The sequence below is a fragment of the Mesorhizobium sp. M4B.F.Ca.ET.203.01.1.1 genome, assembly GCF_004791025.1.
Taxonomy (GTDB): Bacteria; Pseudomonadota; Alphaproteobacteria; order Rhizobiales; family Rhizobiaceae; genus Mesorhizobium; species Mesorhizobium abyssinicae.
The window spans coordinates 58750-114085 of sequence record NZ_SRUO01000018.1; the positions used below are offsets into that span (position 1 = coordinate 58750).

The window sequence follows — 55336 nt, forward strand, 5'->3', positions numbered from 1 at the left end:
GTTCGAAGCTCTTCAACGGAACCAGCAGCACCAGTGCCGCGAGAGCTAGCAGCGTGATCGCCCCGAAAATGATCGTCACGAACCAGGCGAGTCCGCGCGATCGCTTGGCCTTTTTTACGATCTCATATTCCCAACGATCGCCGTCTTGGAAATAGGTCCGTAGTGCAGTCTCTTTTGAATCTGACATTTTCGATCTAGCCCTTAGTCACTCTCACAAGCACCTCAGCGCGGCATGCTGTTGTTGCTTATTCGGTTCTGCATCGCCGCCCTGGCGTTGGCGTCGCGGATGTTGCTGAGCATGCCGGCATGTGTGCGATCGCGAGCCTGCATGCCGGCAGTGCCGACGAAGCCGGCAGCCCCGCGTGCGACATCGACCGCTTTCATCGGCGCGGTCACTCCGCTGAAGCGTCCAACAGCCCGCGCCACATTGCCAATGCCGGCGGCGACGCCACCGACAATGCCCTGCGCGAGAACCTGAATATTGATGAGGACGAACGCGCCGGCGCAGCACAGCAGCAGGAACGCCGAGATATCGCTGAGCTGAAGCCGGCGTTGACTGGCCGCGCTGGAGACTTTGGTCAGCTCAGGGTCCATCGCAGCGATCAGGAAAGCGGCCACGACATAGACGAAAAGCGGGATCAGCGCGTAGAGAAGCACCTGCTGGAACCACGAAACTCCGAGATTTCGCGTCTGCTCGAACAGCATGCAGGCGATGAAGATTGGTGCCGTGCCGATCAGCACCCACATCATAACCTTTGCTAGCAGCAGGATCGCCAGTGCGACGGCGATGAAGACGGCGACGCAGAGCATGATCAGGAAGCCGACCATCGATGGCAAGACCGAGAAGTAGCCTGATTGTTCTGCAAATGCGGACGCCGCCTCATTCGCGGTCCGCCAGATCATGGACAGGCCGTTTGTTGGCTCGGTAATGCCTGTGCCTGTGGCGGTCAGGATCGCGCGGCCTACGTCTTCGGGCGTGTCGTTCAGCCAGGAATAGAAGAACGTGTTGAAATGGCTCCACTGGCTGATGAGGATCAGGATCACCATCATGCGAACGATGCGGCCGATGACATCGGCCACGCTGACCCGCGACGTTCCCATGAAGAGTTGGAGGCCGTAATAGGCGACATAGGCGAGAAACATGATGTTGAGCAGCGGCATGATCTCGCCGCTGACAATGCCGTATGCACGTTCAGAAAAATTCGCCCCTGACTGCTCAATCCTGTCTAGCAGATCGCCCAAGAAGTCCTGCATTTTTGCCCACCGTCCTTTATTCCGCCAGCATCGCGTCAATCGCCGCGAAGGCCGCCGACGGGTCGCCGTTGATAGACGCCATCCGGCCGCATTCCTGGCGAGGATCAGCGGCATAGGACGTTAGGTTGGCGGGTCGCTTACAGGGAGCCGTCTTTTCTTTGACCGTGCCGCAGCCGGCGATGCCGGATGCGATCACGATGACCGACAGCAATTTGGCAGTTTTGATGGTCTTAGTTGCCACTGTAGGTGAGCGCCTTCTTTGAATTGGAGATATCGGTCAAACGGCGTTGATTGTCGGCCTGCAGCGAGGAGACGGCGCCATTCATCACGCCGACGAGTTCGTTGATCGTCAGGCCGGCTTGCACCTGAAGCTGCGTGTTCTGGTCAATCGAGCCCTTGATGTCCTGTGCCTTGCCGATGCTTTGTCCGGCCTGTTCAAACGCGCTCCGGCGCGTTGTCACTGCCTTTTGCGAGCCATTGACCAAGGCGGCGACGCCAAGAACGGTTGAAACCAGCTCCTCATAGGATTTGTCGCTGGAAAAACCGCTGTTCGCCTTGCCGGACAGGCTTTTGACCAGCTGGAGACCGTTGATGAAGGTCGAGGCGACTTGAGAAATGTCGCCGCCAATCCCGCCGAAATTCGGCACGCCGCCCGACATCAGGCTATCGAAGGACGGCATGGATGCGACGCTGAAACCATTGCCCACGGCAAGGTTTTGCATCTGGCCGGATTCGCTGCCTCGATCGCCAGTGACCGCCTTCAAAGTATCCGTGACTGTCGTCAGAATGTCTTTGTTGGTGTTCAGGATCTTGTCGGTGGTGACCGACGTCTCCTTGGCGATCTTGAAATTCGCGTTGTCGATAACCGGCACCTGGGCCGATGCCGCCGATGCAAGGAGCATCGAGCACGCAGTGAGAATGTAGCGCTTCATTGTAGTTCTCCTATTGGGGCTGCAGCTGAAGTTTTACGTTGGCCTCGCGTTCACGCTTCTGCACGCAGGCTTGTTCGATCGGGCTCCATTCGAGCCCGGTGCGCGGGTCGCAAATGCCCGTCGTTTCGCGCGGTTTTTCGTCGTCCTTTTTCTTGACGTCGGCGGACTGCGACGATCCCGACACCTCGCTTGTCTGCGAGGTGTTCCGCGAGTTGAACAGGTCCGCCATGGTCGTTCCGAGTAGGATGACCTGGTTCATCATCTCCAGATTGGCGTTGCGGGCGCCCGAATTGTGGTCCCAACTGTCCTGAATGGTGCCGGCGTTGAGACCGCCCAGCTGTTGCAGCCAGGACGCCACATTGCCGGTGCTCTCCTGCGTGGCCTGACTGGTTGCCATGGCGTTGATCGTCGAATCCCGCATGCCTGTGTAGGCGCTGTCGCCGCCGCCATAGTTCAGCGGAATGTTGGCTCCGTTCGACCCGCCGAATGCCGGCAACCACTGTTGGGTGATCGTTTTGACGTAACCCTGTGTCTCCTTGAACGGAGGGATGCCGCCGTACTTTTGAACATTGCCATGACCGGCGTTATAGGCGGCCAGGGCAAGGTTCGTGTTGCCGCCAAAGCGCTTGAGCTGCTGTTTCAGATAGCGCGCGCCGCCACGCAGGTTCTGTTCGATATTGTAGGGGTTAACGCCGAGATCGCCGGCAGTCTCCGGCATCAACTGCGACAAGCCGATGGCGCCCGCCTCAGATTTGGCACAAGGGTTGAAACGGCTCTCCTGGTAGACGAGAGCCATGAACAGATTTTCATCAACGCCTTCTTCGCGCGCAACACGTTTTACCAACCCCGCAATCTCCGGATTAGCGTTGGCAGCTGCCACCGGATCGTCCTTTCGGCCTTTCCGGTACATCGAGCATGTGACGCTTGTGTTGATCGAATGCCGGTCCTTATCGACCTTTTCGATGTCGTTCGTCTTTTCCTTCCGGATCGTCTTTTCCGTCAGGTTTGCGCCATCAATAACCGGGACGCCCCCGGCCCATGCAGGAATGGGAGCGGCAAGCGCTGTCATCATCAACCACAGAGCAGGACTATTCTTCATTGACCCTTCTCCCATCCGCAGAATTCAGCCAGCCAGTTTTCCGGCTCATCGCCGTACTTTTCCCGTAGAGCGGCGCATTCCTCGATTGTCTTCTTGCGGCCCGAAAGGACCTTCACCATGTCGGGCATGGACGACAGATCGAGCCGGGCAATGACCGAGTCATTGCCGTGCTTCACGAGAAAAGTGCGCTTCTCCGGCGGGGTGTTTTTGATGAAGTTGAATTCCTTCACCGTCAGGCCAAACCGCTTGATGTAGCTCTCTTCATCGGCGCGAGGGTTCGGGAAGTGGATGTTCGTTGCCGATTGTTCGATCAGGGTGTGCGAAGCCTTGGCCTTCGCTATGTCGGCCGCAGATTGTGTTCCGAAGCCCACAATGCCATTGAGCTTGCGGATGGTCTTCATCTTGTCGACGATGAAATTGCTGAATGTCTCGTCCTTCAGCAGCTGCCAGCCCTCGTCCATGAAGAACATGACCGGATCACCGTTCAGCAGTTCGTCGAGGCGATGATAGAGGTACATCAGCGCCGGCGTCCTCAGCTCTTCATTACCGAGAATGCTGGTCATATCGAACCCGAAAACACTGTGCCCCGAGAATGACAGCACGTCGTGCTGTGCGTTGAAGAGCCAGGCCTTTTCGCCGTCGATCCAAGGCCGGAGGCGCGAATGCAGATCGTTTGCGTCAGCACGCGAACGGCCGACGAGCAGGCCGGACAGATTCGGCAGGTTTCGTTCAGCCGCCGGCTCTTGCATCAGGCGTGTAAGCGCTTTCTCAAGCGTGTCTTCGTCCTCCTGGGTGAAGTCGCGGCGGTCGCTGGACCGCAGCATTGCTTTTAGGAGCCGCATCAGGAATTCACGGTTGGGACCGGTGTTTTCGAGCTGGAGCGGGTTGAAGCCGGTCGTCGTCTCCGGCGAAAGGACTTCATAGGAACCGCCTATGGCGCGCACGAAGATCTCGGCGCCGCGGTCTTTGTCGAAGAACACTGCTTTCGGAGTCGGATTGACGCGCATTGCTTGGGCGAGCAGGAAGGTCAATGCCACCGTCTTGCCCGAACCGGTCGGACCGGTCACCAAGAAGTGGCCGATGTCGCGCTGATGAAAATTGAACCAGTACGGCGTTTGCGACGTGGTTTCGAGAATGGTGATCGGTAAGCCCCAATGGGTGCCGTCAATCTTCCCCGTCGCGAAATTGTGCATCGACGATAGGCCGGAGAAATTGGCGCTCGACAGCATCGCCTTGCGGGCGATGTAGCTGCGATTTCCCGGAAGCTGTGCCCAAAAGCCGGCTTCAAGGTTTACGTCCTCACGCAGCCAATTGATGTTCATGTCAGTGAGGCAGGCCCCAAGCTCCGACACCGACTGGCTGACGCCCTTCAAATCGCGGGACAGGCACAACAGGGTCAGATGATGGAAGCCGAATACCGCTTCCTGGTTCATCAGACTGTTCAGGGCGTAGTCGATATCCTTCTCGACCGAACTTCCGGCCTCATCCGACGCCTGGATTTGCCGTTGCAGGCGGGTGATGCGCTCCTGTGCGATGGGCTTGTCCGCGATCGTGAAGGATTGCGTCAGGATGAATTCATGGTTGACCTGCAACAGCCCATCGAGCATGCCCGGCCCGGTGAACGGCGGATATTCCTTCACCGACAGCAAAGCGCCAAAACGGCTGTCTTCGTCGACCGCCGCCTGGGCCTGCATTGTCCGCTTGCTGAAGTGCAGCCGCGATGTCCCGACAAAGTTTCGTATTCCCATGCGCGGCAATCGCATCTTGCGCGGCACGCCACAGGTCAGGATCGTGTTGAAAAACTCACACGGTTCCGAATACGGCTCCTTATCGCGATAGGCGATCCCGAGCGCGCGAGCACCGTATTTCTGGAGTTCGCGCGTGATGTTGGAGATCAGCTCCTCAAGCTCTGTGACATCCTCGCGTGTTTGCTGGTTCCGCACTTCTCGGTTGGCCCGATCGAGCAGCTTCTTGACCGAATCACCAATACCGAGAGCGCCACGCATCCCTGACCGCACGATGGTCAGATAGATTTCGTTCGTGAACATGCGCTTCTCGCGCAATTGGTCCATGTAGCGTCTGTTCAGCAGCTCGCAGAACGGTTCATCGAACGCGCCGCCAATCTCGGTTTCCACCTCACGGCGGATGACGGTAGACCAGAGCGAAAAGCGGCTTGAGCCAAGCGCCCGGATCATCGTGTTTTGCACGACGGACCGCATGTTGAGTTCTGCTTGGTCCTCCGTCTGGAAAAACAGGCCGTCCAACTTGATGACGCTCAGCAAGGAGCCGTTTTCCAGCCCTATCACCGTATCGGACACGTGCCGCAGGTACGGGATATGTGTGGACATAGGTCGCTCATTATGAGCGACCTTTCCAAATCCAAGCTCTTCTCTAACGACTTTCAGCATTGGTTACGGTCCGTAGGAATTGGTGCCCCAAAAGGTTTTGTTCCGGGTGCGGGGCGTCATCCGCGACGCCACCTGCAGCACGTCCAAAATCCGGCTGTCCCAGGCGCAAAGTGAAAAAAGGACGAGATACGCCGCCGGAGCGACCAACAACGCCCACAACGAGTTCGAAGCCAGCCAGCCAATGATGGTGACGCCGACAATGATGACGACCGCCATGTACGGCACGCCCCAAAGCGTCGGCGATCGGGTCAGGCCGATCACCAACGGAGCCAAGGCTGGCTTTTCGTCCTCGTACTCAGTCATTTTACTGACCGACGGCCGCGATCATTTCGTCGACGATCGTCGGAGCGCCGAACACGAGACCGATACCGACGATCACGGCACCAGCCGTGAACCATGACAGACGGCCGGCGAATGCCAGGAAGCCAAGACCGATCACGGCAATAATCGCCAGCAACCGGCCGAACGGACCGGTAATGAAATCGACGATCATTTGGACGGCAGTTTGGAGCGGTGCAAAAGCTCCGCTTCCACCGCCGCCCTGTGCAAGCGCCAGGTCAGCGCCCGCTAGCTGAATCGCCGCCGCCAGCCCGAGCAAGGCTGCCAGCTTCAGCGCGCTTATCCCCGTACCCTTATTCGCAAAGCACTTCATGCCTTCTCTCCTTCAAAAGTGCATCACACCGCCGACAAACTTGCCGGTTTTCTTCACGGCAATGACGCCGGCGTTGCCGTCATCACCCGCATCAGCGATCGCCGCAGGGGCGGCCGCTCTGGTCTTTGTCCTGACTGTCGGCATTGCCAGACCGAGCTGGTAATTCACCACCTTGGCGACGTACCCGACCGTCTCCTTGAACGGTGGGATGCCGCCATGCTCATAAATCCGGTGCTCCCCGCTGTTGTAGGCAGCCGCCACCAGCAGAGGATTTTGAAACTCGTCGAGCAGCACGCGCAGGTACTTCATGCCGCCTTCGATGTTCTGCGCAGGATCGCAAACGTCTTCGACACCAAAGCGTGTTGCAGTGCCGGGCATCAGCTGCATTGGGCCGCGCGCGCCCTTGTCCGAATTGCGGGTCTGGTCAAATCCGCTTTCAGCCCAGGCAATGGCAGTGGCGAAAACTTCATCGACCTTATGCCGACGAGCCGTTTCCACGACCAAGCTTTTGATTTCCGCGGGGCTTAAGGGAGACGGCCCACAATCTTGCACGTTTGCCGTGCTTGTGGCTGTCGGCCCGGCAACACCATTATGGGCAATCTCTCCATTCGCTAGCTTACCCATATCGATAACATTATGGGCATTCTTATCAGATGCATAACAAAGGGCGAACGTACCAATAGGGTTATCTATAATGGCCCCCGACGGTGAGGCCGTTTCGGGCGCGACCACGCCGTCAGAGCCAAGCACGAATTCACCGCTTGCCTTACCCCACCGGTTTGCGAAAATAGCGCTGATCGAAGCGTCATTGACCGGCGCCGCAGCTGGCATGTTCGTAACAAATTCGGCTTGTTTCTGCGATTCTTGAGCCGTTGACGCTATCGGTCCAGCGGCATTTAAGGCTAAAGCGCCTGCCATTACAGCCAATCGCGAAACACCTTCAATTCTAGCCCTTCTGATCATCGTCCCCCGCCTAACTTGCGGTGTTGAGATTACAACGAAAACCGATTAAGTTCGTAGGTGCATGATACCGATTTGGGGTAGTGATACAAGTTTTTGCACCATACTTAAACCCCCCTCTTGCGGGTAATCCAATGTCACCAGGATGGTTAGGGCTAGAAAATGAAACGTACCATTATTGCCACACTCGCTAGTTGCGTCATGGCAACACCGGCTTTGTCCGTGGAGGACATCAACAAGGACTACATCAAGTCGCTGGCTGCACCGGGCAAGACGGTGCTGGTCGTCGAGTATTACGACGGTTCCGGCAAGATCGTGGACCGCAAGGGATATGCGTCTCAGGCCGGTTACAAGGCCGTCTCCCCGACAGAATTTCGCGTTGATGAAAAAACAACGCTGCATCTTTTCGGGCTCGAGCCGTGTCAGGGCGAGATGGTCAACCGCAAGGAAGACTTTGCCGGGGCGTGCTCAGCATTCGCCCAAGAGCAGCTTCAGATCATGTTGAAAAGCCCGAAGGTGATTTTCTGCCGGGCGTTTGTGAGTGAGCAGAACGCCGCGAAGCAGAATGCGACCTGCTACGGCTACTACAACTACCCGGGCAGTCTCGACACTGTCGACATGTTCGAAGAACAGCTTTTATCACTTGGAGCGCTTCGGCTCGCCAAGAAGCCGGACGGAACATACGTCCGCCCGGATCTCGCAAAGGCCGAGGAAATCGGCAAGTCGGGGTCATACGGCATGTGGGCCGATCCACGGGCAAAATCACAATGAGAAGGCTTCTCGCCATTCTCGGTGTCGCGCTGGCTCCGGTGGCAGCAGCCGCAGCACCAGCCGGCTACTTCGATCTCCAGCCAGGTGTCACGCTCGAAACCGGCGACACGTGGTTTTCAGACGGGCTGCGCTACCGTCTCTTTGGCGTCCAGTCATGCCTTCGCGGCACGTTCTACACCGACAAGAAGGGCCAAAAGCGCGACTGTGGCGATGCTTCGCTGGCCGTCTTCGCCGCCTACATCAAGGACACGAAACCGGTGTGTGCTCCCGTCGCCAAGACGGCCGACCTCTCCTATGTCGTCTGCTACGCCACAGTGGGCAAAGACCGGCTCGACCTGGCTACAATGATGATCGCCAGCGGCTATGCCTTCGCTTCGCTCAACGCCGACGGCCTGCCCTTTCATACTCCCTATGCTGTTGCCGAACAGGACGCCCGCGAAAGGCGGGCTGGCTTGTGGCAGTTCCAAGACGTCCAACACCCGGCCGTCCTTCTGAGCCGATCGGCCAACGAGCGAGCCAAGAAAGCAAAACAATGAAAGATACCGCCGTCGCTACGGTCATTGTTGCAGCAGCGATCGCGACCCCCGCGATGGCTGCCGATATCATCAGGAGCCGGGCTCCAGTCCGCTATGAGCCGCGAGTTGTGCCCGCTCCCGTCTATCCCGTCTTCAAAGGGCGCGTCGCCGTCATAGACGGTCGCACCCTCTGGTATCCCCAATTCGCTCAGGGAATTCGTCTCGCAGACATCGATGCTTGCGAGCTGCCCCAATGGGCGTTCAATCCGAAATGGGAAGACCGTGAGCGCGTCAAAGCACCGCCACCGGTTCCTTGTGGTCCATTTGCCAAAGCCTGGCTCAAACGAACCGTCGGTAATAAATCCGTCGAATGCACCGTTCTCGGCTATGACCATGATGGCGTGCCGTCGGCGCGATGCATCGTAACGGGCCGCGATCTCGCGCTCGAAATGCTCCGCGTCGGCTGGGCGCGGGTCGCAACCCCCTATCTCTACAACGGCCAGTACATCACCTATCAGCGTCACGCCATGGCGGCCCGTTATGGCATGTGGGCGACTTACGTTCTCGACATGAATGAGTGGAGGCGGAAGGCCGTCGACAAGACGCTAGATCGCCGGCCGATCGCAGATTTCAATCTTCTTGCAGAACGGGAAAGCGAAATTTCGCCTCCCTTCGCCGACGCTCGCAAAAAACCGAATAGGACAGATCGATAGTTGCCAGACTTCGCCCATATTGCGAACTCCATCGCAAACGATCCCTTGGCGAGCTTGTTGCTTGCCATTCCGATATCGTTCGCGCTGATCGTCCTTTCCTCACGAATCTGGTGGGTGCATGGCCCCTTTGCTGTGCTACTGCTCGCCGTGTCGATCCTTTTTCAAAGTCAACGCAACCTCGCATTCGACAGCTTTCTGGTTGGGCTCTTTGCTTTCCCGCCACTGTGCCGGGACATCCCCAACCAGCCGCTCCTCTTCCGGATAGGGATCTTCTGGTTCTCAGCTTTCGCGCTCGTTGCCGCCGCCATCTACGCTGCCGGCGATCGAGCGCAGCCTGCCACACCCAGCGACAAACTCCATGTCGATCGGGCCCCACCAGCAGTCACCATCGAGAGGACCACCTGACATGAAAAACCTGCTTTATGCGGCAGCCGGCCTAGCAGCCGTCGCTATCCTGCCTGCTACCGCCGCCAAGGCTCAAGATGCCTCCTGGGGTTGCCAAATACTGCTCTGTGCTGCCTCGCAAAGTCCGTCCTGGCATGGCGTTTCCTACTGCGTTCCGCCAATGACGAAACTCATTCGCGCCATGGCGAAGCCAGGCTTCTCTTGGCCGATTTGCCACGAAGCAAAGGCTGGAGAACCTGGCCGCCAAGAGTACGCAGACTGCCCGGAAGGCTCGAAGGTCGGCTATAGCGAGCGGGGCAAGGAAGGCAATCGCCGCGTCCCCGATCAGTGCGTCAAGACCGTGAATGTCTGCAAATCGAGGTTTAACAGCCAGGCCGACAAAAATGGCCTCACTATTCCCGTTCGTCGTGCTGGTCCTGACAGCGACGGAAGCGATAGCTGCACTAAAGAAATTTCGTCAATGCGTCCCCGCCGCGCCGATCCCTGGTATTTCGACATCCCGAACGACCAAGGCGTAAAACAACGCCACTGGTTCAATTTGAATCTTTAGGTGAGGATTCTAGCGTGAACCAAAACGCACTTCTCGCGATTGCCGCCACCGTTGGCTTGTTAGCCGGCGCTGGCGGCACATGGCTTGCGATGCCCGGCGTCGAAGCACAGGCACTTTCCAAGGCCGAACTCGCAGCGGCTATTTCTGCCGATCCTTCTCTGTGCCCTGTTCCGCAAGCCCCGATCGTCGAAGCGCCGACGGAGGATGAAGCTCTTGCCGCTTTCCGGAAGGCACAGCAAGCTTCGCCGCTCGTTTGGGACCGCAACAACATGCCCGAGATCTCGCTTGCTCTCGGCCAGTGCGACAAGAACAGCAGCGGCCCCGGAGTATCGTGCATGACATCAATCAAGATGTCACCACAGGCTCAGCCCCTGGATCGCGTCGTCGGGTTTGCCAAAGACGCATCCGGAGAATGGATCGCTACCATCAACTAGCCGGCCTCCGCCGCCGGTTTTAAACGGCGAGACCGACGAAAACAGGTGTTGCTGAAAATGGAAGACGAACTGCTCGACTACGCCACAGTCTGTGCGACGGGTCTGATCTGCCTCGTCATTGCCCTGCTTTTCGGCTGGAACTTCATCGCCGCTTTGATTTGGGGATGCTTGACCGGTGCCGTGCAGGCCGGTGCGATCAGGTTGATCCACGGAAGAGCAGATCGACTTTGACCCGCAAGCACCTGTGGCATGAAGAAGCCCGCTTTTCAGCGGCTTTTTCACCCCCATGATGGCTGATCACCTCACCCAAAAGGCGCCGCCATCTCCATAACCGTCGCCATTTCCCTTTCCTCGAGACGCTCCCGCCTCGCGATCAGATATGCCGCGATGTATACCAGCTTCCCGATGGATTCCCGGTGATCGGCGGGCTGATACGCAATCACGTCGCGCCGCGCCGCGGCCTCGTCCAACGCGATCACGTCGCCAGCCCCAGGCGCCTTCTCAGCCTCTCGCAACGCTTTGGCCGCTCTTTGAGCCGCGACATGTCGTTCGGTTATGTCGGCCAGGGAGCCGCGCCGCGCCTCAGCATTAATCGCCGTGCGATTCTGCCGAGTGAAATGGTTGCCTCCGGATAGGTCATTTGAAGATTTTCCTAGGCTCAGCATGGCTTCATTCCTCATGCGGGCACACTCCGCCCCTGCCACCCCGGCCAAAATCGAGTTGAAAAATACGTTGATTGAGGACGAAGGCACGATAGGATACGAAGCCTAGCGAAACGAAACGAAAGTAGCGCCTGTAAGCCATTGATTAAGAATGGAAAAATATTCCTCCCTCCGCCGGGAGACGAAAGTGATTTCAAAGAAATATTCAAGCGGTTGGCCGCGGCGGGTGCTGGTAGGCCATTGGGCAAGGACGGGTTTCCTGCAGGCCCATGGACGCCCGAGCTTCTCGCAGAGGCGATTTCACAGATAGATTCCAACCGGATTGGGGTCGATCTGCGAACGGTGCAGCTTTGGTTTCAAGAGAACGAGAAGGGAATTAGCACTGCCAATATTCGTTGGCTGGCGAGGGTTTTTGGCTGCGATGATCCGGCGGCAACCAGCGAATGGCAGATGGAGCTTAGTGCGGCGCAATCGCGGTTATCGGCCAAGAGACGAGAATGGAAGAGAGCCGGAAGCAGCGTTGCACAGGAGATTCCAGACACAGCACTGGCTGCGACCTTCGATGACGACACAGCGTCTCCAGAGCTAAAACGGGATACTGACGCCAAGGGGCCGAGGCGGCGTTTTAGTTTGGCGAGGAAATCGGAGGCGTTTTTTAGTCACGGATCTCCCCTGAATTTACCGGCGTCGGTGTTTGCCGGCATGACCGCCCTCGGCTTTATGTCGTACATCATTGGTATCCACAACGTCACCTACGAGCGAGCGGACGGGCTCGTTAAGCAGGTTGGATTCCTTTGGGCCGCAAATTGGACACTCGACTTTATGGTGTTCTTACCGCTGTTTTTCTTCTTCGTTATAGAGTTGCTGGTCTTCTGGAAAAGTGAGGGGCGCAGAAAGCTCGCAGCGCGGGGCGATCAGGTGGAAAGCGACGACGCCTGGTTGCGCAACGTTGACGCTTCCTCGTACACATATTGGTCGGTTTTTTTGATTTGCTTGCTGTTCGCGGGTCTTTTTCAATGGATCGGCGTGTCCTTGATCCCGTTGATGAAGGGCGGTGGCAACTACGCCATGGATTGGGGAAAAATAGCTCTTGTGCGTCCTGAGGTCATATCTGTCCCCGAAACAGTCGTTTTTACGGGGATCGCTTACCTATACATGTGCCTGGTGTTTTATCTTTTCTTCGCAGGTCTCATTTTGCTCTATACGGTTGTTCATGATCTTTGGAGAATTGGAGACGGATTGAAGAAGCTGCCGCATGTTGATCATCAGCAAGAGCTCAATGAAGCCGGCCTCACAGTGATGCGTGGGGTTTTTCGGTGTACTATTTTGGGGGTTTTGGTCGCCATATGGATGAAGGTCCAAAGCTCTTATCTGGCATCCAGTGGTGAGAATATTGTGGCGTGGTTGGTCGGCGATATGTCTTCGATGTTCCAAGGTCGCGATGATGTGAGCACCAGGTTCCGCTATCGTATGCCGACGCATTACAGCAGCTTTCTTATCGTTATTTCGACCTGTTTTGTATTTCTGTATGGCTCCATCCGATTAGGTGTCGGAGGTCGATTTCACGCGCCTTTGTGGAAGATGTCGGCGGTCGTGGCGTTACTTGTTGTCAGCTACTTGTTGATCGACGCGTTTGCCGGCTTTTCCACCCTTCTGGCCATTTCGGTGCTAGTCGCACTATACGGCCTGTTCGATCCAGGATTAGGCCGCTGGCGAGCGAGCGAGTTAGGAAACAATCAGAGTGTTTCATAGTTGGCTCGATCGTTGGGACGAACGCCGGGCCCTTCGCGGAGAGGAAGGGAAGAAACCAACGGATTTCGTCCTTGACGCGGAACGCGCCTTTCCAGGTGCGAAGAAGATAACAAGTATCGAGGAATTCTGTGCCCTTGCGGACCAAGCCGTGGCTGATCCAGCCTTTTTCGATGAGCCGAGTGTGAGTGATCAGGGTTTTGTAAGGCTAGATGGGTGGCTCAAATTTTCATCGGACATTTCTACTGACATCGAACAAAACAATGTCGTCTCGGCGAAAATCACAGAAAGCGGGTCGTTCGATCAGGCGATGGTGATTTTTCATCATTGGAATGCAAGCGCCCGGAATCGTCAGATTGCCAACTTTTTCTCGCAGCGTGGCATCACGGTTGTCGAGATTGCTATGCCTTATCACTTCGAACGCAGCCGTCCCGGCTCCGTGCACGCCGACTATATGCTTAGCCCTAATCTCGGACGAACGATCCAATCTGTAAGGCAGGCAGTGTTGGATGGACGAAAACTCATACGTTGGTTGAAAAGCGAAGGCTATCGAGAGATTTCGGTTCTCGGAATGAGCTTAGGTTCGTGGATTGCGGCCATAGTCGCGGCACACGACTTGGCTGTGTCAAAAGCCTCGTTGTTTCTGACGGCGGGGAGCCTAGCGGATATGGTTTGGACGGGCCGGGCGACACGATCGATACGCGATAGCCTTGAGCCTGAGATTGAGCTGACCGATCTCAGAAGGGCCTGGGGTCCACTTAACTTGGAGAATTACGCGCGCAGTTTGGCACGGCCTGATCTCGATCTTCAGGTTGTGTTGGCTAAGAGAGACAAAGTGGTGTTGCCAGAGCTATCGGAGAGGTTCATGCAGAGGCTGAAGGACGCCGGGGCTAGGCCAAATATTTTGGAATTAAACTGTGGTCACTATTCGCTCGCCATGCCGCCTTACATTTTGTTGGCCGGTTTGAGCTTGAAGCGGTTACTAAGGCGCGGCCGTTGAGCGGTTTCTGTCGTCTGCCCACGCTTGGTACCCTATGCACCCGAAGTCGCGAAGAGGCTGAAAGGATCAAAGGAGCGGCGGAGTCGATCGGGAAACAGCAGCACGAAGAGTTCTCAACGCTACGCGGCAACCGATAAGGATTGGTGACCAGGTGAGCGCGGACTGACAGCTTCCTTATTTGAGCTTTACCATAATGACTTTTGGGTTCTCTCCGATGCGTTCGACATCCACGATGCCGGAGGCCTCGACGAGATCACTGAGACGCGGAAAGCCGTAGTTGCGTGCGTCAAAGTCAGGGGCCTGTTTCGCCAAGTGTGCCCCGACGCGAGCAAGGTTGGCCCGCCCATCTTCATCGGCCGAGGCTGCGACCGCTTTTGATAGCATATCGAGCGTGGCCTTATCGAGCTTGCTCTGCGCAGCAGCCGGTTTGGTGGCTGCTGTCTTCGGCAGGGAGGCGGCTGTCGACTGTTCGGATGTGTTGAGGACATCGAAATAAACGAACTTGTCGCAAGCCGTAATGAAAGGACGGGGCGTCTTGCGCTCACCGAAGCCATAGACTGTGACGCCTTGCTCGCGAATCCTTGCCGCCAACCTTGCAAAATCGCTATCGCTCGAGACGATGCAGAAGCCGGAGAATCGACCAGTGTAGAGCAGGTCCATGCCGTCGATAATCATCGCGCCATCGGTCGCGTTCTTTCCGGTCGTATAGGCAAATTGCTGGACCGGCTGGATCGAGTGCTCGAGCAAACATTCTTTCCACCCTTTGAGATTTGGGCCGGTCCAATCTCCGTAGACGCGTTTGACACTGGCAGTGCCATAATTGGCGATCTCGGCCAGGAGGCCGACGATGATCTTTGGCGACGCATTGTCGCCGTCGATCAACAGGGCAAGAGTGGACGTCGTATCGGGTTGCCATCGTCACTCTTTGTGCCAGTTAACCGCGAAAGCCGCAACGCCCATGGAAATAGAACCCGAGCCGCGAGAAGGCGTCTCGTAAGCAGCCATTGCTTTGCGTTTTGGTCCTCCAAGGTTCTTGTGTTAGAGCTCAGCGACAATGCCTTCTTAACGACGTCCTTGGTCAGACAAATAGCGGAGGAAACGTGGCGCTTATCAGGTGCCCGGAAAGGTTCGATGGCGATTTCGCCGGCTTCTACTGCGGCTTTGTAGAGCCCAATCTGCCGGCCCTCGAAAGGGTCAAGGCCTTTGACGCTTTTCTCTCCATTTATCTTTCGAGCGATCGCCCGGTGCATATCGTCCGACAGGTCAGGGGGCAGGAGCGAGGCACTCTCTATACGACCGCTCGGGGAGATGTTTTGATGCCATCCGACAACGCGCCGGGTTGGTGGCTTCATGCATTCTTGCTGGGCGAGCAGCCCATTGAAGGCGCGTCCGCGCAATTCTTTGCTGAGGTTCCTACTCATATGTTTGGCATCGTGGGCAGCGAGAACCTAAATTCCGCCGGCTACCACCTGGCGCATATCGTGCCCGTCAAGAATCGTGATCTTGACTGGACGAACTGGACGCGGGCCGATCTCCAGCGGCGCTTCCTGCTCAACATTCACCCGTGCAACTGGTTTCTGATCGCCAAGACGGAATGGCATCGCAATGGGGCGCGCGCAGATATCACTGCGTGGATCAAAACAGCCTATGCGGAGCGGTACGGCGAGCTTTACCAGACTTTCGTGCGAAGGGTCGGGAACTCCGACCAAGCACCCGATCTGCGGCCAGGATCACCAGACTACAAGTTCCACGCAAAGGCTGGGGGTGAGGGGATCCAGCATCGACGTGCACCGCGCCGCCGAGCCAGTGGAGATGGTAGTGATTCATCCCCACACATTCGCTCGCTAAACCGTCCAGGCGTAGTGCGAGAGCTTGTTGGCAAGGGCGTAATCCTAAATATAACAACGGTCGGCAAGCGTTTTGTGGTGCCACATGACGAGCTGCTCGAATGGGTCAAGGCCAACACAAACGTGCCCAACACCCGCAGCTGGCTTCATGCTGGCAACTACAACTGGCCGCTCCCGACGCAGGCCCTGCTTACCTTTTTGCGCCGTTTCGAAGTCTCTTCTATGGAAGCGCCGTAGCCTGGCGCGACATCCTTGACGATCGTGAGACTCTGAACATGCTGCTTACCCCAAGTGCTATGGGCTGGTGGATAGCGGCCTGCCGTCAGGCAGAATGGCGTTGCTAAACCCACCCATTCTGGAGACGACAATGCAACAGGTTGCAAATCGGCCGGAACAGGCCGCTATCCGCTGTTCCACAACTGCCCGCCCTATGTCAGGCAAGTGCGCTTCGCGCTCCGTTTTGTCGACAATTCCCCATAGGAGCATTGACCCACGTATTCCTGATCCCGCTTGTCCCAACAATCCTGACTTTGTCATGTCTTTCAAGAATTCCGAATATCGTTCATACGGAGAGCGGTAAGCGCGTTCCAGTTTTCGCATTCTGGACGCCAAGTCGTTGTCCCGGAAGACGAATGCCTGGTGCACCCATCCTTTGCTGCACATGGCCATGAAGGCATCGAAAGGCCAAGGGCCTCTTCGACAGGCGATCTCGAGCAGGACAAACGACTTCCACTCGGCGTCACGGACTTCGAAGCATGTCTTGTGTTGACCACCACCAGAGACCGCTTTGCGGAGCCCGTATTCGTTTGCCTTTTCTTGCCATGGCCCTAGCGAGAATTGGCTTTCTGCCGGCCGCTCAATATAGATTTGCCACAGCGCTCTTGCTTCATCGTCCTTCTCACGTTCGATCGCGTTTTTTCGCTCCTCCATCATCCGCGTGCCCTTGGCGAACATGCGCGTCTGAAGCCACTTCCTGGGCGCCTTGAAGAGAATCGCTTCATCGAGGTGGTTCAGCGGCTCGTTTCGGTATCTTCTGAGATCGATTTCAAGTACGCCGACATCCATGGCATTGAGCTTGGCAAGCTTCGTCGGGTCGCAAGCATGCGTCACAAGGAATTCCACGTGAAGGTCGCGGCCACCGCGGCGGCAGATGACGTCAGGAACGACTTCGCCCGCCCTTTTCTCAAGAGCCGCTTCGTCGAAATCGAAAACGGCTTCCTTGAAGACTTCCAGCACGCCGTTCTGGTCCGTCATTGTGATGGCTGGTAATTTCAGTCGCAGCCGGTCGCGGAGTACCATCTTTGCAAACTTGTGCAGGGCAGTTTCACCAGGCGAGCTGCAGTTATCGGCCTGGTGTGCCCGGTGAGCGAATACGTGCGCCCTTTGCTCGCCCTTTCTGGCGACCATGTCCCGACCGCATCCAGGGCACATGCATTGGCAGGTGAGGCCTGACACGACATCGTCGATATGGACCCGCGAGCCGTCTGTCTTGCTTTCTGCGACACGGATGAAGCCCGCGCTTGTGCAGTAGTACAGGTCACGGAGTGTGATTTCGGTCATGTGGCAACGCCCAAAGGGTGGCGACGCCCTATTTTCAGGATTTCCGGTCGCGTCGGCAACAACGGTCAGCGTCCCGTATTTAGGGATGCTTTCGTTTAGCGGTTTTAACCCGGCGATTGCCGGTCTCGCCGAGCTCACAGCCACAGTATGCGACCGACGTTGTCGGATCTTGGCCGAACTCGTCAATTGCCGCATCGGCGGCCTCATCTTCAGTGAGGAGTTCCCAGCCAGCTATGACGGGCGTGGTGTCGGTCATCGTTGTGTTCCTCCTTTCGTGTGTTCCGCCCACACTCGCTTGACCTGGCTCGGGCTGCAGCCGGCCAGTTGCGCCGTATCGGCTATGCTGCGGCCGGCGGTGCGCAGGGCGATGACGCGCTCGTGCACTTTGGTGTCCGCCTTCCGGCCGCTGTAACGGCCCTCGGCCTTGGCCAGTTCGATCCCCTGCCGCTGCCGCTCGCGGCGATCCTCGTAGTCGTCGCGCGCGATCTGCAATGCTACGCGCAACAGCAAGTCCTGCACCGATCCCAGCACCACGCGGGCAACGCCGTTGGCGGTTTTGGTCAGCTCGGATAGGTCCACGATACCGGGCACGGCGAGTTTGGCCCCCTTGTCGCGGATCGCCGCGACCAGCCGCTCAGCTTCATCTAGTGGCAGGCGCGAAATGCGGTCGATTTTTTCTGCGATGACGACCTCGTCGGGCTGAAGATCATTGATGAGGCGTAGCAGCTCTGGCCGATCGGCGCGCAGCTCCCTAGAGTGCGCAGTCAGGAATGCGGTCACCCTAGTCGGCCAAGTCGCGATCTTGTCCATGTCGACGGGGTGCAAGTGCGCCTCCTATGTTCGCGCTGCAAGGGTTTTCCACGCCTCGCGATAGGGCTCAAGCCAGCCTGGGCCGCAGCCGATCATCAACCCCTTGCGTTCGAAGTCAGGCAGGAAGCGACGGAAATCGGTGTCGTTGCGCTCTTGCCCCTTCGCTCCAGGAGTCTTCAGCCAGGCTTGGTGCGATCGCCTTATGACGTCGGCGACCACTTCGCTGGGCACAACGAAACACGCTGGCGGAGCGGTAAGCGACTTCCCAAAATCCAGAAATGAATAGAACAGCCCTGGGGAACTGATCGACTCGTGCTTCTTACTCATGTGCCAGCCGCCGTCGCTGCCCTTGTCAATGCGTGTCTTGACCTGCACAGCGCAGAGTCGATCGCCGATGTCGTCCGTCACTACGATATCGCAGTTCGGCACACCGACCGGTGCCAGTGCAGCGATAAAGCCGTGGCGCAGCAACAGCGACATCACGTAGTGCTCGCCGGCAGCGCCGAGGAGAGTGGATGCAGCGACCAAGTCATGCCTCCTGGGGAAGGGAATTTAGTTCCTGAAGCATCTTCTCACCGATCTCGACCACTGTCGCCAGATCACAGATCATCTGCGGATGAAACCGTACTGGGGTGCCATCGTCCGTATCCGGGCCGTACGCATGCATCATCCAAGGCTCGAACACACCGAGCTCCGACTGCTGCCCCAGGAGCTCGTCATAGAGGTTGAAGTTACGCGCCTTCAGCGCCTCGAAGCTCTCCGTCTCAAGGCGGCGCCATTCCGCCGCCCCCTCGTCGTCCATGCGCGTGGAAGGGATGTAGAGGGGGATCCTGTGTGCCAGCGCGTGCCGGTAGTTCTCAAGATAGCCAAACCACGCATCTGTGCCGGACATGTGCTCCTGCATGGCCTCCGACAGGCTCTCACGGATCGCCGTATTATCTGGTGTTAAGCCGATGTACATGGACGGGATCGGCTTGCCTTTGTACTTGGCGTCTGCCTCCCAGACCCACAACCGAGCGAGGTTGTCGACTGCGCCATAGACGTTGATCACGAAAGCCTGCAACCAGATCGCGGCGTCGTTGATGCCCTGGCGCGAGGGCTTCTCGGCCTCGGGTGGGACCAGCTCATAAACTTGCTCGATGCAGCGGATTAGGGTGTGTAGCCGTCGTGTGAAGCCTTGCACAGCCATTACTTGCGACCGTTCCTGCCGATAGGCACGAGAGATCAAGGCTTCGCTCAAAGCACGTTCCCGGGCGGCCCACTCATCGAGGCTGTGATGGAATTCTGCGATCTGCTCTGCGCTGTACGGCAATCTGGTCTCCCATAAGATCCGGCGATATTAGGTGAAAAGCGAAGGGGGAGCACCATTTCGTGCCGAGACTTCAGACGCGTGCAGAAAATCAGACGTGCCGACTGCGAGCATCTTCTCTACCGCAGGTTTCAACGACGCATTGTTTCCAGCTTGCCTTCAGTGGCCGGGCCAGCAAACAGTTGGCCAGGCCGAAACGGGGAATCTCGGGCCGCCTGACGCGTGACCGCTTGACGCTGAGGGTGCATGTTTATCGTCCGACCATGCCCTAAGCAGCCGGTCCATTGCCGGCCCCGGCTTCTGTGGTCCGTGGGGAGCCGAACAAATGGCAAGTTTCGGGCGACGGCGGGAGTATGGCTTCAGAGATCCGGATTTCCCCAGAAAAAACGGATGCGGGTGCGTCCCGAAGATCGCGCGTACGCGCTGCCGAAGATGAGCGTAGCCGAGCGGAGAGAATACGAACGCCATAGGCGAGATGACAGAGCCTAAATTCGCGCTGCTCCGCAAGAATCCAAGCAAGACACCGTAGCGATTTCGGCGGCTCAGTTTTCCACAAAATGATTTCAAGCCACGCCTGCTGTTTGGGGCTGATCCTGCCGCCAAGTGTCGTGCGTGCTTTCATCTGCTGGTCAAAGCCTGCCTCGCGATCATTCAGGGAATCCTTGTATCGGCAGCAGAACTCAGCCATGCCGCCGCATGACCTTTCGTCGACTTCCTCGTCGTCGAAATCCATTTTCGCCAAAATTTCAGCAGCCGCTCGGCGCGGGGCGGCGAGGTGCGTAGCGCGTAACTTTACACGCAAGCGGCATTTCCATAATCTTTACTACTGATTCGACCTCGAGTCGCCATGAACACCTCCAAGGCCCCGCAATCGAGGACCCCGCTCCATCCTGGGCGGTTTGTCCGAACCAAGATCATCGAGCCCCATGGGCTGTCCGTGAAAGACGCGGCGACAGCCTTGGGCGTTCACAGAGTGGCGTTATCGCGGCTCCTGAACGAACAGGCTGCCCTCTCGGCTGAGATGGCAGTCCGTCTCGAAAAGGCTTTTGGGGCCGATATGGTGAGCCTGATGCGAATGCAGAGCGAGTACGACATTCGCCAGGCGAAGCTAAAATTTGGGGGTATCAAGGTTCCCGGAAATGTCGACGGTGAAGGACGTAACGGCGGCCCCGGTCGGGCCGCCCATTCGAGAATATCCAAGGATAGCAGAAGGAGCTCAGTTGCATACACAGAAAGTGGAAGCCGCAAGAGTGGCGGCCGTGGCTAAACAGCTACTCCTTGTTTCAATTTCAGACTACTGACCGGGGGCAGAGCATGGGAAATACGGCGCTTAGGGTCGTGGGCGGTACGGACGTAAGCTCAAAGACCCGAGCAAAGACCGCCAGATCGTCGGGCGACAAACCCAAGACCAAAGCCAATGCGGCTATGGCGCCGACTGTCATTGACGATGCCACATTCCTCTCCCCGGTGCTGCAACGGAAGGCATACTATGCCGACGAACACACCATCATCCTCAACATGGATGTTGCGGATGCGCTCGAACTGCTGACGCAGACGGGAATGATGGTGAACTGCATCGTCACCTCACCGCCGTTCTACGGGCAGCGTGACTACGATGTTGACGGGCAGATCGGTCTTGAGGAACACCCATCATCGTTCATCGAAAAACTCGTCGCGACGTTCGACGCGTGCGATCCTATCCTCGCGCCGAACGGCAGCATGTGGGTCAATATCGGCGACACTTATTGGAGTGGGAAGGGCGAACACAAGAGCGGAGAAGCGAAGCAAGGGGCACGCCGCTTCGGAATTCGTCCCCAGGACAAGAAGGGCGACGGCAAGTGGTGCATCCCCAAGCAACTGCTTCTGATACCGCACCGCTTCGCGATTGCGATGCAGGACAACGGCTGGACGGTCCGCAACGACAATGTCTGGCTAAAGCCCAATCCCATTCCCGATCAGGTACGGGATCGGTGCTCCATGTCTCACGAGTACGTCTTTCATTTCGTGAAAAATCGTTGGTACTACTTCAACAAAGAACCGGTCGGCCGACCGAATGACTCCGGCTCGGTTCTGCCGCCGCTCGATACATGGGAGGTGCCGCCGGTGCGCGGCCTTCAAAACGGTCACAAGGCGCGCTTCTCCGAAGAGCTTGTTCGTATTCCGATCCTCGCGACCACGCCCGCCCGCGGCGTCGTCCTTGATCCCTTTGCCGGTAGCGGCACGAGTCTCGTATTCGCGCGCAAGAACGGATTCCGCAGCATCGGTATCGATATCAAGAAAGACTTCTGCAAGATGATGGTCAAGAATCTGGAGAAGGTCGAGAGCGGAGCCGTCTAGTGGCGATATTTCTTTCGGCAAAGCGGATTGAACGGGCGATCGGCCAGCTGGGCGAGTCGCGCGCGAAGCGCACGCCGCTGTTTGATTTCATGATCGTCAAGCGGACGATGGCCATCAAAGGCGCAGCAAGTGTCGCCATTGCTGAGTCAGCGCCGGCCTTTATTCAAGCTCTGGAAGAAATAGGGGCCGCCGGACTTGGCAGGGACGATCATTACTACTTCAACCCATTCGCATTGCGGGAAGCGGACAAGACCGGATATCGGCCGCGCCGTTACCGATCGAATGGCACGAACTCGACGATTTCCGGTACACCCTGGCGGGATATTATCGTTCTAAGCAGCGACTCACCGCGACAGGCAAGTCTGGCATCCGGCTACGATACCCACCTCGCCGCGTTGGCGCTCACGGCTAACAAAGCAAAGCCCCTTCCGAACCTCACCGAGGCGGCGGTCTGGTACTGGCGCGGCCAGGACCTCGATAGCGTGCTAACGGGAATCTCCGATGCCGCCGGCCGCCTGAAGCGTCTTACCGACGAGTTTGTGGCACGCATCGGATTCACCGCTGCCGAGATTGCGGCTGTGTTTGACACGTCCATTGACGATGGCGCCACAGACGACGGCGGTCCGTTTGTGTCGAGCGCACCAGCGCCGCAGGACTATCTCCCGGTAAAATCCTTGCCGATCGGAGTTACCAAGGCGGAGAACCCCGCCGAAGTATCGTTCGCGCTTGTCACCGCGCTCGCAGCCAAGAACTTCGTCATCCTGACCGGCCCTTCGGGGACGGGCAAATCACGAGCGGCCCTGAAACTGGCCGAGGGTTTGCAGCGCCTTCATGCTGACGAGGTACAGGGCTCGATCTTCGAATTGGTAGCAGTGGGGCCAGATTGGACCTCACCAAAGCGGCTACTGGGATTCCGAACGCCTTTTGGGAAGGAGCGGAAACTACCAGACGGAACCACGACGCACGAAAGCTACGAGATCACCGACGCGATCCGCCTCATTCTTCGTGCGAGTCATTCGGATGCGGCCGATATACCGCACTTCCTGATCTTCGATGAGATGAACCTTTCCCATGTGGAACGATATTTTGCGCCATTCCTCTCCCTGATGGAGGCGGCGACTATTCTCGATGCGGAAAGCGGCCTCTCTCTGATCGGCGGTGACGACCTGAAGCTGATCGCGGCCGTGCTCGAAGCCGACAGTCCCGGAAGCAGGGAGGCGGAGGCGGCAACCGCGATGCTCAACGACGGGCGCGACTTCATCCTTCCGCCGAATCTATTTTTCGTCGGCACGGTCAATGTCGATGAGACCACCTATATGTTCTCACCGAAGGTTCTCGACCGCGCGCATGTGATCGAACTGAATGCCGAGCGACCAAGCGCCTACCTCGGGGCAGCCACCCGCACCGAGCCCGGAGGGATCATTGCCATTGCCCAAGCCGATGTTGCGCTAAAGCGCGGAATCGATGCGCGAGAGAGTCAAAAATACGCCGTGGCCAATCCTGCGACCATCCTGGATTCGCTGGCCGACACGGGGCTCACGGCGCCAGAGATTGACACGATCCGCGCCGCTGTGGTGACGGCGCTTGACGGCACTTACGACCTCGTTTCCCCATTAGGCTTTGCGTTCGGCTATCGCATCGCGAAGGAAGCGTTCATCTACGTGACCGAATGGATGCTGTCCAAGCACGCAGCCGGGGCCGACAAGGCTGCGTTGCTCGTGACCTGGCATGACGCGCTCGACTACGCCATGCTGCAAAAGGTTCTGCCGAAGATTCACGGAAACAGGAGGGCGCTCGGCGATAGTCTGCGCGCGCTCTCCGCCTTTTACGCCGGTAACGATTCAGGCTCCACGCCAAGCGCCGGCTACACGTTGGGCCTCGGTACGAAGGTTGAAATACCGGCGGCGCGCAAGCTGACGCTGGCCGAGGCCACCGCGCAGCTTCCGCAGTCCCGGCAGAAGCTCGACACCATGCACGACCGCTTGCAGGCGACCGGCTACGTATCATTCGTAAGCTGACACATGGCCATTCCCCTCCACAGAGCGCGCTTCTCATGGGGGGCCAAAACCCACCTCGACCTCGAATGGTCCAAGGGCAGCGGCAAACCGCTTCCCGTTCCGCCGGCGGCCCCGCAACTGGTTATGGCCGAGGAAGAGACCGCGCCGGACGAGCACACTGCGCGCGGAATCCCCGCAATATGCTGGCGCGAGGATAGTCCTGTCCTTTTTGAGCGATTCCAGCTGCGGGAGAACACCGAATATCTCGTCGATGTAACGCTGGCCAAGAGCTTTGCCGACCTGCAACAAGGCGGGCCTTACCCGAAGGGCTGGCCCTTCAACGAACGGCTTGCAACCGTCTTTCGGATCGATCCTCCTCGACGCTGGCGCGAGAATGCTGATGGCAGCACGACCATTTCCGGTCTTCTGCGCTTGCGCGGCCACGCCGGCATTCTTGACCTGAGCCTTGGCAATGACGCGCCCCTCATTGCCGAGGTCGTTTGTCGCAAGCTCGGCTATCTCGATGAGTTTCGCGCCTTGCTCGACGAGGTGGCGGAGGAATTTTCTGAACTCCTCCTTCAATATGACAGTCCGGTCAGCGCGTCGTTCAACCTATCCGACGTAACGCCCGAGACGGAAGCGGCGCTCCTGTTCCAGATGCGCCACATCATGACGGACCGCAATCTGCCGGTCGCCCTGGATGAAATCAGGCGCTGCTTTCATACGCGGCTGGATCAATGGCGAGGGACCGAAGACATAGGCGCCGTGCAGGACCCCGATGTTGCCGCCTTTATCGAGGAGTTTGACGAGTCTGTTCTGGTGAAGGGCGGCCCGTTCGCGCGCCTTTTCCACGGGTACAGCCCACGCCAGTTTCCGGTCATCGAGGCGCGCGAGACGGCCGACACGGCCGAGAACCGCTATGTCAAATTCTTCCTCGAAGAACTGCTGCTCATCACGCAGCGCCTTGCCGGCGGTCTGGCGCGCAATGGAAGGACTGCCTCTGTCCGGGAAGTTGAGAGCTGGATCTTCGTCATCGACGAAGAACTGTCGTCCGGTCAGTGGCGGCAGGTCGGCGCGTTCCGCAGCTTCCCTTCAAATTCGCAGGTGCTTCAAAAGCGCCGCGGCTATCGCGAAATCCTCAAATTCGATCTCTCGCTCAGAATGAGCCTGGAACTGCCGTGGAAGCGCGCCGGCCAATTGGCCGACGGACTGATCGGCGATCTCCGGCCGGTCAGCGAACTTTACGAATACTGGTGCTTCTTTCTCTTGCGCCGATCACTGACCGAGCTCGCCGAGGCGGAGTTGCCGAGCGACGGTTCGCTCGTCGATGTTACCGATGACGGTTTGCAGGTCCGCCTTCTTCGCGGCAAGCGCAGCCGTGTCAGCTATCTCTACAGGCGGGATAGCGCGCGTACCCTCAAGATGAACCTGTTCTACAATCGCGTCTTTCAACGCCCCACGCGCGGCCTTTCTGCGTGGCACGGCAGCTACACGGCCCGCTTCGATCCCGACTACAGCATAGAGATCATCGTGGAAGGTGACGGACTTCTGCACCGACATTGGCTTCACTTCGATGCCAAGTACAGGCTGGACTCCGTTGACCTTGAGGGCGTTTCCGTGAGCGAGGGGATCGATGACGACCTGGACGCTGACTATGAGGCCGAACTCGCGCGGGTCTACCGTCAGGACGATCTATTCAAGATGCATACCTATCGCGATGGCATCCTGAGCAGTCGCGGGGCCTATATACTTTTCCCTGGCGACGGCGCATCTCTCAAACTTGCCGGGTCGCGCAAGAACCTGTTCGTTCGGCACCCGTCCGCGTTCGATGGTACCCCGGCCTACTTGTTTCCCAGTGTCGGCGCTTTCGATCTTTGCCCTGGTCGCGACATTGGCCAAAGGCCCATTATTCAGGAGTTCCTGAAAAGCGTCCTCGATGCCGTATTTGCGGGCAAGCCCTATCGCGAGGAAGAGGGCATTTTCTGAGCAGCCGGCTATCGCCGGCCCACGACTTCAGATTATGCGGAATCGGGACGCCGGGCGGACACGAAAAAGAGCCTCGGATCGATCAGGCCCTTTTACAGAAACTCGTCAACCGATCGGTCTTCGCGAATGCCCTTGAACGATGGATGGCGGAGCTGATGATCCTCGGTCCAGCCGCGGTATTCGACGTCGACGACTATCTCCGGCCGTGTCCAAATTGCACCTTTCACTTTGAGACCGGGAATAGGCGATTTCTCGGCTTCAGCGGCTTTGAGCCGGCGCATCATGTCGGTGCCGATGCGTGCATTGAAGCCAGTGCCAACGCCGCCGGCGAAGACTAGATTTCCGTCCTCGAGATTCGCCAGGAGGATACTTCCCAGCCCCCCATAACTGTTGCCGGGCTCGTAGCCGATGACGATGAACTCATCACTCAGTACGCATTTTGTCTTCACCCATTCTTGGCGGCGGCCGGATCGATATGGACTGCTGCGCAGATTGGAAACGATGCCCTCGAAGCCGAAATGGCAGACTTGTGCGAGAATGTCGCTGCCGCCGCTGATCTCGTCGCTCAAAACGATGCCGTTCGGCGGCGTCTCACCCAGCAGATTAACTAGCGCTTCTCGCCGATCGACGAGTGGCCGATCGCGAAGATCCTCGCCGTCAATCTTGAGCAGGTCGAAGACGGCAAGCATGATGTCCTGACGTCTCCCGCCGCGGCCAAGAGCCCGCTGAAGACTGGAAAAGTGCGACAAGCCTTTCTCGTCGGCGACGAACGCCTCACCGTCTATTATCGCGTCCGTGGCGTCGAGCTCGGCCACCGCCGAGACGATGGTCGGAAACCTGACGGTCCAGTCGTGGAGGTTGCGGGTGAGGATTTTGACCTTGCCTCTGTCCAGATAGACGCCGATCCGATAGCCGTCCCATTTGATCTCATGCAGCCAGGCAGGGCCTTGCGGGACGCGATCAACCAGGGTCGGCAATAGCGGCGGGATCACTCCGGCCGGCACTCTCGGCCGGTCACGGGCGCTGGTAGCTCGACGCGCCCATTTCATGAAGCTTTCCGACCCGTGATCTGAACAGCGAGAACGTCAGGCGGCCGTCATCCCATTTCTTCAACCCATCGACCTCAATGGTCAGACGATCGCCCGGCTCGATCTTGGGAGGCGGCATCAGTGTATCGAGCAGATAACACCGGCAAACACCGAGCCGGTGCGGTCGAACAAGTGAATCGCCCCCAATGTCTCACGATCATCCATGATGTCGCCCCAGCTGTTGGCGATCGACTGGACTTCCCAGCTGTTGCCGTGCTTCGCCCTGGCAACGGCAAGCTCGCGCCGGACGGCGTCATCGAGGCAAATGACTGCGGTCTCGCTCATGTCGAGAAAATATACAGCGGTCAAATTTGTTCCAGCACCTTGACCGCAATAGGCAGTGGCCGGAGTCTCCTCTCTCACAATGACGGAGAGGATGTCGCAGGCTTCAGTGATGAGTTCTCGTATTCTCCGACCAGTGCGTCGCCGGCGAGCCGGGATCCAGATACCGGCCGATCGATCGTAGATAGGCAACGATTTCCAGCATGAGGAAATCGCGATCGCCGTAAGTCTCCTCGATCTTCTTTGTCTTCGGCATGATGACTTCCCGTTCTGCCGGCGTCAGGTCGGTGTCCCCGAGCACATATCCGTAATGGCCGATGGCGCAGATGTCGCAGCCTGCCTTGATGATCGCATCAACAAACGCCGGAACCTCGCTCGCCTTCATGAGCCGCTTGTTACTTGCCGCCATGAATGTCACTCCCGTTTGCTCCATTGAACAGCAGAAGTGAATAAGGGCGCGGCTGGCGCCGCGCCGTCATAGCCGCTGCCGTCTTCGTCAATCTCTTTCGTCTTTAGGTGGTGAAGAAAGCTCAGAATAGCTAGAAGCGTGAGCCCGTCGAAATTCGCCAGCTTTTCAACGATCGCCATACGAGTTTCAGCTTCGGCCTAGTGCTCACCCCAAAGATGCGGCGCGACCGGGTACAGGATCTCCACCGGTGAAATGCTTAGCACTTCGCAGATGTGAAGGAGCCGGCCGACGGTCAGCCGCGAAACCGCGTTTTCGTAGCGATTATAAACCTGGTCGCTGAGCCCGAGCATCGGCGCCAGCTTCGATCGCGGGATTTTCCGTCGGTCGCGAGCGTTGCGAAGGCTGGTGCTGATTTTTTTTCGATTTCGGCGCTTAACTGCAGTCCGCCGAAGCTGGTTTTCCGATAGACCGGCTTGTCAATTTGCGGATCGTCGATCTGTTGTAAACCGAGGTGAGAAATCCATTCTTCGAAAGAAGGTCCTGCCATTGCTCCTGCCAAGTGATGTTGATCTTCGGAGTTCGTTCGAATTAATGTAACCGAATTGGTAGACTGGATGCACCTTGCAATCTCGTGATCGTGGCAGAATTTTATGGGCGCGTCGCTTCGCGAAACCGCTCTATGCCGTCGGCACGGAGCCTTGCCTACAGCCAGTCTCCGCCCATCCGGGTGACGATCGGACGCGCAGGCCGCTACGCGGCCAGAACGCCGTCATCAGTACACCAAATTGGGATATCGCCCGTTTACAGAACGGCCCGAAATCAGCATAGTGCCGGCTCGGGCAATACGAGTTGGTGATGGTAAGTCGCTAGCCCTTCTTGCCACTCACCGCGGGAGCCGTCCTGGCGCTAGCCAGTGACGGCTCCTTTCATTTGCGAGTGACGGCCGCGATCGCGGCCGACTTTGTCGCCTCAGAGAGGGAAAGAGGGCTCTGCCCTCTCTCCCTCGCAAGGAAAAAAACGGTCTCCCCGTCCTTCCTCCGCGCGACCAAGTCCGCGCTCCGTGCAGGATCGACGCGGATCCGCTTAGGCGGATCATGCGTCGCCCCTTCGGCTTCGCCTCGGGCGGGCGAACCCCCTCCGTTTTTTCCCTTGCCTCCCTCTCTCCCGCTGCTCCGCGCGAGCTCGGGAGCAGGAGCGGGGCTCCTGCCCCTTCGGGCACGCGACCGCTTCGCGGAGAAAGAAAGGGCTAGACCATGAAACAGACTGCTTACCTACTGGACCCCGAAACCACGATCTTTCGGGCCGTCGAGCTTCCGGCCGGAATCAGCTTCAAACCCATCTATGACCTGATCGGGTGCCGCTTGATCGAGGTCGTGCGCTTTGATGAACGGCATTCCCTGTTCGCTGACGAGGAAGGCTTGCACGACGGCTTAACCGCCTTCACCATCTTTGAAGGATACCCGCAGCCGCTGGCCGGCAAACTCGTTCTCGTCGGCGGTGACGGAAGCGAACCCTACCACTCTCCCCTGATAAGCCTTGAAGACGCTTCGGCGCATTTCAAGTGCTGCCGTCCGGTACTGGACCCGGTGTTTGCGACCCACGACGAGATGACAGGGGGAGGGCTGATCATCTCCGGCGCATTGATGGGCTTGCAGGTCAGGATTGACCGCCGTGCCCTGACCTTTGTCGAAGGAGAGGCATGATGAAAATCGCCATCGTGGAAAACCGAAGCCTCGCCATCGTGACAGGAACCTTCGCCGCAAACATTGCGGCGAAGGACATCGAACACCAGTTCGATGCACTGACCCACTTTCCAGACCGGCGCGCAAACGCCGAGCTTGACGAACTGGCCCACCGACTGAACGAGTTTGCCGTCTACGTCGTGGAGCTGTGGGAGAAGGCGAGCGCACCGAACCCGGAACCAGAGATCGAGGCTTTCACCCGCCGCCACGTCGAGTTGACGCGGCGCTATTGGGCGGCGGAAAGCCGCTGCATGAACTGGTTTATTACCGGACCGGCGCGCTTTCCCGTTGCCCGCAACGAAAAGCGGATGAAGATTTCCGATGCCCGCCGCGCCGATCTTGCCGCACATTCAGCAGCGGCCCGGAAAGCGGTGAAGCGGAAAGCCTTCCCCCACTGTGCGGATGACGAGCCGATCCGCTCAGGCGATCCATCAGCGTTGCAACGGATCATGGCGAAGATCGAGGACCTGGCCCTGTCGATCGACAAGATGAAGGCCGCGAACTCCATTATCCGGCGCATGGAAAAAGACGGCGCCGACGACGCGGCCATGATTGCTGCGATCGTAGCCCAGACCGGCCTTTCGGCAGAAGTGGCGGCACGCGGCGTCGTGCTGGCTGACTGGCAATGGAAACGCGGATTCGACACGGCGGGCAACCGCGCAGAAATCCGCCGCCTGCAAGGACGGCTGAAATCCCTCACGCGGATGCACGAGCGCGGAACGCAGAGCCAAGAGGTTGTGACACAGGCCGGAGCCGTCGAGATCAAGGAAAATGCCGATATAGCGCGCATTCAGATGATCTTTCCCGGCAAGCCCGACGAGACGACGCGGCGGGCGCTGAAGGCCAATGGCTTCCGCTGGTCGCCGTCGCAAGGCGCGTGGCAGCGACACTTGAACGAGGCCGGGAGATGGGCCGCCGAACGAGTGATGAAGGCGATCAGCGCCGAAGGTGCCGCATGAGTGCGGCACCTCTCCGGCGTCCTGCCCGCCGCCATGTCACTGTGTACGATACGCCGTCGCAGCTTGGTGGCAGCTTCACCGTCTCGATTGTCGAGACGCTGGCCGGAAACGCGGTGAAGGTGCGCGTCTGGTACGGACGCGCGACCGCGCAAGGCTGGGAGGCGTGGAAGGATTGGGACGGCTACACGTTCCAGACCGATCAGGACGCCCTTACAAACGAGAGGGTAATGCCGCGTTTCAAATAGCTCAACGCGCCGCGTCGATTGACGGCGCGGCCGGTTGTCATAAGCGTTGCGCTGATCGAGACGAAGGAGGCTGAGAAGCCGGTGGTTCGCCGCCCGTATACGAAGCGCGGCGCTTAGCACTTCGCGTGATCATGTCCGCAAAGCGATCCAGATCGCCAGCCAATTCTGCCGGGTCAATGATACCTTGCTGAAATAGCCGTAGAATCTCCACGGCAATGTCGTCGCGGTTGTCTCCTTCGGAGACCCCATACTTGGCGCAGCAATCGTCCACGGCTTTGGTGAAAATTGCGAGTTCAGCGGGATCCGCCATGCCGAACCTGTGCATGCTTGCCTCCCATCAGGCGAAAACATGATCGACACTTCCAAGCACCCGTGTGCCCCGGCATTTTGCGGATGACAGGCCAGTATACGCCTTTCGACGCGGCGTTGCGAATCCTATTCCGAAACTTAGAACATGACCACTACCGCCATCCGCCAAGCCTTGGTGAACAGCTCGGAATTGTGCGGTAAGCTGTAAGAATCAGCTTCGAGGGCGAAAGCAGCAGCGCCGGGCCAGCGGCGCGCTCGGGGAGGATGGGCCACCCCGACCGAGGCGACGACCTCGCCCTCGAACCGGAGGTGATTGCATGTGGTTCCTACCACTTAGCGTCACCCTAGACGTGAAAAGGACTCGGACCACCTGGCTAGTGAGTATCCGAGTCCAATTCTGGCTCTAGGAAATGGGGGCGAGCCGAAAGGCTCGTCCCTACTCCGGAACCGAATATAGCGCCTTTCTCCCACATTTCAAAGCCGGACCGCTCCAGGCCCGCATCGAACGGGCCAGGAACGAGCGAGGGGCGCCCCTCCCCTCGCGCTCCCCTCCCCAACCAAGGCCGCCGCCCCGTTTACGGTTCGGCCCGGCCATCGGCTTGTTGTCGTTTGTCGGCGGTGGAATTCCGCAGCAATCTCCTCGCCCACTGCAGCCAAAAGACCGGCGGAGAACCGGCCTGACGGCCGGTTGACGATCTGCCGATTGATGGGGCCGATGGGCGGCCGGGGCGACTAAGGCCGCGTTCTCCGGCAGCTCCAAAGTGGCAGTACGCAATCTCAATGCTGCGCACGGTACGGCGGGCCCCTGCCCGGGCGTGCAACCCTAAAGGGTTCCCCTCTCCGCTTCGCTCTGTTGCGACCGCTGGCGCGGTGCACTTGGCAGTCCCAGCCGTATTCGAGCTCCGCGATTGCGCACAACCATTTAGGAGGATCTACCTCATGAGAACGCTCGTAACCTTCTGCCAGAAGACCGGCCGCCGCCTTCGTCTGTATATCAATCGGCAAATCGCCAAACTGTCCCCTAAGGGCCAGTTGAGGATCTCCGTCGCATTCTCGCTTCCGTTCCTCGCCAAGCTCGAGGTGAGCTATCAAGTGCAGTTCGACGAAAAAGCCGACAACGACAACAAGCCGAAGTGACCGACGGCGCCGCGCCCTACCAAGCAGGGCGCGGCTTCCTGACGGCTGTTCACCGCGAATACGGGCAGGACGGCGATTGACGACGACATGAAGGACCGACTTGACTCTTTTGTTCTCATTTTGTTCACTGTTGGCAAATTGGAGACGAACCCATGAAACCAATGATCGCGACCGAGACGGAGCAGCCTGAGATATATGCCACGGTAAAGCGCGAGCGGGCCGCCATTCATCGGGCCGCCAGCAAGATGTCAAAGCACATGCGTGGCCTGTCCGATGTCAGCCAGAAGCAGGTTATCGCGGAGCTAACGGCCGCTTGGATATTGGCGACCTATCCTGAAGACCTCGATCTGGCGTTGTCGCTTTCGGATGCGATGCGGCACCAGACCGACATTTACCTGAGAGAGAGCAAGAAGCCCGGCGCTCACCACTGATAGTTCAGCGTAGCCGTGGCCCATCGCCTGCCAGGATCGATCGCGAATGGCCGTATCAAGTGGCTATGCCTGACGACCTATGCACGGGGCGCAGCTTCACATTGATCCGCGAATTTTGCGAAGAGCGCAGGCTATCCTCAATGAAAAGGCTAGTGCAGGCGATATGGCCGGACGGCCAATATGAGGACTGGCGGCTCTACTGCTTCGCGGACGAGGCCTCCGCACAGGCGTTCCTTGACCACTTCCCAGGCGTGGTGTTCGATCCAAAGCGCGACCGGGAAAATGGCAAGGCGCATGGCGTCTGGCGCCGGACGGGTAAGTACAAGAGAATTCTCGATCTCGGGCCCTTGAGCGTTCCCGAGATCCTGCGGAATTGAGGCAACGCCATGTGCGGACGTTACACTCGGTATTTGCCCTGGTCGGAAATTCACCGGCTTTATCGACTGACGGCGCCAGCCGAAATCGGCCGCAACGATGCGCCGCGCTACAACATTGCGCCCACGGAAGAAGTGCCGTTCGTCACTGCCGGCGAGAACGGGAGCCACCGGCTTCGCGAGGGCCGTTGGTGGCTCGTGCCGTTCTGGGCGAATGAAGTTCCCAAATTCCAGATGTTCAATGCCAAATCAGAAGAAGCTGACAGCAAGCCGTCATTTCGCGACGCCTTCAAGTCGAAGCGCTGCTTGATTCCGGCTGACGGCTTCTATGAATGGACGATATCGCCGGCCGACAAGAAGCAGCGCGATCCTTGGTACATCTTTCTGCCGGAGCATCGGCCGTTTTCGTTTGCCGGCCTCTGGGCCTACAATTCAACGCTCGACATCACGAGCTGCACCATCCTGACTGCCGCCGCATCCGAACCCATGAAGCAGATCCACGACCGCCAGCCTGTCATCCTCGACCAGTCCGCTTACGAAGCTTGGCTTGATCCGGCGACGCCAGTCCCCGAGGCGAAACAACTGCTTGATCTCAATCTAGATGGCCAACTGCAATTCTATCGGGTGAGCCGGGACGTAAACGCGACCGTCAAAGACGGGAAGCCAAACGACAGCCAACACATGATCGAGCCGATATCGCTGCTATGAGCGACGAACTGATCCGCCTTCCTGGTGTAATGGAGCCCGTAACGCGCCCCGGCATTCAACACCATAGGTGCGAGCATCCCGGCTGCGGCAAGAATGCGGGATGGGGCTTTGCCAAGCCTCGGCAGCCATCGCACTGGTTCTGTTTCGAGCACCGCGCCGAAGGCGAGCGCTATTTATGAGGAGGCGTGGGTGATCAGACAGCCAAGGCGACAGGGCGAATACCCCGACCGCGAGATCGACTGCCAGGAGGCAATGGAGCCAGGCTTTCAGGCGATCGTCGATTGCATGCTTGATGCCGGGTGGACGCGTGGGGAGATCATGTGCTCGCTGCGGCGCCTGATCGCAGCCGACAACATGGCGCAAAAGGAAAACGCCAAACTTGCGACTGAACTCGCCTTTATGCGGGCGATGGTGCGCGCTGGCCGGCATCTCTAGTCCTTGACGATTGCCAAGCCGGCGTCAGATGGCTTCGAAGGGCGATTATATTTTTTACAAGCGCGGCTGGCGTTTCGGGGCTAGGACGCGCGCTTCCCGCAAGAGCGACGCCCAATTGTGTGGCCCAAGGAAGTAGATAGCCGCTTTGGTCCAAGCCGCGACCAGAGACGGGTTAGAGATGAAGCGGATCAGGACCGACAACATCGCGACCGGCTACAAAGGCAAGCCGCACGCTGGCCCCGTAGACGACGAATCGAAACATTTCATCTACTGCCCGGTCTGCCGGCAGACGTTCGACGCGCGCGATTTAGGGCAGGTGTTTCATCATGCCCAGCCGGAGCACGAGCCGCTGATGCCTGTAAATTGAAAAGACCGCCAGCCACTGGCAACCTTATGGTGTTCCAAGCGGCAGTTTCCAATGCACCATCGACGTGCCGAGAAGGAGTAAGGCCAGGGGAGAATTGGAACCATTGTGGCAATGGTAGCTTGCTTCAAGTACGCGTACTTCGCGGACACAATCTCACGACGGTGATTGACTGAGTTGGCACAAATGCCGCTCCTTCGCGTGCAAGGGGAATCCCGAGCCGGACTCTTATGTCAGGTGGGTACCACTAGGCGAGGCCGCCGATGAAGCCGCTCAGCTCGTCTAGTCGCACCATCGAGAGGCGCACCGCGCCGCGACAGCCGCGCGCCCTGCACATGGTTTCGCGCTCCAGCTCGTCGATGTAGAGAAATTCACGCTCCGGCGACGTGCAAACGATCGCCCGCGTGAGATAGTGGACGTGGCCACATTTTTTGCAGCGCGCTTCCAGCTTTTGATTGTCGGCCAGGTCGCCGACACGAATGTTTCGCTTCCAGCTTTTCATCACCAGAAGTCCTCCGCTGAAGGAATGCGCGTATAACTGATCTTGCCGCCTACGTGGCCGCCGGCGGGCGGCCGCCACTGGCCGAGACTGACGACCGTGCCGGCATAGCGCGTATTCAGATTGTCGATTGCCTTGCTGGCGTTTTCCCAGCGCCGTCGCTGGCAATCGTCATTGAGCAGCAAATCGAGCTGGCGTTCATGTGATGGCGACAAGTCGTAGAGCGTGACGCCAATCCGAAAAATCATCAGGCCGCGCGGGTGGTCCTTCCGTACCTGGTCCCACAGTTCCGAAAGCGCCGACAGTATGGCCTGGTCGTCGTTGACGACCGGCAAATGGCGCTTTCCCATCCAAGACCCGTCTCGGATCGACAGCCAAAGCCACAAGCCCCCCGCATAGAAGTTTTCTCGCCTCAGCCGCCGTGCCGCCTTGATCAGTAGCAGGCGCGAGATTTCGCGCGCGCCGCGGATCGTCCGTGACTCCGGCGGCAGCACGCGGCCATGGCCGAACATGCCACGGCTCGAGGCGGGTGCTTGGATGTCATAACCGTGCAGCGCGTACCAAAGGCGCTCTCCGGTAACATTGCCCCAAAGCTTGCGCATATGCTTCGCCTGGACGTTGTAAAGCTGTTCCGTCGTGAAGATGCCGGCACGATAGAGCCGCTTTGCCATGTTGCCGCCGACACCTGGAATGTCTTCCATTGTGATGGCGAGCAGCGCAGCCGGAAGGTCTTCCGGCCGCCAGATCGTCAGCCCGTCACCATATCGGCCGCCGTCGCGCTTGCCGGCCTTGCAGGCAATTTTCGCGAGCTGCCGGTTGGCCGCAAACCCGATCGTGCAAGTGATCCATGGTCCGACATTTTCGGCAACCGACGCCTTGATCTTCGCCGACAGGGCGAGCGGGTCAGTTCGGCCCGCCTCGTCGAGGCGGCACGTCAGCTCATCGATCGATTTCGCCGTGTCGATCGGAATGACCGTTTCAATTTCCGATAAGAGCGCATTATGTGCCCGGCGATACAAATCCGGCTTTTGCGGAACTAGAACGAGCTCCGGGCAAAGCCGCTTCGCCTCGTTGATCGGCATAACATTCTTGACGCCATACGCTTTTGCTTCGCGGCTGCATGCGATCACGGCCGTTCTGTCCGTGCCCTCGAAGGGTACGACACCGATCGGCCGACCGCGCAGGCGTCGGTCGCACTGCTGTTCGACCGACGCGAAAAAGCCGTCGAAATCCAAATAGAGCCGTTCGATGGTTTCCGGCTTGCGCATGGTTGCTCCTGTTGCATGAACAAAAGCAGAACACCCGCCGCCGGTTCCTCGTCAAGAGGAATTTTTTCTTATGCGCAGTTTGTCTGGCGCGCTCCTGCAGCATCCAACAATCGCAGGCCGTGATCAGTCAGGCCGAGAGACGTGCGGCTCCCCGCCGTCAAAACGGGATGCTGGACCACCGCAAGCTTATGATCGAGCAAAATCCGGACACGGCGCCACGGCAAATCGAGTTCTTCGCCGCACGCGATTAACTCCATGTCAGCCAGGGCATTGCGCCGTTGATCATCCGTCATAGGCGGCGCTGCATGCCAGTCTATCGAGCTCATTTCGTTCTCCAGACCTGATTTTTCGCCCGCTTTCCTACCTGAGATATTCCGCGCCGGACAGCAATAGTGGGGTGAAAATCCGACGCTTGGTGTCCGAAACGAAATGCCGCTCTCGACCCCCTCGCCGACCCCTTAAAGGGAGGTCAAAGGATAGTCATGGCCCGGAGACCTGGCCATACGCGCGGGAAATGCCAGCTTTGCGCCCAAATGCGGTCGTTCAGGCCGGTATCACGAGTTCCCAAAAGCTGCCCTTTATCTGGAGCCGGTTTCTCGTCACATTGGGGCTAAAGGACTGGCGGGTTTTGAGCAAATACTCTGTGAAGCCGCCTTTCCGAGGGACAATATCTGACACCTAGAGCGGGTAAGCCCCGTGGCCGGGGACCATGCCACTCTGTGGACGAGCCACACCGGCGGCGATTTCGGGGGATGCGTCCATGACGGGACGCTGACATTCGAGGCGCTATATGGCATCCAAGACAGCATCTTACAGACACCCGAAGTAAGCTCGGGATCGACAGAGGGGCGGTCGATGCATCCACGATTTCTGGAGAAGGTTGAGGGCCTTCACGCGTCTTACGAGAAGCTAATTGCGATGACGCCGCACGCCGGTACGCCGCCACCGACAAATATTCCCGTCGGCGGCGTCTACCTGTTTAGCGAGGGTGACGAGCCCCTGTATGTAGGCCGTTCAAACCGTCTGCGCGAGCGCTACTTCCTCCACACCCGAAACGGGTCGCGCCACAACCAGGCGAGTTTCGCCTTCCGGATTGCATTCCAGCTGCTGGACCTCCCCGCCGCCCGCTATACGAAGGAGGGCGGTCGCAAGGAGATCGCCCTCATGGAAGACTTCATCCGGGAGTTTGCAGCAGCCAAGACGCGCATCCGCAACATGAACTACCGCTATGTTGAGGAAACGGACCAGACGCGGCAGGCGCTGCTTGAAATCTACGTCGCAACCGTGCTGTACACGCCCTACAACGACTTTAGGACCCACTGACATGCGGCGGCTATACCACTTCCTGAAGGCCCAGTACGCGGTCGCTGCCATCAAGAAGCGGTGCCTACGCGTCTCCCGCATCGAAGACCTCAATGACGCCTTCGAATTCATCGGCATCGCGCTCGACGACAAGCGCGACCGCATCCACCTGTCCTCGTACCGCCGCCGGCTAGACCTGGAGCAGGGCATCATCTGCATGAGCGAAACGTGGTCGAAGCCGCAGATGTGGGGGCACTATGGCGAAAGCTTTCGCGGGATGGTGCTTGGGTTTGACGTTTCGGAAGGGGACTTCTTCAAGGTCCGTTACCGCAAAACGAGGCCGCGCCTGGCCGACCTCGGACTGTCGTCGTATGCCGAAATCGGGCCTGAGCACCTTAAAGAGTTCGCGCGGATAAAGTCTGACGGTTGGGCGTATGAAGACGAATGGCGCTGGCTACTGCCACTGGTGAACTCCGAGGTCATCCAAGGCCAGACGCACTACTTCCAGCCATTCGGGCCTAACCTGCGATTGAAGGAAATCATTGCAGGTCCGAAGTTCCGCGAGCGTTCCTACGAGCAGATGCGGGAGATGGTGAAGGGGATGGGCGTCGAGGTGATGCTGGCACGGGGCGACTTCGCCAAGTTCGAGGTCACCCGTCAACGCCAGCTCAGTTTGTGGCCGCCTGTTCGTCCGCAGACTCCCTAACGGCGGCAAGGCGGTGGCAGTTCGGCTGGTGAGAGTGAAAAGAAGGCAGACTGCCCGCTCGGGACGTACCTCAACGTCTGATATCACCGCGGTGGCCGGAAAGAGTCATTCTGCATTCGACCCCATTGTGTCTGTCTGAAACGCGCCCATGCACGGTCATTCTATCGGCGTTTGCCTTCCTCCGGAAGCCGACGTCGCTGGTTCAGATGCTAACGGCGACCAAACAGCGGAAAAGCTACGCGTCCATCCGCTTCCCATAGATGCGGGCACGCCGCTCAAACGCCTCCCGCGACCCCTCAAGGATGGCGCAGGCGGCCTCCCGCGTAGCCGGCTCGTCAATCGAGCCGCGCGACGTAATCGTAGCCTGGTCGTTGGTCGCCTTTAGGACGACGATCTGCTCGGCATCGCCTAGCACGGCAATGTTGGCGTTGTGGGTAACGACGATAACTTGGCGCCGCTCCTTGACGCGTCGCAGAACCGGGACGAGCGTCTTGTAGATGAACTCGCTATCCAGGTTATCTTCCGGCTGGTCCACGATGAGCGGCGCCCTGCTCTCGCTGGACAGCATCAGGGCAAGCAGCACGGATTGCTGCTGCCCAAGAGAGAGCCGTTTGAACTCGCGCGGGATAAACTTGACCGAGCCGTCGTGGTCGGTCACGCGTTTCGTCACGCTGAGCCGGGGCGCGTCATGCACCGCCGCGGTTTCGAGCTGCGCGAGCAGGTCGAAATCAGAAAGTCGCTCCAGCAGGACGTCGATTTCACCTTGCTGAAAGACGGCGCCGCCCTGCGGCGTGCGTAGTGCGGTGATCGGCTTGGAGTCGCGGCGCCTTACGCAGTCCAATAGCTTGGGTAGGGTCAGGTCGTTGATCAGCGCGGCGGCCTTAAGCTGTTGCAGCGTCCGCCACCCCATCGTCTCAATGATCAGCCGCTCACCCTCGGGGCAGAGAGAGCTTTCGTCAAACTTCAGCGTGACAAAGATGTCAGACAGCGTGCCCTTGAGGGCTTCGGAAGCTTTGGTGGCGAATGCGGAGCGGATGCCGGCGACTTTTGATCGCCCGACCCACCGTTGTTTCAGCAGGTCGGAGCGCTTCTTCTCAAGGGTGGCAAGATGAGGCTTCCACGTGTTGAGCTTGCGCAGGCGCTCGGTGAGGTTCGCTTCGTCCGCGATTAGCTTCTGAATGAACGGCATGTCCAGCCGGATGCCGGCGGCCAGAAGCTCTTTTTTCTTTCTGTCGATGTCTTCTGCGGTCTTCATTTCCTTGCTCTTCCAGGACGCGATCTGCGCCTGAACCGCGGTGCTGTAGGAGTTGGTCGAGGCGACGAGTCCCGCCTGCATAGTCGCCACCTTCCCTTCGTAGGCGGTCGTGTCGGCAATGATGGCGGCAACTTCAGGCGCACCGATCTCAAAGCTGCCGTGGGCGACTTCCCGGATACCGGTGGTGATGGCGGTGATCGCTTCCTGGCTAGTCGCGCCCTTTAGCTCGGTCAAAGCCGCCACGATGGAATTCCTCGTACGACGTTCCGTCTCGAGGCGCTGCTGTAGCTTAATGATCTCTTCGCCGCGATCCTTCTTCAACCGCTCCACTTGCCCGCGCTTCAGCGTCAGGTCGCGCTCGCAGCCGGGTATCTCCGCCACGTTCTTGCGCGCCTTCACCAGCTCCGGGGTGAGTTCGTTCAACTCGGTGCGCACTGCGTCCTCGGTCTCGATCGCCGCATCGATCGAGACAAGGCGGTCAAGGAAGGTCAGCAGGGCCAGCGGGTCATCCTGAGCCTTCTTGCTGATCGTGTTCGTTTCGCCCTGGCGATAAGACTCCATCGGGAAGCTAACCGAGCCCAGAATGGGATCATCAACATTCTCGAGCGCGCCGTCCTTGGCGCGGCTCAGTATGTGCGTCTGGTGCGTCTCGTCCCGATAGAACAGCGCCACCAGATCCGGCCATACGTCACTGTCGATGACCGAACCCACCTCCGGCGGGCCGTAGTCGCCCAACATGCGCACAGCCTCGAAGGCTGTGGACTTGCCGCTGCCGCGACCGCCGACAATGCAGGTCAGGTTGGCGTTGAAGTGAATGGTCTGACCATCCAGAAAGCCGCCTTCAAAGGATACGCCCTCCACGATGGGCACACTGGAGGGAACCTCGTCCTCGATCCGGACGCGGGTGTCCGCCTCATCGAGCGCGAGGCGCAGGCCATCGAAGGATGGACGCTCCATCTTGTACCGGGTGATCCGGTTCTGGTTCCTGGCATTGCGGCCAACGGCATTCAGCGCGTGGGCATCGCTGTTCAGAACACGGGCCAGGAACTGCCGCGACCCTAGCTTCAGACGCTCGATGCGCGTGCCGGCGGCGTTCCGCCGGTCGATGCTGGAGTCGTTAGCGGTGTACAGGATGTCGCCGTCGGCGCGAATGACCTCGAACCCCAGCAGGGCTTCGTGGCAAAGGATGTCAAGCTTCGCGGGTGTGAAGCGCGGCACATTCTCTTCAAAGGAACCGGGGCCATCGACGTGCGCCAGGATGGCGAACCCACCATGCTCGCGCAGCAGGTTCAGGCAATCGGTGGTTCCGGTCTGACAGCGGCAATCGACCGTGCCGCGACCGGCGATGGACAGCCGATTATAGAAGCGGTCCATCATTTCAGGAGAAGGCAGATAGCACAGCAGATGGCCCTCGGGAGCCGACAGCTCGACAGCAGGAATGACCAGGATGCCCGCAGCCGCGCCGGCAGCGACGGCGGCCCGGACGTTGCTGATTTCATTGTGGTCGGCGATAGCGATGATCGACAACCCTTCGCTCGCCGCCTCCCGGACGATGTTCTCGGGTGTCGCCGTCGCGTCGCGCACGTCATGGGAGCCGCCGTAGGAATGCACATGCAGGTCCGCGCGGAAGAACCGCGCGCCGCTACTAAGGCTCGTCAAGGTCTCCAGGTCCATCGGTGTCGTCGCCCCCTCACGGCCTGACTCCCCAACACTCTTTCCGGTTTGCCGGACAGGCCATCACCAGATTAGCGCCTATAGCGAAATATGTCAGGGCAATATTGGCCTTAGCTGTTCATGTGAAAAGCCGGTGCGACCTGACGACTTGGATCGACGATTGCTGGGCTATCATCGCCATGGTCCTCTCCCGGCTTCGAGGAAGTTCCGGAGGGCACAGGCGACAAACGTAGGTCGAGAATCTATGTTCGCCGCGGAACTGGCAGGTAAGGTTGCGATGAAGAGAAAGAAGCGAACTCCCGAGAAGTTCGACCCGGTGGAGCTCTTCACCGCCATAGGACGTGACCGCGGCTAGCAGAGAGCGCGCCTGATCGTTGAAGCTGATCAAGGTTCTACGAATGCCTGAAGCCCAGAAATCCAGTGACATCGGCATGAAGCGAGGTCGCACGCTTGCAAACCTGCCAGCCAGCGCCCAACTCGACCTCATCGCAGAAGGCTTACCGATCCTAATGAAGAGCGCCGGAGACCTGCTGGCGGCCGCGAGATCGCTCGAGGGACATCCTCGCTCGTCGAGCATCCTGCTCGGACACTCGCTTGAGGAGGTCGCCAAGATACTGGTGCTCATGGACATCGTGCGCTGCCCTCCTAAAATCAGGCCGTCGCGCTTCGGACCGATGATGCAATGGTTCTACGATCACCTGGCCCGCTTGCTGTACCTTGACGCCCAGAGCTGGCGGCCGATGCATGTCAGGCAACTGCAGGAATACCTCGATGATCAGCGGCGTTCCCATTATCTGGAAGGCTCGATCGGCGAATACATACTCCCGAATTCCACCCTCGCGGGGCGTGAATCTCTGCTCTATGCCGACATCATAACCTATGAGGAAGGCGACCCTATCTGGAGCGAGCCGTCGAACCACGAGCCAGTGTTCGGCTTCGCAGGTGGCAATCCACGACCTTGGGAAGTCTGCTGCGCACTCCGGGATTTCGGAGCCTTTACGCGAGCAGGGCTCGACGTCGTTTCCGACGTATGGAGCCGCCTCGATTTCAAGGACGAGGTGTCCGCAACAGAAGCAGACAGGCTGTCACATGAGATGGCCTTGGCCTTACAAACTACAGGCTTGATCACTGAACAGGCGAATGAAGACCAGCTAGGCTACCTCTATCGGAGCTGGCAGCTGCCGGTGTATCGGATGGACTTCAAAAGGATTGAGGTATCCCTGGACGAGCTTAAGGATCAGCGGGATGCCAATTTCTGGTCTGAAGTGGGATACTAGAATCCCGATGCCAGTTCTGCCGCCCTGTTTACTCCAGAGCCGCTTCGCGAGCCTTGCCGCCTGGGACAATTTTCCAGAAGCGTCAACAGGTTTTGTTTCCCGGCCGTTGGCAGGGAAATAAGGCCAAAGGCCAATCCCGACGCCAAGCACTTCCTGGATTCGAAGTCGAATGCCCACGCCTGGTCGGGTGTGACGCCGAGCAGCCTTCGGGCTGCTTTTTTAGGATTGATGTCCAAAGATGCTTCGACCTAGGATAGATGGAAATGACTTGGGCATCGGGGCGAATACATAATGCTTTTCTTGATCGCGGTAGTCATCATGGGCGTCTTCGCCATGATTGGATACAACATGGCAGCAGCCAGGAACAAAGATCCTATGACCTGGGCAATCCTCTGCGGCCTCACCGGTTTGATTGGCGTTCTCATTCTCGCGGCGACAGGGGAGGCCAAGGCGGAGATTCCCTATGAACCGCTTAGGGTGAGGGATGATAGTGCTTCGAGGGCTGCCAGGCCCGTGGAGTCAGCTGCGCCAGCGCATACCTATGACAAAGCTAAGTGGGAAGTGCTCAAGGAAGTCGACAATGACATCAGCCGATCGTCAGCGATGGCGCTACAGCTCGGCGCAAAATATGAACAGATGTTGGCTGAAAAGTACCTGACGCTTGGCGACAAGAGTTACCTCCCGGCGCTTTTGACGAAACTGAAAGATCAATACGATGCTGAGCAAGGCGCCGCCGCAGCGATAACAAACTCATCGGCCGCAGCCGAGTACGAGAAGTTTATGACGAAGGTCTCTGCCAACGACGGCGTTGACCCCGACAACGGGCTGAGGGTCGTCAAGGCTGTGGAGTACAATGGTCCCGCTTCGAGCTACCATGGGGGCATCAAAGTCGTCTATGAGAATGGCCGCACCGTATTGCGAAATAAGTCCATGACACGCCCGTTCGACACTGAGGCTAAAGCGGACGAATGGGGACTGGACCTAACAAAGCCATAGAGGAATGCGATCAGGTAAGAAGAAACCATTGAGGGTGGCAATGTCGAGCAGGACTGACTTAAAGCGACATGTAACACCGCCATGGGGTAGATCGCTCTCGTTTTGGGAGCGCTTCCTAATTACCCTGCGGCTTGACCCACATGGTCGGCGCAGGCCACCCGTGCCAAGCACCGCCCACTACACTCATCGTTCCGTAAAGGGCATGGTGCACGCCACTGTCGAAATCAAGACGGTCGATGATGACGTAGAACTGTCCGGCACACGTCTCACCCTATCGACGCCTGGTGGCTTGATGGTGATAGAGCTGAAGGGATTCACGGTGCCCGCTGTTGACAGGGATTGGGTTGAAATCTTTTACGCCAAGATCATGACCGTGGACGCTCCCTATCCTATTTACTTTCACAACAAGACCACCAACACGCTCACGGCGATGGAGCACAGCATCAAGCGCTGTGCGGCCCGCAACGACCCACGGGAGGTGGACAGGGGGATTGAGTTGGTCAAGCGTGAGGTACGGTATTTTGCCTACGAGCGGTCGGGGGTAACCGCCTGATATCGGCGAGGATAGGCGGGTCCTTGGGGACCCTGTCTTCGATCGGGTAAGCCGGGTCATTAACAGATAGTTGGCCGTGGTGAGCCTTGACTGGCCGAGACGATCAGATACTTTTGATGCGTGCCTTGAGAATAAGCGGTGCCAGGCATCAAAGACAGCCGCGTGATAACCGACGATAGGCAGGCCCTTCACGTCGAAGATAAGAAGAAACAGCACCAGTTCGGGCTGGCCGCGCTGCCGACATAGCTCCTCAAACAAGAAACCAGCTGCCACCTGCGATGGGTGTGCGGTCCTAAACGCATATGGAGAACGTCATGCGGTTTGCATTGGTGGACAACTTACGGTGTGAGGCCTCGCCTGGATTGATCGGTTGCTGTTCGGGATGCTCGAAGCCGACGATCGCAAAGTGCGGAACTCAAAAGGTTTGGCATTGGGCACATCGCGGCAAGAGGAACTGCGATCCATGGTGGGAGCCGGAAACCCCGTGGCATCGCTCTTGGAAGGACCAGTTTCCCTCCGGATGGCAGGAAGTGATCCGGCGTGACGAGGCAGGTGAGAAGCATATTGCGGATGTGAGCACCGAAAATGGATTGGTCATCGAGTTCCAGCACTCACATCTCCCTTCGAAGGAAAGGGCTGCCCGCGAGGCCTTCCATCGGAGCATGGTCTGGGTCGTGGACGGAACGCGGCTAAAAAGAGACCACCCACGCTTTCTCCAAGGACAAAGGCTTTGCAGACCCACGTCGTTGAAGGGCCTTTTCATCACCTGTAGCCCGGAGGAATGCTTCCCCGCTGCGTGGCTTAACTGCACTATGCCGGTCTTCTTCGACTTCGAGGGCATGGGCACATCAGACGAAATTGCGGGAACAAATCGCGGCAGACTCTGGTGTTTGTTGCCAGGTCGCGCCGAGGGGCAAGCCATAGTTGCGGCATTTTCGCGGCGCGCGTTCATTCACACTGCTCGGGAGAAGGCGCAGATCATTCCTGGCCGAGCGATAGTGGAAATGATCGCCGCCAGATTGAAGCGCGAGCGGGCGGTTGCCGAACTAAGCGCCCGGCGTCGGTTATATGCACATCCGCCGCACCAGAAACGGAGTTCTCGACCGTTCCGCCGGCGTCGCCGATCGAGGTACTAGCTGGCGCAAGCGTCCTAAATGACTCTGGCCGTCGGGCCAATGTCAGCTCTCGCGAGGTGGTGTTGTAGCTCGGCGGCAACGAAGCCGCTCGCGAGCGCGCCCTCAACAGCGCCGTAGAGAGCGAGCGGCTGGATTGGAGCGCTCTTCGCGCCGCTTAGCTTGAGATTGCCTCCTCGTTCAATTTCCTCGAGCAGCACATTTCTCCGGTTGACAGGAGCCCCGCTGGCGCGGGCCGAAGTTCTTTCGCCTGATGGGGAAAGGGGGCGCTGCCCCCTCTCCCCTGCAAGGAGAAAATCGGTCTCCCCGTCCTTCCTTCGCGTGGGCCTGGCCCGCGCTTCGTGCAGGATCGGCGCGGATCCGTATAGCGGATCCAGCGCGCCCCTTCGGCTTTGCCTCGGGCGGGTGATCCCCCTCCGATTTGTCTCCTTGCCCCCCTCTCCCCCGCTGTTCCGCACGAGCTCGGGAGCAGGAGCGGGGCTCCTGCCCCTTCGGGCAGGGAAACCGCTTCGCGGGAAAAGGGAAATCAGGAGAAATATCATGACCGAGACCATCACTATTCCATTGAACAAGCTGGACGCGGACCCGAAGAACGTTCGCAAGACCTACAGCGCCGAAGGCGTCGAGGCATTGGCCGCAAGCATTCGCACGGACGACTACCGTCTGTTGCAAAACCTTGTTGTTCGGAAGGGCGAGAAGAAGGGCCGCTACTTCGTGACGGCGGGTGGTCGCCGCCGTGCTGCGCTGCTTCTGCTGGCCGAGGCTGGCGAGATCGCGAAGGATTTTCCCGTCGAATGCAAGGAGCGCTCCGGCGAGGACGCTACGGGAATCAGCCTTTCCGAAAATGTCATGCGGGAGGACATGCACCCGGTCGATCAGTACGAGGCCTTCAGCGTCCTTGCCAACGAGGGCAAGGACATCGCTGATATCGCCGCTCGTTTCGGGACAACCGAAACCATCGTGCGCAAGCGGCTGGCCTTGGCGCGCGTGTCGCCGGTGCTGTTGCAGATGTTCCGCGACGAGGACATGAGTTTTGCGCAGTTGTCGGCCTTCACCGTCAGCGACGATCACCAGCGGCAGGTTGAGGTATGGAGTGCCCTGCCCTCTTGGAACCGTGATGCTTTTTCCATCCGGCGCGCGCTCACCGAGGAATTGGTTGCCGCGACGGACAAGCGTGTCCAGTTCATCGGCGGACTGGCCGCCTATGAAGCTGCGGGCGGCGCCGTAACGCGCGACCTGTTCGATGAACGCAACGCCGGTTATGTCACCGATGCGGTGCTGCTGGAAAAGCTGGTGGCCGAAAAGCTTGAGGCGGCGGCCGGGACGGTACGTGCCGAAGGCTGGAAATGGGTGGAGTGCCGCACTTCCATGCCGGTAGGACTTCACAGCATGGAGCGCCACTATCCTGAAGACGTGAGCCTTTCCGAGGAAGATCAGGCAGTGCTTGATGCCGCACAGGCAGAATATGACGAGCTTGCCGAACTGATCGAGTGCGGTGCCGCCGACGATGAGGCCGAGGCAAAGCTTGAGGAAGTCGAAAAGCGGATTGACGCCCTGACCGCCCTCGCGGAAGCCTATAGCCCCGAGGCACTGGCGAACGGTGGCGCTTTCATCATGCTCGACTATTACGGCAGGCTTTCTATCGAGCGCGGTTTTGTGAAGCTGGACGATGCCAAGGTAACAGACGAGGACGAGGCCGACGAGGGCTTGCCGAGTACCGCAGGCGAAGCGAAGCCCGGAATTCCGACCGTCACGCATTCTGCGGCTCTTCTAGAGGATCTGACGGCCCACAAAACCGCAGCGCTGCGCATTGAACTGGCGAACAATCCTGACGTTGCCCTTGTCGCCGTCGTGCATGCCATGCTGTTGCAAGTGGCCTATCCATACAATTCGGAGCAAAGCGCGCTTCAACTGTCGATCACCCATGAGCGGTTGAAGCCTTCGATGAAGGACGCCGAAAGCTGCAAGGGCCTTGCTGCGTTCAGTGAGCTGTCCGAAAACTACGGCCATCACCTGCCGGGCAATCCCGCCGATCTGTTCGATTGGCTGCTAGAGCAGCCGCAGGACAAGCTTCTTTCGCTGCTGGCCTTTGGTGCTGCTCATGCGGTCAACGCGGTGGAGAAGAAGTTCACCGACCGCAAGAAGGGTATTGAGCAGGCCAACCAGCTAGGCCAAGCACTCAATGTCGACATGTCCGAGTGGTTCGAGACAACCGGCGACAGCTATTACAAGCACGTCAACCGGACCACCATCGAGCTTGCCGTGGCCGAAGCTAAGGGCCGTGAGGCGGGGCTTTCCGTCAAAGCAGCGGCCAAAAAGACCGAAGCCGTCATGGTCGCAGAGCGACTTGTTGCCGGTAGCCGCTGGATACCCGCCCCTGTACGGATCGCTGCCGCCGATGAGGCGAGGCCCGTAGAGCACGAAATGGACATCGAGGATAATCAGCAGTTCCCCGAAGCGACTGAATAAACATCAGTCGCAGGCCGGTTGCGTGCTCTCCCGCGCAACCGGCCTCCCAATTATCAAAGGGCGGTCGAGGCCGCCGCTGAATGAATAATACCAAGGGTCATGAAGCTTGACCGACGTGAGCCCACTCTCGCATTCCGATTGATGTGATTGTTTCGGGTTGGGCGATGAGCTTCTGCCAAGCCTCGCAGGCGGCGTCGATGATGGCATCGTGGCCGTCGAAGACGCGGTTGGAGAGCCAGTTGGCGCGCAGATATTGCCAGACGTTCTCGACCGGGTTGAGTTCCGGGGCTCGCGACGGCAGCAGCACCGGCGTGATGTTTTTCGGCACCTTCAGCTTGGCGGTCGTGTGCCAGCCTGCCCGGTCGAGCAGCAGCACGGCGTGCGCGCCGCGCGCCACATGGCGGCTGATCTCGTCGAGGTGAAGCTGCATGGCCGCGGTGTCGGCAAACGGCAGCGCCATGGCTGCTCCCTTGCCGCGCGCCGGGCAGATGGCGCCGAACAGGTATGCGCTTTGATAGCGCTGGTCGGCGGGCTGCCCGGGCCGCGTGCCACGGCGCGCCCATTGCCGCACGACACCGTTCTTCTGGCCAATTCTGGCCTCATCTTGAAACCACACCTCGACGGGCTTGCCCTTCGGCAGATCGGCGAGGTGGGCGTCTAGCGTGCGCGGAAAGTTTTTTTTAACTCTGCCACGATCCAGGCATCCTGCGCCGGATGGCGCGGCCGCGCGCTCATGTGCGAGAAGCCGAGTTCCTTCAGCAGCTTACCCACGTAGCGCTCGTGATAGGCGACGCCGAAACGATCCTCGATGACGCGCTGCAGATCGATGCGCCGCCAGCGCACCACCCCGTCAACCGCCAGGTCCGGTCCCGTCTCGACTATTTGCGCCAGTTCGGCCTTCTGTTCCGGCGACAGGCGCGGCATGGGGCCGCCATACCAGGCATCCTTCAGTCCGTCAGAGCCATCCTCGTTGAAGCGATGCACCCAGTCCCGCAGCGTCTGCCGGTCCATGCCGCCGATCCGTGCAGCATCTTCCCGAGTCCATGATCCCAGCCAGTGATAACAAGCGTCTGCTCTGGTTCACGTCCTTCGCCGCCTTCGCCAGTCGCCGAAGCGCCACAGCCGAATAGTCCGTCCGCATTTTCACCGCTGATCCCATCGCCCGAATCCTCCTCGCAACAAGGAATCACGGATCAGTCGAGGCGGGAACCCCTAAAGAGTCAGCCCTCAGAGCCTTTGGTATAAGGCCGGATCGACCGGCCTTATTTTCATTTTGAGGGGAGGCCCGAGCCCCCTCCCCTCAAACTCCCCTCCCGCCCTGGATAGCCGACATGGTTCGCCATGCCGGCTCTTTCCTCCTTCAGCGAGCCAATACGGTATACCGCCATCAAAAAGCGTGTCGAAATGTAATGCACGTGAAAAACACAGAAAATCAAGGAAATCCGCCTACTGCGAGCCAACAGGCCCTTCCGGCGGACGGGGCGTGTAGCACAATTCTTGCGCCAAAACGGTTATTCCGGTTATGCTTCGCAAATCATCGGAATCAGCATGATTCCGACTGCGCATTCTAACGTTTGAAGACGGAGAGACAGACCGGCCCAGAAAAAGAAAAACCGCTCCCGAACGAAAATCCGGAAGCGGGTTTGCAGTGAAAAAATAAGCCAAAACCTTTCTCGCAAACCCTCCCTTCCTTGTCAACTGAGAAACACCGCTTCGGTGAACGGGGAAGCTTTGCCTGGTCCCTAACAAAGGAGACGAGGACATGGGTGACCCCCATACGGATCGGCGGCCAATCGGTCGCCGAATGACGCCACAACGTGCCGATTACCGGCGACTGGCGCAGTCGGCCGAGATCGGAACGGTGACGCGCGGCCAGCTTGCCGTGCTCGCACAAAACCTCACCTGCACTGGATTGATCAGCGCGACCGAAAGCCATCTTTTGGTGACTCTGGTCAACACGGCACCGGCCGAGGCCTTTGACAAGTCCGGCCGTCCGATCATCTTCAAGTCCAACCAGCAGCTCGGCTTCGAGATCGGCCGCTCAGCCGGTCGTGTGAGCCGTATGCTGTCCAGCCTTTTCGACGCTGGCTTGATCACGATGCAGGATAGCGGCAATTACAAGCGCTACCCGGTGCGAAATGGCGATGGTGCGATTGTAGACGGTTGCGGCATCGACATGCGGATTCTCATCGCCCGCTATCGCGAACTCGACCAGCTCGTGCGGCAGGCCAAGGCCGAAAAATCGGCGGCGAGCGCTGCATTGCGCCGCTATCGCGGCGCGCTGCGCAACCTACGCTATGCGCTGGCAACGGCTACAAGGCCGTCGGGTCGCGCCCTGGCTCGCATTGCGGCCCGCGTCGAAAGGGTCGTGGCCCTTGTCGGCGTTGCCTCCAAGGCGCCGAGCGCCCTTCTCCGACGTGCTTCGGCACTTTTCGACTGGTTTGTGGAGCGCGTGATGCAGCTTCCACGCCGTTCAGAATCTGCGTCGGAAACAGAAAGTTCGACATGCACGTATGCCGAAAACGGCATGCACAAACAGACTACAAACCCTGATCCTCTTGAAGAGAGTAATGATAATCGGCGTTCGGCTGACGCCGAACAATCTTATCTGCTAGAGGCTGGCTCCGCCAGCAAGAGGGCTTATGAACCAAGCCTGGGGGGCGGCTTGCGCCAAGTCAACGGGCGAGAGCGCCAGCCGCAGGCGGTAGTGGCATTGCAAGACTTGGTGCGGGCAATACCGGCCTTTAAGGCCTACGGCTTTGCCCTGCCCCGCAGTTGGGCCGATCTGGCGCGGCTCGTGCCGCAAATGTGTCGCCTGACGGGCATTTCCGATGATGCGCGTCGCCGTGCCATCGAACAGATGGGCGAGCAGCAAGCAGCGGTCGCAATCGCGGTGACGCTGCAGAAATACGACCGGCAGGAAGTTAAATCGCCGGGCGGCTACTTGCGGGCCATGACGGACCGCGCCACAGCCGGCGAGCTTCATCTTGCCCGCTCGATTTTCGGGCTGGCAGCCCGTAATTCCATGGAGGCATTGAATTGAGATTTCGAACGATATTGGCGGCCGTGGCCGTAATCTGGTGCATGGACGCGGCGGCCGAGCCGTCGGCATGGTCCGGCCGCGCGCGGGTAATCGACGGTGACACGATCAGTATCCCTCAGCAGCGCATTCGGATTGCTGCGATCGATGCATGCGAACTCGACCAGACCGGCTTGAAGGACGGCCAGACCTGGCGTTGCGGTGTCATAGCTCGCAGTTACCTTCGAAAGATGATCGACGGACAGCATGTCCGTTGCGATATCATCGACCAGGACCGGTATCGCCGTTTGGTCGGACAGTGCTTCATCGGCGATGCCGATGTGGGCCTCGCTATGGTGAACGCCGGGCTAGCCGAGGCGATGCTTCGATATCTGCCGTCATCCCATCCTATCAGCCTGGTTGAGTACGGGGAGGCCGAAAACCGCGCGCGTGGCAACGGTCTGGGGATCTGGTCGGCTGAGATCGAAAGTCCGCATCTCTATCGCCGCGCCAAGCCATCAAAGATGCCTTAACCGTAGATAGCCAAAATGGTGCTATCGAATGGCGAATGACGTGAGCCATATTGCTTCGCGTTTTTGCGCAAAGTCCGGCAAAGCTCGTTGCATCGGTTCGGATAATAGCTAATATAGGCTCATTTCTTGCCGCGTCAGGTGGACACCGAACAGGGAGAATGTTGCCAAATACGTTCATGTCTCACGCCTCTGCGGTGGTTGCGTTTGACGCTCGTTCGCACGTCGACGCGGTTTGCGCAAAGCCGGAGAGCGCAAAAATTTCCCCGCCTGCGGCTTCCTCGCGCGCCAAATTTTTTCGCCTTCCGGCCTCTTCCGCTTCGCTCCAGCCTACGGTGCACACCGCTTCCCGCCGTGCCATGTGAACGATCATCGCAACCACCAAAGAGGAGTGACTGACATGACCACCACCAACTACATCCAGTTCGATGCTGACGACCTCGACGCCGCCAAGGGCAAAGGCCTCATCTCCACCATCGAACGCGACCTGGACATCGCCGCTGTGCCGTTCAGCTCGGACAACGAAAAAGCACCGACGCATCGCGTCTATGCCAAGTCACCGCGCGGGCATGACATCGAGGTCGGCGGCATCTGGAAAAAGAAGAACGCGGATGGCAAGCCCTACTACACGCTCTCGATCAAGCGCCTCAGCTTCAACGCCAATCTCGGCCGCTTCCCGGGCCAGGACGACCCGACTCTGCAGGCGATCATCGAATGGGAACCCCGTGATTAATCGCAGTAAAGCGCCCGGCCAAAAGCCGGGCGCCCACTTCAGAAACCCCGAAAATCACCCCATAGTGCTGGATTTTCAGCACTTTTCTTGCTAGAGTGCAAGGCAACTGGAGATTGGCAGATGAACATCCATTCCGCACGTCCCGATCGTTCCCCGGAGGCTATTGCCAAGCGCAAGAAGGCCACCGATCAGGCCCGCGCGGCCAACATCCGGCAGGGCTACACCCACGATCCTGTTCTCGAGGCGGCCAACGCCCGGTATGTCGCCGGCGAGATCACGTCGGAAGAATTTCGCGAGCAGATGCAGGCGCGTTTCAAGCGCGTTTGACGCTCCAACTCTTGTTCGAATAAGCCGCCTGCGATCACGGGCGGCTTTTTTCATGAGGAATCGTATTTGGCGGACGAGTCAAAGGGATCGTACACCTACCCCGACGCGCCCGGCGATCCAGATCGCACGGGTGTCCTACGCAACAAGTTCGGGCTGACCAGACACTCGGAGCTGGGACCGGCCGACTATGCCATGACGCATATTCGACAGAGTGAGATTGCGGAGGGCCGCGGCCCGAGCGGCAATTTCGACAAGGAACATCTGAAGGCCATACACGGGTATATTTTGCAGGACGTTTACGAATGGGCCGGTCACACGCGCAACGAAAGCCCGATCGTCGACGGCCAGCGCGTCGAGCCGATCGGCAGCCTTTCCAAGGGCAGCACCTCATTCCTGCATGGCTCACGCATCGACTTCGGACTGGACGAGGCCTTAAAGCCGATCCGCGATCCCAATGTTCTTCGCACGGACACCCCGGAGCAATTCGCTGAGCGTGCGGGCCAGGTGCTCGCCGAGCTCAATTACGTGCATCCATTCCGCGAGGGCAACGGTCGCGCCCAGGAGGTGTTCATTGCCGAACTTGGCCGCCATTACGGCCATGAGGTGGATTTTACCGTCATCAGCAAACCGCGGATGATCGAGGCATCAATCGAGACCACAAACGACCCGTCCAGTCCGGCAATGAAGCATGTGCTGGAGGACTGTATCAATCCGAACCGCCGCGAAGCGCTTCGCGCTGCATTTGCCGACCTCGAACGGTGCGGCGAGAAGCCGTTTGAACACAATATCCGCACGGCACGGCCGGGAGAGGAAATCACCGGCCAAATTCTCGGCCATGACGATAGAGTCGCCAGTATCGTCACGGATGAGCGGATCATTGCCGTCGATCGGCCGACTTGCCCGAACGCTTGCCCGACGAAAATACAGAGGTCTCTTTCACCGCCCGCTCTGACTTTTCCCGCCTGGGACGCGAGAGACAGGCCACCGAGGCACACCTGCGGCCACAGCAGGCCGAGCAGCCACAGCGGGACAGAAGCGCCGGGCTGAAGGCTACCGAGGCCGAAATGGCGGCGCGGCGAGACCGTGAGCGCGACGACGATCGCGGTTGATAACCCCTGCCCTAGGCAACAAGCCTGCTTTTCGTCGAGGGTCGTCGAGCTGGTCGATGTCCGATGCGTTTCGGCGCCGCCTCAGTCCGTTGGGTGATTTGACGGACAAGCTACGATAGCCCCTCCCCCATGCAACCGCTGTCGCGGTCCTCCACTCCGTTTCAGCCCTACAGGTGCATGGGCTCGCGTCGGCTATCTCCGTTCTTTGCCGTCAACCAACGGAATGGAGACGGCCATGCAGAGCATCAAGGACACCTACCAACGCATCACCGATACCATCGTCGAGCAGCTTGAAGCCGGCACCAAGCCCTGGGTCCGCCCCTGGCGCGGCAGCGTACGACACTCCCGCATCCCGCGCCGCGCGACCGGCGAAGCCTATCGCGGCATCAATGTCCTGATGCTGTGGGTGTCCGGCCAGATGTTCGGCTACGAGGAAAACACCTGGATGACCTATCGCCAGGCGCAGGATCTTGGCGGGCAAGTCCGAAAAGGCGAGAAGGGAACGCTGGTCGTCAAGTACGGCACGTTCACGCCAAAGGAGCGCGAAGACGACGAGGATCGCTCGATCCCCTACCTCAAGGGATACACCGTCTTCAATGTCGAGCAGATAGAGAACCTGCCTGACCGGTTTGCCAGCCCGGCCGAGGAGCTGCCGAGCGTTCCTGTTCCGCACCTGGAAACCGTCGAGGTTTTCGTCAGAAACACCAACGCGAAGGTCAGCTACAGCGGCACGAAGGCGAGCTATCGACCGGCCAGCGATGACATCCTCATGCCGGACCGTGACCGGTTCGAAAGCGAGGTTCACTTATATTCGACCCTGCTGCATGAGCTCTCGCACTGGTCCGGCGCAAAGCGTCGCCTGGACCGTGATCTCAGTGGCCGATTCGGAACGGAATGTTACGCCGTGGAAGAGCTCGTCGCTGAACTCGGGGCATCATTCCTTTGCGCCGATCTCGGCGTGGCTCATGATCCGCGCGACAACACCGCCGCCTACCTGGCAAGTTGGCTCGCCGTCCTGAAGAACGACAAGCGCGCGATCATCACCGCCGCCGCCAAGGCTCAGGCCGCTGCTGACTACCTCACGGCCCTGCAGCCAGGCGCCGGACTGGAAGCCGCGTAGCCCGTCGGTCTCTAATCTGTTAGTTACCTATCGACGGGCAGACTTGCCCGTCGATACTCATGAGCCCGCCGGGGACGCAGAAAACCGGGCGATCGATGCCGGCCTTCCCGCCGCGAAGCGGTTGCCTTGGCGGCCAATTTGCGGACCAAAAAGGGAGCTGCGATAAGCGGCTGAGGGGGCTTCGTGGAGAATTCCAGTTGTCAGCCGTACTTTTTCGCCTTTCGGTCAATGATAACAATAGGGTAGGTTCGATTCCGGCTCGCAAGTTGTAGATCAGGGTGCCAGATCGTTCCCGTTAACCTTTTGTTAACTCAATATTTCTTGCCAGACCGGATAGAATCGGGCGACAGTAACGATAATTTAGGGGGAACCCCAAAAATATCGTTCCTGAAGGGCCGACGAGCAATGAACATAGCCGCTCACGTTGAAGAAATCGGCTTTGCAGACACCATTCTCGACCAAGGTAGCGAGATTTCACGCAAGCTCGACATGCTCCGCATCGAGAAATTTCCGCCGAATGCCCAGAAGACGCTTCGGCAGTTCTCCCTTGCGGAGGTAGCAGATTACATCGGGGTGTCCCAGAGCTACCTGAAGAAGCTGCATTTGGAGGGCAAGGGCGTGCAGCCGGTTACATCATCAACCGGACGCCGATCGTACTCTGCGGAGCAGATGAACGAGCTCAGGAGGTTTCTCGACCGCGAACCACGGCGCAGGGCAGGCGACAAGCTGCAGGTCCTCGCAGTCGTCAACTTCAAGGGCGGCTCAGGCAAAACAACGACTGCAGCGCATCTAGCGCAGTATCTCGCGCTCACGGGTCATCGCGTGTTGGCGATCGACCTCGATCCGCAAGCATCTCTCACTGCCCTTCACGGCATTCAACCCGAACTGGACCAAAATCCGTCGTTTTATGAATCGCTGCGATACGACGACGAG

General features: G+C 58.9%; 65 protein-coding genes and 2 pseudogenes (2 of these 67 running past the window's edge). 37 read left to right on the forward strand and 30 right to left on the reverse strand.

The window, feature by feature from the left end; all coding sequences use genetic code 11:
* The 9 genes in view from EN846_RS28040 to EN846_RS28080 are tightly spaced (at most 35 nt apart) and all read right to left on the reverse strand, a layout consistent with a single transcriptional unit that may run on beyond the window.
* Positions 1-187 carry the start of a type IV secretion system protein gene (locus tag EN846_RS28040; RefSeq protein WP_135914009.1) on the reverse strand. 530 nt of this gene lie to the left of the window's left edge, so only the first 187 of its 717 coding nucleotides appear in the window; its start codon is at positions 185-187; its stop codon lies beyond the left edge, outside the window.
* 35 nt (positions 188-222) lie between these two features.
* Entirely contained in the window at positions 223-1254 is a 1032-nt protein-coding gene (locus EN846_RS28045; RefSeq protein ID WP_135914077.1) for a type IV secretion system protein, read from the reverse strand.
* 16 nt (positions 1255-1270) lie between these two features.
* Positions 1271-1495 (reverse strand): hypothetical protein, encoded by a 225-nt coding sequence (locus EN846_RS28050; protein ID WP_135914010.1) that lies wholly within the window; start codon positions 1493-1495, stop codon positions 1271-1273.
* Positions 1485-2186 (reverse strand): type IV secretion system protein, encoded by a 702-nt coding sequence (locus EN846_RS28055; protein WP_135914011.1) that lies wholly within the window; start codon positions 2184-2186, stop codon positions 1485-1487. Before EN846_RS28055 ends, EN846_RS28050 begins: the two co-directional genes overlap by 11 nt.
* A 10-nt stretch (positions 2187-2196) precedes the next feature.
* On the reverse strand, positions 2197-3258 hold the full coding sequence (locus tag EN846_RS28060) for a lytic transglycosylase domain-containing protein (protein WP_245518748.1): 1062 nt from the start codon (positions 3256-3258) through the stop codon (positions 2197-2199).
* 23 nt (positions 3259-3281) lie between these two features.
* Positions 3282-5693, reverse strand: coding sequence for a VirB4 family type IV secretion/conjugal transfer ATPase (locus EN846_RS28065; protein WP_135914013.1), 2412 nt, complete (start codon positions 5691-5693; stop codon positions 3282-3284).
* 3 nt (positions 5694-5696) lie between these two features.
* On the reverse strand, positions 5697-5996 hold the full coding sequence (locus EN846_RS28070; protein WP_135914014.1) for a VirB3 family type IV secretion system protein: 300 nt from the start codon (positions 5994-5996) through the stop codon (positions 5697-5699).
* Position 5997: 1 nt separating this feature from the next.
* Positions 5998-6345 (reverse strand): TrbC/VirB2 family protein, encoded by a 348-nt coding sequence (locus tag EN846_RS28075; protein WP_135914015.1) that lies wholly within the window; start codon positions 6343-6345, stop codon positions 5998-6000.
* 12 nt (positions 6346-6357) lie between these two features.
* Complete coding sequence (locus EN846_RS28080; RefSeq protein WP_135914078.1) at positions 6358-7263, reverse strand: lytic transglycosylase domain-containing protein; 906 nt, start codon at positions 7261-7263, stop codon at positions 6358-6360.
* A 204-nt stretch (positions 7264-7467) separates the two neighbouring features.
* Between EN846_RS28080 and EN846_RS28085 the strand changes: the two genes are divergently transcribed.
* From EN846_RS28085 to EN846_RS35340, 7 genes are read left to right on the forward strand one after another with little or no spacing between them, the layout of a single operon-like run.
* Positions 7468-8076 (forward strand): hypothetical protein, encoded by a 609-nt coding sequence (locus tag EN846_RS28085; protein ID WP_135914016.1) that lies wholly within the window; start codon positions 7468-7470, stop codon positions 8074-8076.
* Entirely contained in the window at positions 8073-8612 is a 540-nt protein-coding gene (locus EN846_RS28090) for a thermonuclease family protein (protein WP_135914017.1), read from the forward strand. Before EN846_RS28085 ends, EN846_RS28090 begins: the two co-directional genes overlap by 4 nt.
* Entirely contained in the window at positions 8609-9304 is a 696-nt protein-coding gene (locus EN846_RS28095; protein WP_135914018.1) for a thermonuclease family protein, read from the forward strand. Before EN846_RS28090 ends, EN846_RS28095 begins: the two co-directional genes overlap by 4 nt.
* The gene (locus tag EN846_RS28100) at positions 9305-9709 is read left to right on the forward strand and encodes a hypothetical protein (RefSeq protein WP_135914019.1); all 405 of its coding nucleotides are present in this window, start codon (positions 9305-9307) and stop codon (positions 9707-9709) included.
* Position 9710: 1 nt separating this feature from the next.
* Positions 9711-10259, forward strand: coding sequence for a hypothetical protein (locus EN846_RS28105; protein WP_135914020.1), 549 nt, complete (start codon positions 9711-9713; stop codon positions 10257-10259).
* 14 nt (positions 10260-10273) lie between these two features.
* Entirely contained in the window at positions 10274-10693 is a 420-nt protein-coding gene (locus tag EN846_RS28110) for a hypothetical protein (protein WP_135914021.1), read from the forward strand.
* Positions 10694-10750: 57 nt separating this feature from the next.
* On the forward strand, positions 10751-10924 hold the full coding sequence (locus tag EN846_RS35340; protein WP_158302502.1) for a hypothetical protein: 174 nt from the start codon (positions 10751-10753) through the stop codon (positions 10922-10924).
* Between the two features lie 71 nt (positions 10925-10995).
* On the opposite strand, the gene EN846_RS28115 is transcribed toward EN846_RS35340, so the two are convergent.
* Entirely contained in the window at positions 10996-11373 is a 378-nt protein-coding gene (locus EN846_RS28115) for a hypothetical protein (RefSeq protein ID WP_135914022.1), read from the reverse strand.
* Positions 11374-11496: 123 nt separating this feature from the next.
* Between EN846_RS28115 and EN846_RS28120 the strand changes: the two genes are divergently transcribed.
* Complete coding sequence (locus tag EN846_RS28120) at positions 11497-13107, forward strand: hypothetical protein (RefSeq protein ID WP_135914023.1); 1611 nt, start codon at positions 11497-11499, stop codon at positions 13105-13107.
* A complete protein-coding gene (locus EN846_RS28125) occupies positions 13097-14104 on the forward strand; it encodes a dienelactone hydrolase-related enzyme (RefSeq protein ID WP_135914024.1) in 1008 nt (335 codons plus the stop codon). Before EN846_RS28120 ends, EN846_RS28125 begins: the two co-directional genes overlap by 11 nt.
* A gap of 174 nt (positions 14105-14278) precedes the next feature.
* Here the strand turns inward: EN846_RS28125 and EN846_RS28130 are convergent, their stop codons facing one another.
* Positions 14279-14986 carry an NYN domain-containing protein gene (locus EN846_RS28130; protein WP_245518738.1) on the reverse strand — a complete coding sequence of 236 codons (708 nt, stop codon included), beginning with the start codon at positions 14984-14986 and terminating at the stop codon, positions 14279-14281.
* 218 nt (positions 14987-15204) lie between these two features.
* On the opposite strand from EN846_RS28130, the gene EN846_RS28135 reads away from it, so the two are divergent.
* Positions 15205-16188 carry a hypothetical protein gene (locus EN846_RS28135; RefSeq protein ID WP_135914026.1) on the forward strand — a complete coding sequence of 328 codons (984 nt, stop codon included), beginning with the start codon at positions 15205-15207 and terminating at the stop codon, positions 16186-16188.
* 57 nt (positions 16189-16245) lie between these two features.
* Here the strand turns inward: EN846_RS28135 and EN846_RS28140 are convergent, their stop codons facing one another.
* The 6 genes from EN846_RS28140 to EN846_RS28160 all read right to left on the reverse strand — a co-directional run bounded on the left by EN846_RS28140 (position 16246) and on the right by EN846_RS28160 (position 20363).
* Positions 16246-17511: a competence protein CoiA family protein gene (locus EN846_RS28140; protein ID WP_135914027.1), complete on the reverse strand. Its 1266-nt coding sequence runs from the start codon at positions 17509-17511 to the stop codon at positions 16246-16248.
* Positions 17512-17590: 79 nt separating this feature from the next.
* Complete coding sequence (locus EN846_RS35345) at positions 17591-17767, reverse strand: hypothetical protein (RefSeq protein ID WP_189523715.1); 177 nt, start codon at positions 17765-17767, stop codon at positions 17591-17593.
* The gene (locus tag EN846_RS28145; RefSeq protein ID WP_348630837.1) at positions 17764-18336 is read right to left on the reverse strand and encodes a recombinase family protein; all 573 of its coding nucleotides are present in this window, start codon (positions 18334-18336) and stop codon (positions 17764-17766) included. Before EN846_RS28145 ends, EN846_RS35345 begins: the two co-directional genes overlap by 4 nt.
* A 9-nt stretch (positions 18337-18345) precedes the next feature.
* Positions 18346-18849, reverse strand: coding sequence for a hypothetical protein (locus tag EN846_RS28150; RefSeq protein WP_245518739.1), 504 nt, complete (start codon positions 18847-18849; stop codon positions 18346-18348).
* Position 18850: 1 nt separating this feature from the next.
* Entirely contained in the window at positions 18851-19633 is a 783-nt protein-coding gene (locus EN846_RS28155; RefSeq protein WP_135914028.1) for a hypothetical protein, read from the reverse strand.
* 265 nt (positions 19634-19898) lie between these two features.
* Entirely contained in the window at positions 19899-20363 is a 465-nt protein-coding gene (locus tag EN846_RS28160) for a hypothetical protein (protein WP_135914029.1), read from the reverse strand.
* 114 nt (positions 20364-20477) lie between these two features.
* Between EN846_RS28160 and EN846_RS28165 the strand changes: the two genes are divergently transcribed.
* Genes EN846_RS28165 through EN846_RS28180 form a run of 4 tightly spaced genes read left to right on the forward strand, consistent with a single transcriptional unit; the run spans position 20478 to position 25950 of the window.
* Positions 20478-20897, forward strand: coding sequence for a HigA family addiction module antitoxin (locus tag EN846_RS28165; RefSeq protein ID WP_135914030.1), 420 nt, complete (start codon positions 20478-20480; stop codon positions 20895-20897).
* Between the two features lie 47 nt (positions 20898-20944).
* Positions 20945-21967, forward strand: coding sequence for a site-specific DNA-methyltransferase (locus tag EN846_RS28170; protein WP_245518740.1), 1023 nt, complete (start codon positions 20945-20947; stop codon positions 21965-21967).
* The gene (locus tag EN846_RS28175; RefSeq protein WP_135914031.1) at positions 21967-23985 is read left to right on the forward strand and encodes a DNA methyltransferase; all 2019 of its coding nucleotides are present in this window, start codon (positions 21967-21969) and stop codon (positions 23983-23985) included. Before EN846_RS28170 ends, EN846_RS28175 begins: the two co-directional genes overlap by 1 nt.
* 3 nt (positions 23986-23988) lie before the next feature.
* Positions 23989-25950, forward strand: a complete 1962-nt coding sequence (locus EN846_RS28180; protein WP_135914032.1) for a DUF2357 domain-containing protein — start codon at positions 23989-23991, stop codon at positions 25948-25950.
* Positions 25951-26042: 92 nt separating this feature from the next.
* Here EN846_RS28180 and ligD read toward each other — a convergent pair whose 3' ends face one another.
* The 7 genes from ligD to EN846_RS28200 all read right to left on the reverse strand — a co-directional run bounded on the left by ligD (position 26043) and on the right by EN846_RS28200 (position 28276).
* Positions 26043-26999 carry a non-homologous end-joining DNA ligase gene (gene ligD, locus EN846_RS28185; protein ID WP_135914033.1) on the reverse strand — a complete coding sequence of 319 codons (957 nt, stop codon included), beginning with the start codon at positions 26997-26999 and terminating at the stop codon, positions 26043-26045.
* The gene (locus EN846_RS35350; RefSeq protein ID WP_189523716.1) at positions 26965-27117 is read right to left on the reverse strand and encodes a hypothetical protein; all 153 of its coding nucleotides are present in this window, start codon (positions 27115-27117) and stop codon (positions 26965-26967) included. Before EN846_RS35350 ends, ligD begins: the two co-directional genes overlap by 35 nt.
* The gene (locus EN846_RS28190; protein ID WP_135914034.1) at positions 27117-27347 is read right to left on the reverse strand and encodes a hypothetical protein; all 231 of its coding nucleotides are present in this window, start codon (positions 27345-27347) and stop codon (positions 27117-27119) included. Before EN846_RS28190 ends, EN846_RS35350 begins: the two co-directional genes overlap by 1 nt.
* 79 nt (positions 27348-27426) lie before the next feature.
* Entirely contained in the window at positions 27427-27729 is a 303-nt protein-coding gene (locus EN846_RS28195) for a hypothetical protein (protein ID WP_135914082.1), read from the reverse strand.
* 5 nt (positions 27730-27734) lie between these two features.
* The gene (locus EN846_RS35355; protein WP_189523717.1) at positions 27735-27908 is read right to left on the reverse strand and encodes a hypothetical protein; all 174 of its coding nucleotides are present in this window, start codon (positions 27906-27908) and stop codon (positions 27735-27737) included.
* Positions 27909-27926: 18 nt separating this feature from the next.
* Entirely contained in the window at positions 27927-28079 is a 153-nt protein-coding gene (locus EN846_RS36035) for a helix-turn-helix transcriptional regulator (RefSeq protein WP_245518741.1), read from the reverse strand.
* Positions 28022-28276, reverse strand: a complete 255-nt coding sequence (locus tag EN846_RS28200) for a hypothetical protein (protein ID WP_245518749.1) — start codon at positions 28274-28276, stop codon at positions 28022-28024. Before EN846_RS28200 ends, EN846_RS36035 begins: the two co-directional genes overlap by 58 nt.
* Positions 28277-28982: 706 nt before the next feature.
* Here EN846_RS28200 and EN846_RS28210 point away from each other — a divergent pair.
* The 3 genes from EN846_RS28210 to EN846_RS28220 are packed head-to-tail and all read left to right on the forward strand — an operon-like array spanning position 28983 to position 30675.
* Complete coding sequence (locus tag EN846_RS28210) at positions 28983-29432, forward strand: protein psiB (protein WP_135914035.1); 450 nt, start codon at positions 28983-28985, stop codon at positions 29430-29432.
* On the forward strand, positions 29429-30430 hold the full coding sequence (locus tag EN846_RS28215; protein ID WP_135914036.1) for a hypothetical protein: 1002 nt from the start codon (positions 29429-29431) through the stop codon (positions 30428-30430). Before EN846_RS28210 ends, EN846_RS28215 begins: the two co-directional genes overlap by 4 nt.
* Positions 30427-30675 carry a hypothetical protein gene (locus EN846_RS28220; RefSeq protein WP_135914037.1) on the forward strand — a complete coding sequence of 83 codons (249 nt, stop codon included), beginning with the start codon at positions 30427-30429 and terminating at the stop codon, positions 30673-30675. Before EN846_RS28215 ends, EN846_RS28220 begins: the two co-directional genes overlap by 4 nt.
* Positions 30676-30712: 37 nt before the next feature.
* Here EN846_RS28220 and EN846_RS28225 read toward each other — a convergent pair whose 3' ends face one another.
* Entirely contained in the window at positions 30713-31000 is a 288-nt protein-coding gene (locus tag EN846_RS28225; protein WP_135914038.1) for a hypothetical protein, read from the reverse strand.
* Positions 31001-31923: 923 nt separating this feature from the next.
* On the opposite strand from EN846_RS28225, the gene EN846_RS28230 reads away from it, so the two are divergent.
* The 6 genes from EN846_RS28230 (at position 31924) to EN846_RS28260 (ending at position 34436) form a co-directional block, all read left to right on the forward strand.
* Positions 31924-32121, forward strand: a complete 198-nt coding sequence (locus EN846_RS28230; RefSeq protein WP_135914039.1) for a hypothetical protein — start codon at positions 31924-31926, stop codon at positions 32119-32121.
* Positions 32122-32273: 152 nt separating this feature from the next.
* Complete coding sequence (locus EN846_RS28235) at positions 32274-32552, forward strand: hypothetical protein (protein WP_135914040.1); 279 nt, start codon at positions 32274-32276, stop codon at positions 32550-32552.
* Positions 32553-32653: 101 nt separating this feature from the next.
* A complete protein-coding gene (locus EN846_RS28240; protein WP_135928099.1) occupies positions 32654-32929 on the forward strand; it encodes a hypothetical protein in 276 nt (91 codons plus the stop codon).
* Between the two features lie 9 nt (positions 32930-32938).
* Positions 32939-33634, forward strand: a complete 696-nt coding sequence (locus tag EN846_RS28245) for an SOS response-associated peptidase (protein WP_135914042.1) — start codon at positions 32939-32941, stop codon at positions 33632-33634.
* Between the two features lie 108 nt (positions 33635-33742).
* Positions 33743-34069 carry a hypothetical protein gene (locus EN846_RS28255; protein ID WP_245518750.1) on the forward strand — a complete coding sequence of 109 codons (327 nt, stop codon included), beginning with the start codon at positions 33743-33745 and terminating at the stop codon, positions 34067-34069.
* A gap of 178 nt (positions 34070-34247) precedes the next feature.
* Positions 34248-34436: a hypothetical protein gene (locus tag EN846_RS28260; protein WP_135914045.1), complete on the forward strand. Its 189-nt coding sequence runs from the start codon at positions 34248-34250 to the stop codon at positions 34434-34436.
* A 244-nt stretch (positions 34437-34680) separates the two neighbouring features.
* On the opposite strand, the gene EN846_RS28265 is transcribed toward EN846_RS28260, so the two are convergent.
* The 3 genes from EN846_RS28265 to EN846_RS28275 form a co-directional block, all read right to left on the reverse strand.
* Positions 34681-34935 carry a hypothetical protein gene (locus EN846_RS28265; RefSeq protein ID WP_135914046.1) on the reverse strand — a complete coding sequence of 85 codons (255 nt, stop codon included), beginning with the start codon at positions 34933-34935 and terminating at the stop codon, positions 34681-34683.
* Positions 34935-36200: a type VI secretion protein ImpB gene (locus EN846_RS28270; RefSeq protein ID WP_135914047.1), complete on the reverse strand. Its 1266-nt coding sequence runs from the start codon at positions 36198-36200 to the stop codon at positions 34935-34937. Before EN846_RS28270 ends, EN846_RS28265 begins: the two co-directional genes overlap by 1 nt.
* A gap of 68 nt (positions 36201-36268) precedes the next feature.
* Positions 36269-36526 carry a hypothetical protein gene (locus EN846_RS28275; protein WP_135914048.1) on the reverse strand — a complete coding sequence of 86 codons (258 nt, stop codon included), beginning with the start codon at positions 36524-36526 and terminating at the stop codon, positions 36269-36271.
* A gap of 592 nt (positions 36527-37118) precedes the next feature.
* Between EN846_RS28275 and EN846_RS28280 the strand changes: the two genes are divergently transcribed.
* Positions 37119-37523, forward strand: a complete 405-nt coding sequence (locus tag EN846_RS28280; RefSeq protein WP_135914049.1) for a hypothetical protein — start codon at positions 37119-37121, stop codon at positions 37521-37523.
* A gap of 1 nt (position 37524) precedes the next feature.
* Positions 37525-38208, forward strand: a complete 684-nt coding sequence (locus EN846_RS28285; RefSeq protein ID WP_189523718.1) for a DUF2971 domain-containing protein — start codon at positions 37525-37527, stop codon at positions 38206-38208.
* 235 nt (positions 38209-38443) lie between these two features.
* On the opposite strand, the gene EN846_RS28290 is transcribed toward EN846_RS28285, so the two are convergent.
* Entirely contained in the window at positions 38444-41137 is a 2694-nt protein-coding gene (locus EN846_RS28290; RefSeq protein ID WP_135914051.1) for a TrlF family AAA-like ATPase, read from the reverse strand.
* Between the two features lie 374 nt (positions 41138-41511).
* Between EN846_RS28290 and EN846_RS28295 the strand changes: the two genes are divergently transcribed.
* The 5 genes from EN846_RS28295 (at position 41512) to EN846_RS28320 (ending at position 47565) form a co-directional block, all read left to right on the forward strand.
* A complete protein-coding gene (locus tag EN846_RS28295; protein ID WP_135914052.1) occupies positions 41512-42414 on the forward strand; it encodes a hypothetical protein in 903 nt (300 codons plus the stop codon).
* Positions 42415-42705: 291 nt separating this feature from the next.
* Positions 42706-43410 (forward strand): hypothetical protein, encoded by a 705-nt coding sequence (locus tag EN846_RS28300; protein WP_135914053.1) that lies wholly within the window; start codon positions 42706-42708, stop codon positions 43408-43410.
* Between the two features lie 160 nt (positions 43411-43570).
* On the forward strand, positions 43571-43963 hold the full coding sequence (locus EN846_RS28305) for a hypothetical protein (RefSeq protein WP_135914054.1): 393 nt from the start codon (positions 43571-43573) through the stop codon (positions 43961-43963).
* Positions 43964-44277: 314 nt separating this feature from the next.
* Positions 44278-45099 (forward strand): competence protein CoiA family protein, encoded by an 822-nt coding sequence (locus tag EN846_RS28310; RefSeq protein ID WP_245518742.1) that lies wholly within the window; start codon positions 44278-44280, stop codon positions 45097-45099.
* Positions 45100-45636: 537 nt separating this feature from the next.
* Positions 45637-47565, forward strand: a complete 1929-nt coding sequence (locus tag EN846_RS28320) for a ParB/RepB/Spo0J family partition protein (protein WP_135914056.1) — start codon at positions 45637-45639, stop codon at positions 47563-47565.
* 97 nt (positions 47566-47662) lie between these two features.
* Here EN846_RS28320 and EN846_RS28325 read toward each other — a convergent pair.
* Positions 47663-48724 (reverse strand): annotated as a pseudogene (locus EN846_RS28325) (IS630 family transposase).
* Between the two features lie 603 nt (positions 48725-49327).
* On the opposite strand from EN846_RS28325, the gene repC reads away from it, so the two are divergent.
* The 7 genes and pseudogenes from repC to repA form a co-directional block, all read left to right on the forward strand.
* Positions 49328-50608 carry a plasmid replication protein RepC gene (repC, locus tag EN846_RS28330; protein WP_135914057.1) on the forward strand — a complete coding sequence of 427 codons (1281 nt, stop codon included), beginning with the start codon at positions 49328-49330 and terminating at the stop codon, positions 50606-50608.
* 41 nt (positions 50609-50649) lie between these two features.
* A complete protein-coding gene (locus EN846_RS28335) occupies positions 50650-51117 on the forward strand; it encodes a thermonuclease family protein (RefSeq protein WP_135914058.1) in 468 nt (155 codons plus the stop codon).
* A gap of 397 nt (positions 51118-51514) precedes the next feature.
* Positions 51515-51847 (forward strand): DUF736 family protein, encoded by a 333-nt coding sequence (locus tag EN846_RS28340; RefSeq protein WP_135914059.1) that lies wholly within the window; start codon positions 51515-51517, stop codon positions 51845-51847.
* Between the two features lie 120 nt (positions 51848-51967).
* Positions 51968-52174 (forward strand): antitoxin VbhA family protein, encoded by a 207-nt coding sequence (locus EN846_RS28345; protein ID WP_135914060.1) that lies wholly within the window; start codon positions 51968-51970, stop codon positions 52172-52174.
* 66 nt (positions 52175-52240) lie between these two features.
* Positions 52241-53283, forward strand: a pseudogene (locus EN846_RS28350) (Fic family protein).
* Positions 53284-53518: 235 nt separating this feature from the next.
* The gene (locus EN846_RS28355; protein WP_135914061.1) at positions 53519-54403 is read left to right on the forward strand and encodes a zincin-like metallopeptidase domain-containing protein; all 885 of its coding nucleotides are present in this window, start codon (positions 53519-53521) and stop codon (positions 54401-54403) included.
* A 405-nt stretch (positions 54404-54808) separates the two neighbouring features.
* Positions 54809-55336, forward strand: partial view of a plasmid partitioning protein RepA gene (gene repA / locus EN846_RS28360; RefSeq protein ID WP_135914062.1) — the start only. Its footprint extends 651 nt past the window's final position; only the first 528 of its 1179 coding nucleotides appear in the window; the start codon lies at positions 54809-54811; its stop codon lies off the right edge, out of view.

Bases quoted from the DNA above. Each gene is read 5' to 3' on its own strand.
- EN846_RS28270 (WP_135914047.1), bottom strand. From the start codon at position 36,200: ATGCGCAAGCCGGAAACCATCGAACGGCTCTATTTGGATTTCGACGGC.
- EN846_RS28275 (WP_135914048.1), bottom strand. From the start codon at position 36,526: ATGAGCTCGATAGACTGGCATGCAGCGCCGCCTATGACGGATGATCAA.
- EN846_RS28280 (WP_135914049.1), top strand. From the start codon at position 37,119: ATGACGCCGCACGCCGGTACGCCGCCACCGACAAATATTCCCGTCGGC.
- EN846_RS28235 (WP_135914040.1), top strand. From the start codon at position 32,274: ATGAAACCAATGATCGCGACCGAGACGGAGCAGCCTGAGATATATGCC.
- EN846_RS28085 (WP_135914016.1), top strand. From the start codon at position 7,468: ATGAAACGTACCATTATTGCCACACTCGCTAGTTGCGTCATGGCAACA.
- EN846_RS35340 (WP_158302502.1), top strand. From the start codon at position 10,751: ATGGAAGACGAACTGCTCGACTACGCCACAGTCTGTGCGACGGGTCTG.
- EN846_RS28245 (WP_135914042.1), top strand. From the start codon at position 32,939: ATGTGCGGACGTTACACTCGGTATTTGCCCTGGTCGGAAATTCACCGG.
- EN846_RS28300 (WP_135914053.1), top strand. From the start codon at position 42,706: ATGCTTTTCTTGATCGCGGTAGTCATCATGGGCGTCTTCGCCATGATT.
- repC (WP_135914057.1), top strand. From the start codon at position 49,328: ATGGGTGACCCCCATACGGATCGGCGGCCAATCGGTCGCCGAATGACG.
- EN846_RS28195 (WP_135914082.1), bottom strand. From the start codon at position 27,729: ATGGCGGCAAGTAACAAGCGGCTCATGAAGGCGAGCGAGGTTCCGGCG.
- EN846_RS28180 (WP_135914032.1), top strand. From the start codon at position 23,989: ATGGCCATTCCCCTCCACAGAGCGCGCTTCTCATGGGGGGCCAAAACC.
- EN846_RS28355 (WP_135914061.1), top strand. From the start codon at position 53,519: ATGCAGAGCATCAAGGACACCTACCAACGCATCACCGATACCATCGTC.
- EN846_RS28340 (WP_135914059.1), top strand. From the start codon at position 51,515: ATGACCACCACCAACTACATCCAGTTCGATGCTGACGACCTCGACGCC.
- EN846_RS28045 (WP_135914077.1), bottom strand. From the start codon at position 1,254: ATGCAGGACTTCTTGGGCGATCTGCTAGACAGGATTGAGCAGTCAGGG.
- EN846_RS28345 (WP_135914060.1), top strand. From the start codon at position 51,968: ATGAACATCCATTCCGCACGTCCCGATCGTTCCCCGGAGGCTATTGCC.
- EN846_RS28210 (WP_135914035.1), top strand. From the start codon at position 28,983: ATGAAACAGACTGCTTACCTACTGGACCCCGAAACCACGATCTTTCGG.
- EN846_RS35355 (WP_189523717.1), bottom strand. From the start codon at position 27,908: ATGGCGATCGTTGAAAAGCTGGCGAATTTCGACGGGCTCACGCTTCTA.
- EN846_RS28170 (WP_245518740.1), top strand. From the start codon at position 20,945: ATGGGAAATACGGCGCTTAGGGTCGTGGGCGGTACGGACGTAAGCTCA.
- EN846_RS28200 (WP_245518749.1), bottom strand. From the start codon at position 28,276: ATGGCAGGACCTTCTTTCGAAGAATGGATTTCTCACCTCGGTTTACAA.
- EN846_RS28090 (WP_135914017.1), top strand. From the start codon at position 8,073: ATGAGAAGGCTTCTCGCCATTCTCGGTGTCGCGCTGGCTCCGGTGGCA.
- EN846_RS28060 (WP_245518748.1), bottom strand. From the start codon at position 3,258: ATGATGACAGCGCTTGCCGCTCCCATTCCTGCATGGGCCGGGGGCGTC.
- EN846_RS28265 (WP_135914046.1), bottom strand. From the start codon at position 34,935: ATGAAAAGCTGGAAGCGAAACATTCGTGTCGGCGACCTGGCCGACAAT.
- EN846_RS28230 (WP_135914039.1), top strand. From the start codon at position 31,924: ATGAGAACGCTCGTAACCTTCTGCCAGAAGACCGGCCGCCGCCTTCGT.
- EN846_RS28140 (WP_135914027.1), bottom strand. From the start codon at position 17,511: ATGACCGAAATCACACTCCGTGACCTGTACTACTGCACAAGCGCGGGC.
- EN846_RS28290 (WP_135914051.1), bottom strand. From the start codon at position 41,137: ATGGACCTGGAGACCTTGACGAGCCTTAGTAGCGGCGCGCGGTTCTTC.
- EN846_RS28115 (WP_135914022.1), bottom strand. From the start codon at position 11,373: ATGAGGAATGAAGCCATGCTGAGCCTAGGAAAATCTTCAAATGACCTA.
- EN846_RS28055 (WP_135914011.1), bottom strand. From the start codon at position 2,186: ATGAAGCGCTACATTCTCACTGCGTGCTCGATGCTCCTTGCATCGGCG.
- EN846_RS28285 (WP_189523718.1), top strand. From the start codon at position 37,525: ATGCGGCGGCTATACCACTTCCTGAAGGCCCAGTACGCGGTCGCTGCC.
- EN846_RS28105 (WP_135914020.1), top strand. From the start codon at position 9,711: ATGAAAAACCTGCTTTATGCGGCAGCCGGCCTAGCAGCCGTCGCTATC.
- EN846_RS28065 (WP_135914013.1), bottom strand. From the start codon at position 5,693: ATGCTGAAAGTCGTTAGAGAAGAGCTTGGATTTGGAAAGGTCGCTCAT.
- EN846_RS28335 (WP_135914058.1), top strand. From the start codon at position 50,650: ATGGACGCGGCGGCCGAGCCGTCGGCATGGTCCGGCCGCGCGCGGGTA.
- EN846_RS28310 (WP_245518742.1), top strand. From the start codon at position 44,278: ATGCGGTTTGCATTGGTGGACAACTTACGGTGTGAGGCCTCGCCTGGA.
- EN846_RS28070 (WP_135914014.1), bottom strand. From the start codon at position 5,996: ATGACTGAGTACGAGGACGAAAAGCCAGCCTTGGCTCCGTTGGTGATC.
- EN846_RS28320 (WP_135914056.1), top strand. From the start codon at position 45,637: ATGACCGAGACCATCACTATTCCATTGAACAAGCTGGACGCGGACCCG.
- EN846_RS28080 (WP_135914078.1), bottom strand. From the start codon at position 7,263: ATGGCAGGCGCTTTAGCCTTAAATGCCGCTGGACCGATAGCGTCAACG.
- EN846_RS28225 (WP_135914038.1), bottom strand. From the start codon at position 31,000: ATGCACAGGTTCGGCATGGCGGATCCCGCTGAACTCGCAATTTTCACC.
- EN846_RS36035 (WP_245518741.1), bottom strand. From the start codon at position 28,079: ATGCTCGGGCTCAGCGACCAGGTTTATAATCGCTACGAAAACGCGGTT.
- EN846_RS28160 (WP_135914029.1), bottom strand. From the start codon at position 20,363: ATGGATTTCGACGACGAGGAAGTCGACGAAAGGTCATGCGGCGGCATG.
- EN846_RS28215 (WP_135914036.1), top strand. From the start codon at position 29,429: ATGATGAAAATCGCCATCGTGGAAAACCGAAGCCTCGCCATCGTGACA.
- EN846_RS28220 (WP_135914037.1), top strand. From the start codon at position 30,427: ATGAGTGCGGCACCTCTCCGGCGTCCTGCCCGCCGCCATGTCACTGTG.
- EN846_RS28165 (WP_135914030.1), top strand. From the start codon at position 20,478: ATGAACACCTCCAAGGCCCCGCAATCGAGGACCCCGCTCCATCCTGGG.
- EN846_RS28260 (WP_135914045.1), top strand. From the start codon at position 34,248: ATGAAGCGGATCAGGACCGACAACATCGCGACCGGCTACAAAGGCAAG.
- EN846_RS35345 (WP_189523715.1), bottom strand. From the start codon at position 17,767: ATGACCGACACCACGCCCGTCATAGCTGGCTGGGAACTCCTCACTGAA.
- EN846_RS28095 (WP_135914018.1), top strand. From the start codon at position 8,609: ATGAAAGATACCGCCGTCGCTACGGTCATTGTTGCAGCAGCGATCGCG.
- ligD (WP_135914033.1), bottom strand. From the start codon at position 26,999: ATGAAATGGGCGCGTCGAGCTACCAGCGCCCGTGACCGGCCGAGAGTG.
- EN846_RS35350 (WP_189523716.1), bottom strand. From the start codon at position 27,117: ATGCCGCCTCCCAAGATCGAGCCGGGCGATCGTCTGACCATTGAGGTC.
- EN846_RS28075 (WP_135914015.1), bottom strand. From the start codon at position 6,345: ATGAAGTGCTTTGCGAATAAGGGTACGGGGATAAGCGCGCTGAAGCTG.